Raw genomic sequence first — 47601 nt, forward strand, 5'->3', positions numbered from 1 at the left:
ACCCGGAACTGCCGGTTCGGTTGCTGCGCGCTTGCATCTCCGCACGCGACCATAACAAGGATTGACGCGATTATCCTCCAGCGCAATTTCATGAATGCACCTCTGGCTGATGTTCGAGCCACCAGCATAGGAATATCGACACCAGAGGGCAACTTCATCGGATGAATCTGGCTTCCGGTTGGCCCTTCAGCGACCTCGGGAGACGTCAGCTTTTCCGCCGCTGTTAGGGGTTGAGCGGACATCAGGCGGCCAACCTCTTAATCGTCAGCCGAAACGTAGAGGCTTCCTGGCGTTTCCGCACGCCTTCTCCTTTAACGTGCTCGTAGTTTTGTGCACGCCTATGAGCTCCTGAGTAAGCCGGTGGGAAAAGCCACACTTCTTTGAATTGGCTACGACAAAGCCGATTATCCTAAGTTCGGCTTCTTCATAACTTGCAATTGACCGGCAAAGCTCCTCTGGGGCGACCGTCTGCTGCCTTGCCCTCCTGATGGGCTCCGCCTTTTCGTCTACTTCATTCTTCAAAGCCGAGTACTGCTGCTTGCACGCGCTGATCGTCTGCTCAGTAGGTGCGGCGGCATCGGATGCGCTCAGTTTTGGTGCGTGCCGTCAAGCGCGTCGAGCATAGTGAGAGGACGAACGCCAAGACAGCGGCGAACATCGCTCGTTTGGGTCGGGCCAAGTGATCCAACTCCCTTGCTGACTTTCGTCCGGTGATAGTGCACTCCATTTGTCTGAAGCCAATCAAAATCAACCAAAGATAAACAGCTAACGACCGGACACGCTGTAATTAAACTTGAAAATGTTTAGGATTGTGGCCTCACCGGTCCTAGGCTCAGAGTGCCGGCATGGCTGCGTTCGGGAGGATAGCCGACCGGGCCGCGATGGTCGGCTTTTGACCCATTGCGGACATCCAACGATTACCGTGGCCCGGCCCATGCAGCACAAGCTCCAGTCTGGAGAACCAGTTAAACGCGTCGCGTGAAGGCTCCGTCAACAACCAGATTCAATCCGGTGACATAGCTCGCAGCCGGGCTCGCCGTGAACGCGACGACGTTTGCGATTTCATCGGGATGCGCCATCCGCCCCATTGGAATCATCTTTACCGCATTTTGGAAGCGTTCAGGTTCCTGCTTCTTGATCTGATCCCAAGCACCACCGTCGAAGAATGTCGAACCAGGGCTGATGACGTTGGCGCGTATCCCCTTGGGTGCGACAGTTCGGGCCAATGACTTGATGTAGAAGTGCAGCGCTGCCTTGATGGCTCCGTAAGATACCATCGTATAGGAGTTGAGTTCGGAATCTTCCACTCCCCCAATCGAACCGATAGCCACTATGCTGCCTGACCGCGATTGCTCAATATGCGGCATAGCGGCCTCGACAGCCGTCACCGTGTGGATCAAATCGACATCCAATGCGGCGTGAAACGCTTCACTACTCAGGCCGAAAGATAGAGCGCTGGCATTTGCCACCAAAATGTCGATACCGCCAAGTGCCGCTGCCGCGCCTTCGACCCAATCCCGAAGCGCTGTAGTGTCCCTCACGTCTACGGCGTCTCCCCACGCCGTTACACCTTTGGACTCCAACTCCTTGACTGTATCCTCGACGGTTTCTGCGTTGCGCGCACAAATCGCGACGTTAGCTCCCTCCGCTGCAAGGCGTTCGGCAATGGCACGCCCGATTCCCCGACTTGCGCCGGTCACAAGTGCTTTTTTTCCGGCAAGTTGAAGGTCCATTTCGTCGGCTCCATCTGCCCGGTTTTTGCGTTTTAGGAAGACACGCCTACCGGAGAGTAACGCTGCTAGTTGGGCTGAGACAATGGTCGTCTGAGCTTACTTCTTGGCGCCCGCTTGTGGCCCGTAGCCGACGTTTTCTCAAAACGCCACACTGTCCGCTGCCAGGAGGGAAGCCGACCAGCTCAAGCGGACGCCGTGGTCGGCTTGTGACCCACATCGGACGTCAACATCTGCGCCACGACGCCTCTAGCCCTAAGTACGCCGACCGTCCCCCCGCTGCCGGACATCGGCATTCATTCGCCATATAGGACGTCTCGCGGATCGTAACCTCGATGCGCAGCGAGGTAGTCGATCTCACTGCGCGTAATAGCGATATCCATTAGCTCCCTGTCACTCAGGTTGCACAGGTCGGCCAGCAATGTCTGCCGTTTGCGCCACTCCTGAAATGCATTCCAATATGGTTCGAGAGGACTGTAGACCTGCCGCCTTGCGGTGAGCGGTCCGAGCTTGGTGGTCCCGCGGATCGTGCTCATGTGGGTGTGTCCTGTCTGGACTGTTCACAAGGCAGAAGTTGCCGCAAGATGCGCTGCGCGCTTAACCGGTGGGTTACATTTTTCTTACCGACGGCTTACTCTCCATGCGCTGGTATAGAGGTGCCCCCGGGAAGGAATGGCAGGTTGCGCTATCTTTTCGAGGAATACACATTCGACACCGACCGGCGCGAGCTGCATCGGGGGACCGATGCGGTGTCGGTCACGCCACAGGTTTTTGACCTGCTCGATTACCTGATCCGCAACAGGGAAAGGGTCGTCAGCAAGGACGACCTGATCGACGCCATCTGGAATGGGCGCAGCGTATCTGACGCGGCGCTGACGACCCGCCTGAATGCTGCCCGGGGTGCGATCGGCGATTCCGGCGAGGAACAGCGCTTCATCAAGACATTACCGCGCAAGGGCTTCCGCTTCGTCGGCCAGGTGCGGGAGGCGCAAGAGGTTGCGAGCCCAGATCCGGGCGATACGCCCGAGAGCGCCCCAGCACTTCCCGACAAGCCCTCCATCGCCGTGCTGCCGTTCGCCAACATGTCCGGCGATCCCGATCAGGAGTATTTCGCGGACGGGATGGTCGAGGAGATCACGACCGCGCTTTCGCGGTTCAAATGGTTGTTCGTGATCGCGCGCAATTCGAGTTTCACCTTCAAGGGCAAAGCCGTCGACATCAAGGAAGTCGGACGCAGGCTTGGCGTGCGCTATGTTCTTCAGGGGGCGGTGCGCAATGCGTCGGGGAAAGTTCGCATCACGGGCCAGTTGATTGAAGCGGCTACGGGCGCACACATTTGGGCGGACAAATTCGAGCGCGACATGACTGACATTTTCGCGCTGCAAGACGACGTCACGCTCGCCGTTGTCACAGCTATTCGGCCAAGGTTGTTACAAGCAGAGATCGCACTGGCGAGGCGGCGGCGACCAGAAGACCTTACCGCGTATGACCTTTATCTCCGGGCCACACAGCAAGCCGTCCGATCGACCCGCGAAGGTTTGACCGAGGCGCTCCGCCTGCTCCAGCGTGCCTTTGAGCTTGACCCTCGGTTCGCCGCTGCCGCTGGTCTGGCAGGTGCTTGTCACGCGGAAAATGTGGTGAGGGGCTATGCCATCGAGCCCCAATTCGAACGCAGGGAAGCCGTTCGGCTCATGCGCGCGGCATTGAACCTCGACGATGGCGATCCAGACACGTTGGCAACCGCTGCGTTGGTCTCGGCACTTCTGGTCGGCGATTGTGAGACTGAGATCGAGATGTCCGACCGGTCGGTTGCTCTCAACCCGAATTCATTTCGCACATGGAACTGCAGAGGTTGGGTCTACAAGGTTGCAGGCCTGCCAGAAGAAGCGATCCGCAGCTTTGAGCGTGCCGTGCGGATGAGTCCGTTAGATCTGGAGCAATACACAGCCTTAACCGGGATGGGATTTGCCCTTATCGAGCTTCGTCGCTTTGACGAGGCCGTCCGGGCAGGGAGGAAGGCCCAGCGTCAGAACTCTTCCTATCCGGGACCATACCGCTGCCTCGCGTCAGCTTTCGCCCATCTCGGACGCGACGCTGAAGCCCATGAGGCGGCGGCCCGCATGCTTGAGATCGACCCCGCCTTCACGATATCGGCGTGGATCGCTCGGAGCCAGCTATCAATAAATGCGAAGCTGATGATTGATGGTTTGCGGAAAGCGGGGCTGCCCGAGTAGCTCTCCAACGTCCACGGAGTGACCGAATGCGACGCTCTTCTGCGGCGCATGACTCCACAATTGGCCTTTCTCGGACCTCATCGCACGGTCTGCGGGTGTCTGCTCACAGAGGACTAGCGGACTTCGGCGGAAATGCCGCCGACTTCCGAGTGTGACCCAAAACAGACATCTTGTTCTGAGACCGTGTCGCCACGCCCTGAGTGGTGTTGCGGGTTATCAGCCATGGATGGCCTTTATGAGGTATTTGACGCAGGCAATACTCGCGCTTTCGGTTACTGTCGTTGCGAGCAAGGCGATGGCATGGGAATACGAGATTTTCGCTCCCATCGCGGGCGAGTATACCGTTGTTGAACGCTTCGATCACAAGAACAGACAACTCTATCGCTGCGTCGCATCCATCGACATAGATGCTAACAAGGTCAGCGCTCGATGCACCGAGACGGCTGGGCTTCCGATTTGGAAATCGGCTGCCGGCGGACCCAACTTGCAAAAGGCGATGTCAAATACGTTCAGTAGCGTACCCCTCGGCTTTTGGCAGATTGACCACACCACCGGAAGGACCGAGTTTTGCGTCTTTGGTTCGGCTCGGTGTAGCGACGCAACCCCGAAATAGATGGATGCGTCGTCCCATAAAGCAACTTGCGAGTGACCTCACTCAACGTCGATGTCGGCTTCTGGCCCATCGCGACATTTGTTGCGGTTGCGCAAAAGAGGTCGGTATCGGATCGAAGCGGACTTCGTCACCGGTCTATAAGTGCACGGCCTGGAGCGGGATCACAATTTCGGAATATTGGAAGAATACCCCTGAGTTGCCCGACGTGTCAAGTTGCCTGGTCGGGCGCCGCCTGCTGCCGGCTACTGTGCATGGGGTTGTTTTCGCCATTTTGGCAATGTCGAGCAGGGGCGGCAGTTGCGCGGCGGTCTTCCCCCGCGACAAACGCGGTACGCGTTTGCGCGGAGGCCATGAGCAAACAAAGGTCAGGCGAAGCCGTACAGCCGCGCCGGATTGTCGACCAGGATAGTCTTGCGGATCGCGGCATCCGGCGCCCACACCGGAAGCTGGTTGAGCAGGCGGCCGTCGTCGATCTGGAACAGCGGCGTCACATCGCTGATCTGCTTGCCGGCCGGCGTCACCGAATCGGGGTGCGGCCAGTCGGTGCCCCAGACGATGCGCTCGGCATTGGCCGCGATCAGCGCCTTCGCCAGCGGCGCGGCGTCCGGATAATCAGGCCCGAGCTTGGAGGCGCGGTAGGCGCCGGAGATCTTGACGTAGGCCTTGCCGGACTTGACCAGCTCGAGCAGGTCGGCAAATCCGGGTTGATCGACGCCCTGCGCGGCGACGGCGCCGCCGAAATGGTCGAACACCACGGGGATGGGCGAGGCCGCGACCTGGTCCTTGATCGCGGTGATCATCGCAAGGCTGGTGAACAGCTGCACATGCCAGCCGCGCGCCTTCATCCGCTCGACCGCGGCCGCGAAGCGCTGCCGGCCGACATTGGGATCGTTGACGCCGCCGGTGGCAAGGTTGAGACGGATGCCGCGGAAGCCGGCCTTGTGCATGGCATCGAGGTCGCCCTCGCTGGTCTTGTCGTCGATCACGGCCACCCCGCGCGCGGTGGCGCCGCGGGCGGTCATGCCGAACAGCGAGGACGAGTTGTCCGGGCCGTAGACGCTCGGGGTGACGATCACCACGCGCTCGATCTTCAGCGCCTTGTGCAGCGCGCTCATCTCCTCCGGCGAAGCCAGCTCCGGCGTATAGACGCGGCCGGCGAAGAACGGGAATTTCGCGGGATCGCCATGGATGTGGGTATGGCAGTCACACGCGCCGGCAGGCACGTCGAAACTGACCGGGGTCGATGGTTGCGCTGCCTTGGAAAATGCGTTGCTGCTGCTCATGCTCACTCCCGTCGCGATGGAAGCCAGCATCATACTGCGTCGCGTCAGCATTGGACGTCTCCCTGCGTGCTCGTCTGTTATGCGCGTGGCTCGCGCGCCGGCGTTATGGCCAGCCGGCGGGCAGGGAGGTTATCGGCGGATCGCGCTTGCGGGAAGGGGCACTTGCTCGCGGAGCGAGTGGTTCCAAAAGGTCTATTGTCCCGACGGCGTGCGCAGGCCGTGCCAGGCGTCGCGCACCTGATGGTAGTGCACTTCGGGCAGGTAGTCCGGCGTCTTCAGGTTCAGCGTCTTGACGTCGAGCCGTCCGCTCGCGCTCAGCAGCGTGTAGGAGGCGATCACGCGGTCGCGCTGCGCGCCGATCAGCCGCGCCCGGGCCGAGATCAGATCCTGCTGCGCGTTGAGCACGTCGACCGTGGTGCGCTGGCCGCCGGCGGCTTCCTTCTGCACGCCGGCGAGCGCGACCTCGGCCGCCTTGACCTCGGATTCGGAGGCCGAGACCGCGATCTTGGCGCCCTCATTGGCGACCCAGGCGCTGACCACGGCGGTCTTGGCCTGGTTGCGGACCTGGTCGAGCACCAGCCGGCTCTGCGCCGCGACTTCCTTGGCCTGCCGGGTCTGCGATGCCGCGGTGCCGCCGTCATAGATCGGTTGGGTGACCTGGCCGATCACCGACGCCTGATCGGTCCCGAAGCTGCCGAGCGTGGTGTCGGTGTCGCGGCTGCGGCTGACGCTGCCCTGCACCGAGACGTTCGGCAGCAGGCTGCCTTCGGCGACGCGGATCGTGGTCGAGGCGACATCGACGTCAAAGCCTGCCGCCATCACCGCCGGATGCTCGCGCAGCGCGAGGCCGATCGCATCCTCGCGGCTGCGCGGCAGCAGCCGGTCGATGGTCTCCGCGGCACGCAGTTGCGAGGGCGAATTGCCGACCACCTGCGCGTAGGTCGCCTGGCTGATCGCGAGGTTGACCTCGGCGGCGTTGAGGTCGGATCGGCCGCGGTTGAGGCGGGCCTCGGCCTGGGCGGTATCGGTCGGCGTCACGTCGCCGGCGTTGAGGCGCCGCTCGGTGATCGACTGCGTCTCCTTCAGGAAGGCGACGTTGGCGCGCTGGGCGTCGACCAGCGTCTGGTTGGCCAGCACGTTGGTATAGGCGGTGACGGCATCGAGCAGCACGCCCTGGCCGACATTGCGCAGCGCCTCGCGGCCGGAGCTCACCTGCAACTCGGCGACCCGCACGCTGTTGGCGGTCTTGAAGCCGTTGAACAGGGTCTGCGTCACCGTGACCCCGATCTGCCAGGGCTTCAGCGTCGCACTCTGGATGACATTGCCGGGCAGCTGGTCGCGGACCTGCTGCAGGCCGACGGAAAGTCCGGCGCTGATCTGCGGCCGGTAGCCGGCCAGCGCCTGCGGCACGTTCTCGTCGGTGGCACGCTGGCGTGCCCGTTCGGCATTGAGCGCCGGATTGCTCTGGTACGCCTTGACCAGCGCTTCCGGCAGGCTCTCGGCGCGCGCGCCGGGGCTCGCCAGCAGCGCCCATGTCAGGGCAACAAGGCAGATGCCCGACAAAAGCACGCGCTTCCCGACCCGACCAACCCTGGCGGTACGCTCAACCATGTGATCCCGCAAACCAAACTCCGGCAGTCCGCCCCCGCCGACGCCCTCGACACATCTACCTGTTTAGGGGCCGGTGCCGCCACAGACAAACCGCCGCGCGACATCTGCACATCATTTCCGTTCTTGTCTGTTGCCGGTTCGTCACAGGCGAGGCTGAATGTCATATGAAGTATAGACTCAAACCGCCGCCCGCCGATTCCGCGGCGAGAGTTATCCACCGACTGTCCGGACCGATCGCGAATGCCGAAGATTTACTCTGATCCCGAGGCGGTCGCGGAACACATCATCCGTGACGTCGGAACCAATCTGGTGGTCGGGCTGCCGCTCGGCCTCGGCAAGGCCAACCACATCGTCAACGCATTGTATGCGCGGGCCAAGGCCGATCGTTCGATCAACCTGACACTGCTGTCGGCGCTGACGCTGGAGAAACCGAAACCGAAGAACATGCTCGAGCAACGGTTCATCACACCGGTGATCGACCGGCTGTTCGGCGGCTATCCGGATCTCGCTTACGCCGATGCGCTGCATGCAGGCAATCTGCCGCCGAACATCAAGGTGATCGAATTCTTCTTCCTCGCGGGGCAATGGCTCTATCAGCCGTTCGCGCAGCAGCACTATATCTCGGCGAATTATACCCACGCGGCGTCGTACCTGTTGTCACGCGGGATGAACGTCGTCACCCAGCTGGTCGCCAAGCGCGTGGTCGACGGCGAGACGCGCTACAGCCTGAGCTGCAACACCGACACCACGCTCGACGCCCTGCGTGCCCGCGCCCAAGGCGGCGCGTCGTTCAAATTGTTCGCACAGGTCAATTCCGAGCTGCCGTTCATGCCGGGGGCCGGTGATCTGCCGGCGGATGAATTCGCCGCGGTGCTCGACAGTCCCGACTGCGACTTTCCGCTGTTCGCGCCGCCGTCGGAGCCGATCAGCGACACCAAATATGCGATCGGGCTGCACGCCGCCGGCCTGATCCGCGACGGCGGTTCGCTGCAGATCGGCATCGGCCAGGTCGGCGACGCGCTGGCGCAGGGACTCGTGGTTCGTCATCGCGACAATAAGGCTTTCCACGGCATCATGCAGCGGCTCGCCCCGGAGAGCGCGCAACTCGCCGCGGCGGAGACCGGACCATTCGAGAAGGGGCTCTACGGCGTCAGCGAGATGCTGTTCGAGGCGTTCCTCGCCCTGATCGATGCCGGCATCCTCAGGCGCGAGGTCGACGGCGTGATCCTGCACGGCGCCTTCTTCCTCGGACCGCAATCGTTCTACCGGACACTGCGCAAGATGCCGCCGGAGCAGCTGGCGCGGATCCAGATGATGCCGGTGTCCTTTACCAACGAGATCTTCGGCGACGAGGAGGGCAAGCGCCGCGCCCGGGTCGACGCGCGCTTCGTCAACAACGCGATGATGGCGACGCTGCTCGGCGCTGCGGTTTCCGATGGTCTCGAGAACGGCCAGGTGGTGAGCGGTGTCGGCGGCCAGTACAATTTCGTGGCGCAGGCCTTCGCGCTCGAGGGCGCGCGCTCGGTGCTGGCGCTGGAGGCGACGCGGCCGTCGGGCAGGCAGACGCTGTCGAACATCCGCTGGTCGTATGGTCACGTCACCATTCCGCGGCACCTGCGCGATATCTTCGTCACCGAATATGGCGTCGCCGATGTGCGCGGCAAATCCGACGCCGATATCGTCGCGGCGATGCTGCAGGTGTCGGATTCCCGCTTCCAGAACGAATTGATGCGGCAGGCCAAGGACGCCGGCAAGCTGCCGCGCGCGTTCGAAATTCCCGCGGCTCACCGCGAGAACTATCCGGAACGGATCCGCGCCGCGCTCAAGCCGGCGCGCGAGGCGGGGTTGCTGCCGTCATTTCCATTCGGCAGCGATTTCACCGATGTCGAGCAGCGGCTGATCCCGGCACTGCAGATCCTGCAGCAGGCCCAGCGCACGCCGCTGCAACTGGCTGGCCTGTTGTGGCAGGGCATGCGGCATCCGCCCGATGCGGAGAACCGCGAATGCCTTGCGCGGCTCCGCCTCGACAAGCCGACGCACTTTGCCGAGCGCGCCTATCGCGCGCTGGTCAACGCGGCGCTGCAGCGGAGCCGAACGGGTTAGCGGTTCTTGTTGACCGGCTTGCGCTTCTCGATGAACGCCGCCATGCCCTCGGAGCGATCCTCGAGCGCGAAGGTCGAGTGGAACAGATTGCGCTCGACATTCATGCCTTCGGCGAGCGGCGTCTCGAAGGCGCGGTTGACGGCTTCCTTGGCCATCGCAGCCGCCGGCTGCGACATCGAGGCAATTTTCTCCGCGGCGGCGAGTGCTTCTTCCATCAGCTTGTCGGCGGGGACGATCCGGGACACCAGGCCCGAGCGCTCGGCTTCGGCGGCATCCATCATCCGCCCGGTGAGGCAGAGATCCATCGCCTTCGACTTGCCGATCGCCCGCGTCAGCCGCTGCGTGCCGCCGATGCCGGGGATGGTGCCGAGCGTGATCTCCGGCTGGCCGAACTTGGCGGTGTCGGCGGCGATGATGATGTCGCACATCATCGCAAGTTCGCAGCCGCCGCCCAGCGCATAGCCGGCGACCGCGGCGATGGTCGGCTTGCGGCAGCGCGCGACACGGTCGCCGCCGATCGCGGTGAAGTCGCTGTTGAACATGTCGATGAAGCCCTTCGGCTGCATCTCCTTGATGTCGGCGCCGGCCGCGAAGGCCTTCTCGCTGCCGGTGATCAGGAGACAGCCGATCTTGTCATCGGCCTCGAGATCGTCGACCGCCGCGGCAATCTCGCGGAACACGCCGAACGACAGCGCATTCAGCATTTTCGGCCGGTTCAGCGTGATGATGCCGACCGGCCCCTTGCTCTCGACGATGATGAATTCAAACGTAGCCATAGACGCAACCCCGTGCCTGATTTGGCGGGCAATGTGCCTGCTGGCGGATTGCGCTTCAAGTGCCTGAAAGCAGGCCCCTGGACGCGGGTGTTCGGGCCGCGCTGGGGCGCCAAACGGCGCCGCAGCCGCGACCGGAGGCCGGCTAGGCCATGAACATGCGTGCGGCGGAGGCCACTGTCAGCAGGGCGCCGAAGCCGATGAAGATCTTGCCGATCAGCGACGTCTCGTCCCAGCTCGCGCTTTCGCCGCTCGCGACGGCCTGCGCCGGCTTGGCTTGCGCCACGGTAACGGTCTGCGGCTGGGCGGGCGGCGCCTCCTGCTGGACCACCTGCGGCGGCTGGGCCGGGGGCTGCGGTTCCGCCGGCTGTTCCTGCTGCAGGGCACGGTCGACGTCGTTGAGCTGGTCGGACGCGACCACGCTGTTCTCGGCGGCCGGCTGCGCCTCGGCGGACTTGTCGGCGGCGGCCAGCATGGGTTTGCCTGCCGCAGGCACCACGGCCGCATTGTCGACCCCTGGGGTCAGCTCGGCATTGGCGTTGGCGACCGAGGCGGGAATGGCTGCCGAAGGTGCGGCGCCAGCCTTCTTGCTCTCGGACTTGTCGGCGGACTTCGACGATTGGCGGTGCGCGGAGCGCTTGCCCTGCTGCGAACTCTGCCGGACGGATTTACCGGTCGCCGCGCTGTCGGACGTCGACGCCGAGGTGTCCGAACCGGCGGCGCGCGCCGGCAGCGGGCCCGCGAGGCACACGAATAGCCCTGTCACAGCGATCAAGGCCAAGCCTCCACTGGCTTTGATTTTCATTGGATTATCTCCCCATTAAGCCCGCCCACGGCAGCGAATGAGACCCTGCTGCGTGTCCACACCGGGGCAAAAAATGGGAATCTTCGGGCCACAGCGGGCGAAAACTGGGCAATCCGCCTTTGCCGGCTTGCTGGAAGGCGGCGGCACACGATGCGTGTCGATCCGATCAATGATATGAGCCGAAACCTTGCGGAAAGGCGCCGGAGCGATTCTTTCGGCCGGACGTCGCCGCGGCTTGGCCGGAAGATGACATCACGAGTTCGTGATATTTCGGCTCGGCGCGTAACGAATTGAAAGATCGGCCGAATTGCAATTCAGGAGCCTGCGTGCGTGAACGTGAGGACGAGTGGACCGGCCTGATGCGGTCGGCCATTTCGGGCGATGACGCTGCCTATCATCGCCTGCTCAAGGCCATCACGCCGGTGCTCCGCGCCGCGGCGCGCCGGGGTTTGGCGCGCGCCGGCCAACCGGTCGATCAGTCCGAGGACATCGTGCAGGACATTTTGCTGGCGGTACATTTGAAGCGGCAGACCTGGGACAGCAGCGCCCCGTTTGCGCCCTGGCTGTTCGCGATCGCGCGCAACAAACTGATCGACGCGCTGCGCCGTCGCGGCCGGCGCATCTTCGTCAACATCGACGATTTCGCCGAGACGCTACCCGGCGAAACGCCCGAGCCGACGGCGTCGGCTGGCGAGGTGGCCGCCCAGTTGCAGACCTTGCCCGCGCGGCAGCGTGATGTGTTGCAGTCGATCGCGGTCGACAGCGCCTCGATCAAGGACACGGCGGCGAAATTCTCGATGAGCGAGGGCGCGGTGCGGGTCGCGCTGCATCGTGGACTGACGAGCCTCACGGCGAAATTACGGGACCGCTGAGCATGGATACCGAGCAACTCATTCGAACCCTGGCGGCCGACAACACCTATCGCACGCGCCCGATCGGCCTCGCGCTGATGCTGGCGCTGCTGGCGGCGGCGCCGGTCTCGCTGCTGATCTTCTTCGCCGAGCTCGGCGTGCGGCCCGACGTGATGACCGCGATGCGCAATCCGTTCTTCGACCTGAAGTTCGCGGTCACGCTGGCGCTCGCCGCCGCCGCGATCGCGGTGAGCCTGCATCTGTCGCGGCCGGAAGCCTCGCTGCGCGGTTTCGGCTGGTGGCTGCTGGTGCCGGCCGGCATCCTCGTCGCCGCCATCAGCGGCGAGATGATGATGCCGCAGCGCGCGCCGATGATGACGCGACTGGTCGGCAAGAACTCGATGGCCTGCATGACCGCGATCCCCGCGATGTCGCTGCCGCTGCTGATCGGCGCGCTGTACGGGCTGCGGCAGGGCGCCCCGACGCGGCCCGCGGTTGCGGGCGCGGTCGCCGGCCTGCTGTCGGCGGGTCTCGCCGCGACCGTCTATGCGTCGCACTGCACCGACGACTCGCCGCTGTTCGTTGCGACCTGGTACACGCTGGCGACGGCGATCGTTGCGAGTGTCGGCGCGCTGATGGGCCGGCGGGCGCTGCGGTATTGATTTGATCGTAGCGCCGTAGCCCGGATGGAGCGAAGCGCAATCCGGGGTCTTCTCTGCGGATAGACTGGTCCCGGATTACGCTGCGCTCCATCCGGGCTACAGATCGATCCGGTGATCGGAGATCACGCCGCGGGCGCGGACTGCTGCATGCGGTGGAAGCGGAGCACCTGCTGGGCGGTCGACGGCCGCAGCCGCTCGTAGGTGTCCTTGCAGGCCTGCAGGTCGGTCGGCTCGCCGCCCAGGATGTCGTCGCGCAGATTGATGATCGCGCGCACCGTCGACCACGACAGGGCCGACACCTTGGCAAGGATCATCACGCCCTCGGCCCGGGTTTCCATCATCATGTTCTCGGCGACGCCGACCGTGACGTTGGCGAGCGCCGCGAGCGAGGCATTGGTTTCGTCGAATTTGCCGGCCTCGGCGAACGATGCGAGTTGGAATTCGTCGAGCCGGCCGTCCTGGTAGAGGGATTTGACCAGGGCATGCGCGATCGTGGTGTCGCGGGTGACGGCGCCGGGCGCCGAGCGGGCGCGCCGCGTCGCTTCCTTGACCGCGGTCGGGATCTCCTTGGCCTGCTGCGGGATGGCAGCCTCGAGGCGCTGCCGAACGGTGTCGGATGCCTTGGCGACCAGCTTGAGATAGAGATGCCGCGGAATGGTCGGGCGCAGCCCGACGCAGGTCGACAGATTGTCGTCGCCCTCGGCGCGGCTGACCAGGCGGGTGAAGCCGCGTTCGGTGAACTCGGCGCCGGGATTGTTGACCGTGCTCTGGATCACCTCGTCATTGCCGCGCAGCACCAGCACGTCGGTGACGGCGCCGCTCAGCGTCGCCCGGTTCGAGATGGCGAGCAAATGCGCCTGGCTCTTGCTGCGCGCGGTCTCGATCAGGATGTCGTCGTCGAGCCGCATCGACTGCGTCAGCACCGGGCCGGCGACCTCGATCAGATCGTCGAAGGCGAGGGTGCGGATGGTCCGCGGCGGCGCTGTGTCGATCGGGGCAAGGCGGCTCGCAAGCAGCGCCTTGGCCGAGCTCTCGATGTGGTCGAGCAGGCACTGGAAGACGTCGTCGAACAGCCCGATCTGCTGGTCGGAATAGTTCACCGAACCGTTGATGAAGAGGTCGGTGACGCGGCGAAGCGTCTCGACGCGGCGTGCGACGGTGCCGTGCGCGAGCGTCGTCTGCAACTCGTCGAGCAGACTTTCGGGGGCGGTCGCAGACTTCGAATTCATGACTCTGTCCTGGAGCGATGGCGGCGGCTTCTCCGACGCCGGTAACGAAGGATGGAACGGTCAGGCACCTGCGATGCGGTTGCGCCCCCGGGCTTTGGCCGCGTAGAGCGCGCCGTCGGCGCGGGCGAGCAATGTGTCGGAGTTTTCGCGCGGCTTCAGCGTCGTGACGCCGGCGGAGATCGTCACCTTCATGCCCGGCGAGAACGCCGACCAGTCGAGATCGGCGATGATGCCGCGCAGCCGCTCGAGCGCGCGCATGGCCTGATCCTGCGACAGATCGGGCAGCACCAGCAGAAATTCCTCGCCGCCATAGCGGCCGAAGCGATCGATGCTGCGGATATTGGCGAACATGCTGATGGCGAAGGTGCGCAGCGCCTCGTCGCCGATCGGGTGGCCGTGGACGTCGTTGATCCGCTTGAAATGGTCGAGATCGATCAGCGCGACCGCGGTGGTGCTGCCGCTGCGGGCGCTGCGCGCGATCTCCTCGTCGAGCACGCGCATGATGCTGCGGCGATTGAACGCGCCGGTCAGCTCGTCGATCTCGGCGAGCTGCTCGATGCGCCGATAGGCCTCCTTGAGCTTCAGCCCGCTCTGATACAGCGATTGCTGCATCGAGCTCGAGAAGATGCCGAGGCACATGCAGCGTCCGATGGTCAGCGCGAACACCAGCATGGTGGCGAGGCGGTCGAGCCTGGTGCCGGTCGGCATTCCGATCGGCTTGTCGGTGCCCAGGAACAGCGCGGCGAGGCCGATCACCATGACGGTCCAGATGATGGCGGTCTGCCGCGTCGATGTGCGTAACGCGCCGAAGCCGAACACCACGAACAGGTTGCAGAGGAACAGCACGCCGACTTCCGGCGCGATGTAGGTGAACACCAAGAGGTTCACCATGTTGATCGCCGATTGCGGCGCGACCAGATAGTGATCGCCGAAGCGCTCGTGGACGCCGAGCTCGGAGAGCAGCACATAGATGGCGACCAGCGTGAGGCCTGTCAGGGCATAGCCGGTCGCGACCGCAACCGACGTGGTGCCAGCATGGGCGTAGATCAGCAGCACGACGGCATCGAGCACGAAGCAGGCGCCGATCATCGACTGGATCTGGCGGCGCTGCTTGGCGCGGCGCGCCAGCCGCTCGGCCGTCAACTTCGACCGGTCGCCTTCCAGGACGCCCGCGATCGGGCCGGGAAATGACGACGCAGCGCTGCCCATGGTCTCGCCATTGCTGAAAATCGGGCGAAATCTACGGGGCAAAGCCTTTAGGTTTGGTATCTTTCGGAACCGAATCTGCTCCGTTGAAACCCGGGTCATCACCCTTGTTTCGTAAGGGGAATCCGTTTCGTTCTGACCACCTCAGGCAGTGCTTTGCGCTCCGCTCGCCGGCAGCGGCTTACGCAAGTCGTGCTGGCATGCGGGTAAAGCCTTGATATGGTCGCGCCGGAAAGTGCGGGCTGTGAGCGTGTCTAGTATTATGATACCGACTGTGGGGGATTATTCGTGTCCAGTGATTTTTTTGCCGTCGGATCGACGTCTGTGGCATAGATCACACATGCGGTCAGGACATTGCCGTAATGTGAAGAATCTTGCCTCTCGCGTCGAACCACGTCCCATCCCCCCTAGACCAACTTTGCGAGACGGCCATTGAGCGCGACACAGGCGGCTTCAGACGATGCTCTGATCGCTCGGATCGCTCAAGGCGACCGGCTCGCCATGCAGGTCCTGTACGGCCGGCATCATGTCAGGGTGTACCGTTTCGGGCTTCGGCTCGTGCGGGATGAGCAGGTCGCCGAGGATCTCATCAGCGAGGTCTTCATCGACGTGTGGCGTCAGGCGGACAAGTTCGAGGGACGATCCGCCGTTTCAACCTGGCTTCTGGCGATTACCCGGTTCAAGGCGTTGTCCGCGCTTCGGCGCCGGAAGGACGCGGAACTGGACGATGAGGCCGCGAACGCGATCGAGGACACGTCCGACGATCCGGAAACGGTGGTGCAGAAGAAGGACACCGGTGACGCGTTGCGCAAGTGCCTGACGGGACTATCCGCGGAACATCGGGAGATCGTCGATCTTGTCTACTATCACGAGAAATCCGTGGAAGACGTCGCCGAGATCGTCGGTATTCCGGAGAACACCGTGAAGACGCGGCTGTTCTATGCGCGCAAGAAACTTGCCGAGTTGCTGAAGGCAGCCGGTATCGAACGAGGTTGGCCATGAAGGCTGCGAGCAACAAGGTGCTGGAACAAGAGCCCGGCGATATCGAGACGCTGTTGCCCTGGCATGCGGCCGGCACGCTGAATGCGCGCGACGCACGCCGGGTCGAGGACGCGCTTGCGCGCGACCCGGAGCTGGCCCGGCAGTATGCGGTGATCCGCGAAGAATATGCCGAGACCATCCGGCTCAACGAGAGCCTCGGTGCGCCGTCGGCGCGCGCCATGCAGAAGCTGTTCGCGGCAATCGATGCCGAGCCCGAGCGCAAGCCGACGATGTCGGCGCGGATGTCGGCCGGTGTCTCCGAGTTCTTCGCAAAATTGTCGCCGCGGACGCTGGCCTGGTCGGCGACCGTCGGTGCGCTCGCGCTGCTGGTGCAGGCGGGCGTGATCGGAACGGTGCTGATGCAGAGCCCGTTCCAGACCGCGTCGTACGAGATTTCCGAGCGCGCAGCGCCGGGTGCTGGCGCGCCAAGTGCTGCCGCGCCGAGTGCCCCGATCACCCGCGACCTCCGTGCCGCGCCGCCGCCGGCGGCATCTGCGGAGCCGACGCGGCTGCTGGTGCGCTTCACGCCGGATGCCAGGGTTGCCGATATCAGCGCGCTGCTCGACAGCTATCACGCTTCGATCGTCGACGGCGCCAAGGGCGGACTGTTCCGCCTGCAGTTCGGCAACCGCGCGATGCCGCGCAGCGACGTCGCAGGGCTGGTCGCAAGGTTGCAGAAAGAGAAGATCGTCAGCCTCGCGGCGGAAGCGCCGTAAGCCACGGCTGACGTTTTTACCTCGGACGGCGAAAGCAATCCCAACATCGATGGACGGGCAGGGCGCCAATGCTGCGGCAAGTTGGCGCCATCTTGCCGTGCGCGCCAGGCCTGACAAACCGTCGCAGCCTGCGACGCGCTGATCACGAATAACACCTGCGTGAGCGCCGGGCCGATCACCACCGACACTATCGATCGCTTTGGGCGAATCCGCCGGAAAACACGCTGCTGCATGGTGATTTCGACGTTGCGCGGACGGAGTCAGACAGCGGAACTACGCGGCGCGAAAGTTAAAAAAATCGACTGCAGTTTGAACGTCGGCCTCCCAGCCACGACATATGAATGTGGGAGCGGTTATACCCTCCCCGGCTATATCAGGCGCGAGCGCCCATCCACCCCAAGCGCCCATATGGCTTTGACCCGTCCGGTTGTCCCCCCGGACGGGTCTTTCATTTTGGGCGTACGTTGCGGAGGCTGGCCCGACATGGTCGGGGAGGGCGACGTGCCATTCGACCCATCGCCCTTCGACGTCTGGACGCCGATGGCCACGCGGATTGTCGTGGACCATGCATCGTCAGCGCCGGGATAAGCCAACAACCCCGTAGTGACGCGGACTTCTTTGATCGGCCGCCGTCGATTAAGAATTTAGTTAGACTTTATTTACCTTTTCCACAGAATATCACCGTCTCGTCCAGTTGATTCGGTTCGTTGCGTCTGCGTCCGTTTCTCTCCCTGCGGGCAATTTGAATGACACATCGGACTGACCTGGCCAGAGGCCAGGAGATCGTTGCGCGCTGGTGCAACCTTGCCGAGCAACGACTGGATTACCTTACCGAACTGTTCGAGACCGGACGCTGGCGCCGCTATCACACCGAGCAGGATTTCCTCGAGAACATCAGGGAAGCCCGAGCCGCGGTCGAGGTCTGGCGCGACCTGCTGACGCGCGAAGCCTCGCTCGACAATTCGCCGGTCGACTTGTCCTGGCTCGGCCGCGGAAAGTCGAAATTGCCGCAGCGCGACATTTCGCCGATCCCGGAACGCAGGCCTGAGACCGCGGCACTGGTGGAAGCGACGATGAGCGCGGTGGCAGCGGCGCTGGAGACCGCGGTCGAAGTGCTGGAAGAGCCGCCCGTCGTGGCTGATGCGCCGCCGCTGCAAGTGCCGTTCCGCATCGCGCCGCCGCCGATACTCGATCTCGACACGATCCAGGCGCGCTATCCGCTGTTGCGCAACACGCTGTAGGCGGAGGCTAGCGCGCGATGCATTTTGGTCGAATCGTCATCGCGCTCTAGCTCTTTGTTTGAGCATGATCTCTTCGGAAAACCGCTTCACACTTTTCCGGATCATGCTCTAGCGCCGCACCGCGTTCGAACCCACCATCAGCTGCGCGAATTGCTGGGCGCCGCCGGCCGAAAGGTCCGTGGTGATCGGGCGGGAGTGGTCGAGCCCGACCACGGCGCCGCGCGGGGTTTCCGAGATCATGTTGTTGTTGATCAGCGCCGTGCCCGCGCCCGGCACCACCGAGACGCCGATGCCGACAAAGGCCTTGCGGATCACGTTTCCGGTGATGGCGACGTCGCGCAGATATTTGCCCCAGCCGGCCACGATGCCGAAGGTCGGCGCGTTCTCGATCACATTGCCGGTCACCGCCGTGTCGGCCTCGACATAGATGCCGATGCCGGCGCCGTCGTTGGGATCGGTGCCGACGGGGCGCTTCGGCAGCAGATTGCGGATCACGTTGCCCTGGACCACCGCAATGCGGCCGCCCTCGTTGAAGTTGCACACGGAGACGCCGAGCGCGGCGCCGTCGACGGTGTTGTTGGCGATGACGGCGGCCTCGAACGAGAACTCCGAATAGAGCGCGACTTCGCGGACATTGCTGACGCTGTTGTCGGTGATGTGGATGTTGGACGCCGAATTGCCGCGCACCGCCGAGAAGTCGCAGTTTCTGATCCGGTTGCCGCGCACGATCACGTTGCCGGCGCGGAACGCGTTGATGGCGTTGCCGTACTGTCCGGAGCCGCCGGGGCCGGCCTTGATGTCCTCGATGCGGTTGTCGGCGACGATCGAGCCGTCGTCGCCGATCGCACTGCGCAGGATCTCGATGCCGTTGTCGTTGGTGCCCTTGATGGTGTTGCGCGCGACCATCAGGCCGACCGCGTCGAACGACACCAGTGCCGTGGTCGCGATGTCGGTGAAGATGTTGTTGCTGACGTCGCCCGACATCTGCTCGAACCAGATGCCGTTGCCGCCACTGCCGATGAACTGGCAATCGGTGATGCGGATGTCGCGGCCGGACAGGCAATGCACGAGGCCGCGCCGGTCCGGGAGCGGAATTCTGCCGCCGTCGAAGGTGAGGCCCATCAGGACGATGCCGCCGGCGCCTTCGCCCAACAGCATCGATGCGCCGCCGTTGAACACGAGCCGGCTGGCGCCGCGCACGCCGATCAGCTGGCTGCCGGGCGCGAGGCGCAAGAGGCCGGTGCGATAGACGCCTGGTGGGAACGCCAGCGGCACCTCTGCGCGCGCCGCCTCATCGATCGCGCGCTGCAAATTGCGGGTCTGGTCGTCGGGGCTGCCGGGACGGACGCCGTATTGAGTGACATCGCGGCCGAGCGATGCGGTCGATGCGGCGGCGTGTGCAGCATCCGGCGACATGGCAAGCGCGCCGGCGACGCCGGCGGCAGAGGCTCCGATGAGATGGCGGCGGTTGACGTCCATGATCCATGACCCTCGCTGAAGCCGCGAGCGTGACGCTGGCTTCCGCTAGGTAGCGCGAAACGCGGCGGGACATGGTGAACATGCCGACGCAGCAGGGTGATTGTTGGCGGTAGGGTTAACCCCGGGTGCAACCGCGGTGTGCTGGAGCGACGATTCATCGCTCCGCATATGAGATCCCGTAGGATGGGCAGAAAGCGTAGCGAAACCCATCACTTCACCGCGCGGATGCCATTGATGGGTATCGCTGCGCTCCACCCATCCTACGACCGCGTGTTGGAGTCCCTCATACAATGTGCCAGTCATTGGGGACCACGCCGGCACTGGCGACGATGTGCGCGCCGCCGATCTGGCCATTGTCCCAGATCGACACCGCCGAATTGTCGTTGCGCCAGACGATGTCGCTCTGCCCATTGCTGTCATAGTCACCGATGTCGGCAAAATGCCAGCCATTGGAGATGGTGCCGGCCGGAGCGATGATGTGCGCACCTGAGGTCTGGCCGTTGTCCCAGATCGATGCCTTGCCGTTGTCGTTGACCAGGAGGATGTCGCTCTTACCGTTGGCATCGAAGTCGCCGGTGCCGACAACATGCCAGCCACCGACGATGGTGCCGGCAGGAGCGATGCTGTGCGCGGTGCCGATCTGGCCGTTATCCCAGACCGTTGCCCTTCCGTCGTCGTTGAACAGAAGAACGTCGCTCCTGCCGTTGCCATCGAAATCTCCGGTAGCGCCGAAATGCCAGCCGCCCGAGATGCTGCCGACGGGAGCGACGATGTGCCCGCCGCTGAGCTGGCCGTTATCCCAGATCGATACCATGCCGTCGCCGTTGACCCACAGAATGTCGCTCTTGCCGTTGCCGTCGAAATCGCCGGTGCCGGCAAATTTCCAGTCAGCGGTGATGGTGCCGGCAGGAGCGATGATGTGCGCACCGCCGATCTGGCCGTTGTCCCAGATCGACACCTTGCCGTTGTCGTTGACCAGCAGCATGTCGCTCTTGCCGTTGCCGTCGAAGTCGCCGGAGCCGACGACGTGCCAGCCGCCGGAGATGGTGCCGGCGGGAGCGATGATGTGCGCGCCGCCGATCTGGCCGTTGTCCCAGATCGATGCCCGGCCGTCATTGTTGACCCAGTTTATGTCGTCACGGAAATTGCCGTCGAAATCGCTGCGCGTCACCGGAGCGAAGATGAAATCGTCCGCAACGAGATGGGCCTTGGTCACGCCCTGAAGCGTGAGCGTGTCGCCGCCGCCGAAGTCGAAGACGGTACTCGAGCCGATCTGGCTCGCAAATGCGAGCGCGTCAGTGAGACTATGAAGGCCACCGAATCCGATCAGGCTGATCCTGTCGAAGACGCCGGCGCCTTCCACGAAATCCGTTACGACATCGGCCCCGCTGCCAGGGGCGTAAACAAACGTATCGCCGCCATTGCCGCCTGTGAGCGTGTCGGCACCGGCTCCGCCGATCAGCACGTCGTTGCCAGTATCGAAATCCGTCCCGCCGGTGCCGAAGGCGTTGGCGTAAAGGTCCACTCCGTCGTCACCGACGAGAATATCGTTGCCTGCGCCGCCGGCCAGATAGTCATCGCCATCCTGGCCGATAAGCCGGTTGTCATTACTATCGCCGGTGATCCAGTCGTTGAACTCGCTGCCGAGCACGCCTTCGATGTTGATGATTGTGTCGGCGGTGCCGAAACCGTCGGTTGCGGTCTGCGTCGCGAGATTGACCGTGACGCCGGCCGGTGCGCCTTGATAGACCACGCGATCGAGAAGGCCACCGCCGCCATTGATCGTGTCGTTGCCGGCATCGCCGTAGAACTGCTCCGCCTGCGCGCCGTTGCTGCCGATCAGGGTGTCGGCGAAGCGCGAGCCGAGCACGCCGTTCACGCCGGTCAGCGTGTCGATGCCGACACCGGCCGCATCGCCGCCGGCGGTCGACTGCCCGATGCCGGTCTGCAGATTGACCGTCACGGCGGCGAACGCATCGCTGTATTGCGCCCAGGTATGGCCGTTGCCCGAAATGGTGTCGTTACCACCGCCGCCTTCGAAGAAGTTCTCGTTGCCGTACGGTCCATCAAATCCGGCATTTGCCGTGAAGCTGTCGGCGAGGTCGGAGCCTCTGACCCGTTCGATATCGATCAACGTATCGGTACCTGCAGCGGTGCCGCCGGGCTTGTCGCTGACGGTTGATACCGTGTCGAGCACGACGACCACGCCGGTATTCACCTTGCCGGCAACAACAGGATAATCGTAGCGGGCCAGATTGAAGTCGAAATTGTTGATCGCCTCCGTCGAGCCGGTGAGGGTGTCGTTGCCGCCGAGCCCGATGAACTGGAAGAAGCCGCGGGCGCCGGCGGCGGTGATGTTGTCGGCGAGCTGCGAGCCGCGGACCGCATTCACGGCATTGAAATCGTTCGGACCGACCACGCCGGCGAATGAGTCGACACCGATGCCTGCCGCATCGCCGGCGGCGGTGGAAAATGCAGTTCCCGCCAGAAGATCGACGGTCACGCCGCTCGCCGCAAAGCCGTAGGCGACCCGGGTCGAGCTGTTGCCGGTGATGACATCGTTGCCGCCGAGCCCCTCGAACTCGGTAAAGCCTCTGTTTTCACCGACGAAGCTCGTGGTGGCGGTGAAGCTGTCAGCGAAGTTGGTGCCCCTGATGTTTTCGACGCTGATGAGGGTGTCAGTGCCAACCGATGAATTTCCGGTCACGCTCGACGTCGCCGACAGCACGACGGTGATGCCGGCGGTTGCGTTCGCATAGTCGGAGGTGTCGTATCCGGCACCGCCGTCGATGACGTCGTCGCCGCCGCCACCACCCATGAAGTCGTTGCCCTTGCCGCCTGTCAGCACGTTGGCGACGCCGTTGCCGAACAGGAAATCGTTGAAGTCGGAACCGGTCAGATTCTGGACATTGCTGTAGGTATCTCCTGCAGCATCTCCGGTGTTGGTTGCGGGGTTGCCGAGATCGGCGCGGACTGCGGCCGTCGCGTTGTCGTACGACACCGTGTTCGTGCCACCGCCGCCGGTGAAGGCGTCGGCCCCAGGGCCGCCGACGAAGAAATCATTGCCTGCGAAGCCGGTGAACGTATCGGCATTCTCGAAGACGAAACGGAACACGAGCCTGTTGCCGTCATGAATCGAATTGATCAGGTCGGGAAGATAGGTCGTGAGGCCCGTCACGGTTTCATAGATGGTTGCGCCGTCGCTGCCGGTACGGTCGATTTCCGAAATGAAGCCTCCGGTCGGCGTGGTTCCGGAATATGTGAAGCCCGTACCGATGAGCCGCGTCTGAGTTCCATCCGAATTGGCCAGAACCATCAAGTTGCTGGCCAAGGCGACAGGGGAACTCGTATTGATCCCGACGTTGTACCAGGCGATTGCGGATGGAACGGTTGATGCGGTGTGTGTATAGGCAGCCATTTTTTCCTTCCAAATTCACTGATTGCAAATTAACGGATCGCAAGTCGGCGCCTTCGCTGAAGACCGTCAACGAGGTCGCAGCGCTCGAAAGCGCGTAGAGGTCGGCTTAGTAGGCTTGGGCAGCCCCGGCATTAGGCGGCCTCCGCCGATCGTCTTCATTGACGTATGTGAATCATGGTGCGGCAATTCCGGCGGATGTCGTCACGTCGCGCCATCCCAAAGAGGTAGCCCGCCAGAGTGGTGAGCCATCTGCTGTTCGGCGATGTCGCGCACGACGTGCGCCTGGCATGTCGGTCGAAACGACAAATTTTGCGGCCGGGTCGAAAGCATTTTTTCCGGGACATTGCCCGGTGATTTCGGCAAAGATTGTTTCTCGCAAAAGCGTCGAGCCTGCCGTGGACCATAACCCTCACGACGACCGGAAAATCGCAGACGAACGTCGCAGCCTGCTGGGGCTTGCGGTGATGGCCCTCATCGTCGGTGCAACCACCGGTTGCGTCGGGGCGATCTTCAGGATCTTGCTTTCGCATGCCGATCGTCTGCGCGATGCGATGATCGCGTGGGCCCATGGCCATGCAGTCTGGGGGTTCTTGATCGTCGTCGGGGCGTGCGCTGTCGCAACCATGGTGGCCGCGTGGATGGTGCGACAATTCGCGCCACACGCTTCGGGCAGCGGCATTCCGCATGTCGAAGCTGTCTTGCACGAAGAGATTCCGCCGGCTCCGTTTGTTCTGGTGCCCGTAAAATTCCTCGGCGGGCTGCTGGCGATCGGGTCGGGCCTGGCGCTGGGCCGGGAAGGTCCGACCGTTCAGATGGGTGCCGGTATCGCGGTTTTCGCTGCGCGCGTCTGCCGGCTCTGCCGGGCGGACTCCCGGGTGCTGTTGGCGGCCGGCGCCGGCGCCGGCCTTGCAACGGCCTTCAATGCGCCGATCGCTGGACTGGTGTTCGTGCTGGAGGAACTGGTGCACCGGATTGAACAGCGTGTTGCAATCGCCGCGCTTGCCGCGCTGACGACGGCGATCCCGGTTGCAAGGCTGCTGCACGGCGACGCGCCCGACTTCCAGATCCTGCCGTTGAGCTATCCCAGCTTTGAATCCGCCCCGCTGTTCCTTGCTCTCGGAGGCATCGCGGGCGTGCTGGCGGTCGCGTACAATCGCGCGCTGCTGTCGACCATTGCGGTTCGCGACCGGTTTGGACAGCTATCGGTCGAACTCCGCGCCGGATTGATCGGCGCATGCGTCGGCATAGCGGCCTGGTTCGTGCCCGAACTGGTCGGCGGCGGAGATCAGATCACGCAGCGCGCGCTGATCGCCGACGAAGGCATGGCGATCCTGGGGCTTGCATTCCTGTTCCGGTTCGGGCTCGGCGCTCTCTCTTACGCGGCCGGCACTCCCGGCGGACTGTTTGCACCCTTGCTCGTGCTGGGAGCCCAGTCCGGGCTGCTGTTCGGAGAGGCTTGTCGGCTCGCATTCCCGGCGCTCGCACTCCAGCCGCAAGCATTTGCATTGGTGGGCATGGCCGCTTTCTTCACCGGCGTGGTGCGGGCGCCGGTGACCGGCATCATACTCGTCGCCGAAATGACCGGCAACGTGACGATGCTGCTGCCGATGCTGGGCGCCTGCTTCATGGCGATGCTGCTACCCATGCTGCTCGGCAACGAACCGATCTACGAGTCCCTGCGCGAGCACACATTGCGCCTGGAGCGGCAAATCAGACAGCGATGAAATCGCCGGGACACCGTCCAACCCGCTACATGCGCGCGGCCTGCCGGGTCAGTTTCACCAGCTCCAGCAGCATCGCCTCGCCGGCGTCGACGAGGTCTTCGAGCGTGATCGCCGACATGCCGCGCGCCGCGGTTCCGTCATGCGCGAGCGGCGGAACGTGGACAAATTGCGCGAGCCGCAAATCATTGTCGCGGCTCGCGGCCTCGATCGCGCGCCAGCTCAGATAGTTGCAGAGATAGCTGCCAGCATCGCGCGACAGGCGGGCGTCGATACCGGTCGCCAGCGCGGCGCGCAGCAGCTTCTCGGAGTGCGGTCCGAACATCCGTGCATCGGCGCCATCAAGGATCGATCCCTTGCGCGCGTGCTGGCGGCCGGCATCGGGAAAGCGCGTGGTCACAGCGTTACGGGCGCGGGTCTCGATGCGCAGATGCGCGGTGCGGCCGGCGAGGCCGAACATCAGCAGCGCCTGCGGGCGATGCTGCGTGATCAGCTCCGGCAATTCGCGATCGACGGTCGCATAGGTGACGTGGAAGATGTGGCTGCTCAGCGCGACGTCATCGAACGCCGGGCGGCGCAGCGCCGTCAGCCGCTTGACCAGCGGCATCGTCGGGTTGACCGGCGCGCCCGGGAACGGGCCGAAACCGGTGACGAGGATGCGCAGCGTTCCGCTCAATTCAGCATCTCCGCGATCTGCTCTGCGGCGACGGCCGGCGAGATACGGCCGGCGGCCACTTCGGTCTCCATCTTCTTCACCCTGGCGCGGATCGCGGCGTCAGTGCGCAGCCGCGCCATCATCCGGCTCTCCAGCATCGACCACATCCATTTCACCTGCTGCTCGCGGCGGCGGCCGGCGAACTCGCCGGAGGCGTTCATCGCGGTGCGGTGGTCGAGGATCTTCTGCCAGAGCTTGTCCAGCCCCGCGCCGGTCAGCGCCGAATAGGTCTCGACCGGCGGATGCCAGTGCTCGGAGCGCGGCGCGAGGATATGCAGCGCGCTGCGATAGTCGGCGGCCGCGAGGTTGGCGCGCTTGACGTTGTCGCCGTCGGCCTTGTTGATCGCGATCATGTCGGCGAGCTCGACCAGGCCCTTCTTGATGCCCTGCAACTCGTCGCCGGCGCCGGGCAGCATCAGGGCGAGGAAGAAATCGGTCATGTCGCAGACCGCGGTCTCGGACTGGCCGATGCCGACAGTCTCGACCAGCACCACGTCGAAGCCGGCGGCCTCGCACAGCAGCATCGCCTCGCGGGTCTTCGCTGCGACGCCGCCGAGCGTGCCCGAGGAGGGCGACGGACGGATGAAGGCGTCGTCGGACACCGCGAGACGCGCCATCCGCGTCTTGTCGCCGAGGATCGAGCCGCCGGTGCGCGCCGAGGAGGGATCGACCGCCAGCACCGCGACCTTGTGGCCGCGCCCGATCAGGAACATGCCGAGCGCATCGATGGTGGTCGACTTGCCGACGCCGGGCGAGCCGGTGATGCCGACCCGCACCGCCTTGCCGGTGTCGGGCAGCAGTGTCTGCACCAGTTCGCGCGCCGCCGCCTGATGATCGCTTCGCCGGCTCTCGACCAGCGTGATCGCCCGGGCCAGCGCCGCGCGATGGCCGGCGCGCAGCTCACGGGCAAGGGCATGGATGTCGGGAGAGGCAGGCTTCGCGGCGTTCATGGCCTTGGTTTACAACGGCTGCCGGTGGCAGGGGAGGGCTGCGTCGGCGTCATTCCGTACGATCGATCCTATGTCGATGGGGCGATCACTCCGCTGCCTCGCTGTGGCCGAGCCGGGCGTTGAGCTTGCGGATCAGCTCCTCCGCGGCGTCGGAGATCACGGTGCCGGGCGGGAAGATCGCTTCGGCGCCGGCGGCATAGAGCGCATCGTAATCCTGCGGCGGCACCACGCCGCCGATGATGATCATGATGTCCTCGCGGCCGTGCTTCTTCAGCGCGGCCTTCAGCTCGGGCACGGCGGTGAGGTGGGCGGCGGCCAGCGAGGAGACGCCGAGGATATGGACGTCGTTCTCGACCGCCTGGCGGGCGGCTTCGTCGGCGGTCGCGAACAGCGGCCCGATATCGACGTCGAAGCCGACGTCGGCAAAGGCCGATGCGATCACCTTCTGACCGCGGTCATGGCCGTCCTGGCCGATCTTGGCGACCAGGATGCGCGGACGGCGGCCCTCGGCCTCCTCGAAGGCGTCGATCAGCGCCTGAACCTTCTCGACCTTGTTGGACATGGCCGCTGCCTCTCGCTTGTAGACGCCGGTGATGGATTTGATCTCGGCGCGGTGGCGGCCGAACACCTTCTCCATCGCGTCCGAAATCTCGCCGACGGTGGCTTTTGCGCGCGCGGCGTCGATCGCCAGCGCCAGCAGATTGCCGTTGCCTTCGCCGGCGCTGCGGGTCAGCGCCGCCAAGGCCGCGTCGACGTCCTTCTGGTTGCGCTCCTTCTTCAGCCGCGCCAGCTTGTCGATCTGCAGCCGCCGCACGGTGGAGTTCTCGACCTTCAGCACGTCGATCGGCCTCTCGTTCTCCGGCTTGTACTTGTTGACGCCGATCACCGCCTGGCGACCGGCATCGATGCGTGCTTGTGTTTTCGCGGAAGCCTCCTCGATGCGCAGCTTCGGCACGCCGGCCTCGATCGCCTTGGCCATGCCGCCGAGCGCCTCGACCTCCTGGATGTGGCCCCAGGCCTTTTCGGCGAGATCGCGGGTCAGCCGCTCGACATAATAGGAGCCGCCCCAGGGATCGATGATGCGGTTGGTCCCGCTTTCCTGCTGGATGAACAGCTGGGTGTTGCGGGCGATCCGCGCCGAGAAGTCGGTCGGCAGTGCCAGGGCCTCGTCGAGCGCGTTGGTGTGCAGCGACTGGGTGTGGCCTTGCGTTGCTGCCATCGCCTCGATGGTGGTGCGCATCACGTTGTTGAAGACGTCCTGCGCGGTCAGCGACCAGCCCGAGGTCTGGCAATGCGTGCGCAGCGACAGCGAGCGCGGATCCTTCGGGTTGAACTGCTTGAGCAGCTTGGCCCACAGCAGCCGCGCGGCGCGCATCTTGGCGACTTCCATGAAGAAGTTCATGCCGATCGCCCAGAAGAACGACAGCCGCGGCGCGAAGCGGTCGACATCGAGGCCGGCGGCAAGCCCGGCGCGCAGATATTCGACGCCGTCGGCCAGCGTATAAGCGAGCTCGAGGTCCTGCGTCGCGCCGGCCTCCTGCATGTGATAGCCGGAGATCGAGATCGAATTATACTTCGGCATCTTCTGCGACGTGTAGGCGAAGATGTCGGAGATGATCCGCATCGAGGGGCTAGGTGGATAGATGTAGGTGTTGCGCACCATGAACTCTTTCAGAATGTCGTTCTGAATGGTGCCCGACAGCTTTTCCGGCGGTACGCCCTGTTCCTCTGCGGCCGCGACGAACAGCGCGAGGATCGGCAGCACCGCGCCGTTCATGGTCATCGATACGCTCATCTGGTCAAGCGGGATGCCGGCGAACAGCGTGCGCATGTCGTAGATGGAATCGATCGCGACGCCTGCCATGCCGACGTCGCCGAGGACGCGCGGATGATCCGAGTCATAGCCGCGGTGGGTGGCGAGGTCGAACGCGACCGACAGGCCCTTCTGTCCGGCCGCGAGGTTGCGGCGGTAGAACGCGTTGGAATCTTCCGCCGTGGAGAAGCCGGCATACTGCCGGATGGTCCAGGGCTGGTTGACATACATGGTCGGGTAGGGGCCGCGCAGATAGGGCGCGATGCCCGGCCAGGTTTCCAGGAAGTCGATGCCGTCGAGATCGGCCTCGCTGTAGATCGATTTGACCGGAATGCCCTCAGGCGTCAGCCACGGCTCGGCGCTCGCAGCCTGCGCTGCGCCGGCGACCGGCTGGAAAGCGACATCGGCGAAATTGGGAATGCGGGTCATGGTGTCCATCGTATCATGGCGGTCGTGTTGCAACGTCAATCAATCATGGTCGGGATGCTGGTGGCTGACGATGGTCGCCATCTTCTCCGGTCCATAGTTCTGCATCGTGGTCTGGCTCGGCAGATTGGCGATCCCGACCACCCAGCCGTGGCGGGACTCGGTTCCGAATTGCTGCGTCGGGATCACGCGGTCAGGCCGGTCGAAGGCACCCGTCATGATCTCGATCCGGGGACCGTCGATCCGGCGGAAGCTGAGCGGCGTGCCGCAGGCGGCGCAGAAGTCGCGTTCGGCGATCGAGGAGGATTTGAACGCCGCCGGCTTGCCGCGGGTCCAGCTGAAATCCTCCTTGTCGATGTCGGCGAAGGAGGCGAACGGCGCGCCCGAGGCCTTCTGGCACATCCGGCAGTGGCAGATGCTGATCCGGGTCGGCGCCGCCGACACCGCGAAGCGGACCGCGCCGCATTGGCAGCCGCCGGTCAAAACGGGTTTTGCGGGTGCTTCAGCCGTCATGCCTGCTCCATCCGTCGATAGGCGTCGCGCAACGCCGCCAGCGCATCGCCGCCGGCGAACACGAACTCACCGATGCCGGCCGCCCGCAGCGCCGCTTCCTGGTCGCCGGACCGCCCTGCCAGATAGATATGCCTCGCGCCCGCCGCTTGAAGGGCCTTCGCGGCGTCAACTGCGCGGTCGGCATACACCTTGTCCGAGGAACAAATGCACGCCATCACGGCGCCGGAAGCCTTGAAGGCCGCGGCCAGCGCCGCCGCGTCGGCAAAGCCCTCGGTGTCGATGGCCTCGATCCCGCCGGTCTCGAAGAAGCTCTTTGCGAAGGTGGCGCGGGCGGTGAAGTCCGCGGGCGTGCCGAGATTGGCGAGGAAGATTTTCGGCCGCGCGCCGCGCGCCTTCAGCGCGGTGTCTGATCTGTCGCGTAGCGCCTCGAACGGCGCCGCAAGCCGTATCGGCGCAAGCGCGTCGAACTTCACTTTGGCGCCGGCCTGCGGCGCCGTCGCCGTCGGCTTGACGCTTAGCACCGCGATGTCGGCCTCGTGCAGGTTCGGGAACTCGCTTGCGCCGGTCAGCACGTCGCGGCGCTTTGCCACATTGGTCTCACGCTGCGCGCTGGTCGCGGCGACCTTGCTCTGGATCAGGCCTTGCTCGAGCGCAGCGAAGACGCCGCCGGCCTTCTCGATCTCCTGGAACAGTGCCCACGCGGCCTCACACAGCTGCGAGGTCAGCGTCTCGATGCCGCCGGAGCCGGCCGCCGGATCGGAGACCTTGGCGAGGTTGGATTCTTCCAGCAGCACCAGTTGCGTGTTACGCGCTACGCGCCGCGCGAAATCGTCGGGCAGGCCGAGTGCCAGCGTGTGCGGCAGCACCGTGATCGCATTGGCGCCGCCGAGGCCGGCCGCAAAGGTCGCCATCGTGGCGCGCAGCAGGTTCACGTTGGGATCGCGCTGGGTCAGCATGCGCCAGGCGGTCTGCGCATTGACGAAAATCGGTTTCGGCGCGAGGCCGCAGGCCTGCTCGACCCGCGCCCATAGCAGCCGCAGCGCGCGGAATTTCGCCATGGTCAGGAATTGGTCGGCGTCGGCGCTGAGCCGGAACGAGATCGCAGCCCGCGCCGCATCGAGATCGAGGCCGGCGCCTTCCAGCATGCGCAGATATGCAACCGCGACCACCAGCGTGAAGGCGAGCTCCTGCACCTCCGATCCCCCGGCATCATGCACCGGCCGGCCGTCGGCGAGTGCGAACGGCCCCTTGAAGCCGCGCTTGATCAGCCCGTTGACCACCCGGCCGAACGGCTTTTCATACTCGGCCCAAGATGCCGTCGCTGCGCCGCGCACGGCCATGGTGCTGAGCGCCTGGTAGTTGAAATGCAGGTCGAGCTTGGCCGGATCGAGCTTCCGCGCCTCGACCATGTCGGCAAAGGTCTCGCCGGCGTTCTCGCGCCCGAGCACCGGGTTGAGCGCGATCATGATGCCGGCATCGAGATGGACGCCGCCGCAGGCGCGCGCCAGCGTCTTCTTGCTGGCATCGGCGAGGCCGAAGCCGCGGGCGCCGGGGCCGCCGGCGAATTCGAATTCGAGGCCGGTGGCGCCGTTCTCGAGATCGTGCAGTGCCTGCGCGTTGGCCTCGGCCGCGTCGGGATGGTCGACCCGCTGCAGGATCTGCCAGGGCGCGGCGGCAGCGCGGCCGGCGATCGGCGCATTGTTGGTGGCGCGGCGATAGATCGGATCGATCTTCAGCCCGTCGTAGGTCTTGCCGGTCAGCTTGTCGAACGGCGCGCCCTTCAGCACGCCGTCGACCAGCTTGCGCCAGTCGTCATAAGTCGCAGCCGGGAAATCCGCAGCCAGAGGCAAATCGTCAGTCGTGGTCGTCATCCGCCCAGTATATCCTTCACTGGCCCCGCAGAGGGCCGCCTGATTTGGCCGGAAATTGCCATGGGCGCGCCGCCAAGCCAAACGGTTGTTTGAGGCGGTTTGGCCTCAATCGAGGTCCGGCAGACGGAAAATACCGTCGGCCGAGACCCCGGCCAGCGCGTCGGCGACACGGCGGCCGGCAATGACGCGATCGGGAACGATTTCCGCCAGCGGCACCAGCACGAAGGCGCGCTCGAACAGGCGCGGGTGGGGCAGGGTCAGTTCCGGCTTGCTCAGCGTCACGTCGTCATAGGCGATCAGGTCGAGGTCGAGGGTGCGCGGACCCCAGCGCTGCTCGTCGGCCCGGTCGCGGCCGAACTTCGTTTCGATCTTGTGCAGCGTGAACAGCAGCGCATGCGGATCGAGGCTGGTCTCGATCTCGATGCAGGCATTGATGAAGTCGTCCTGCTGTTGCTCGCCCCAGGGCGGGGTCGAATAGTCCGACGAGCGCGCCAGCAGCGCCGCCTGCGTCATGCCGCAGATATTGGCAATCGCCTTGCGGAACGTCGCGCGGACGTCGCCGACATTGCCGCCGAGCGCGATCAGGACGTCAGCCATGGTGCGGTGGATGCCGTGAGCGCGTCAGCACCACGCCGACATCCTCGAAGATCGCGGCAATCGGTGCATGCGGCTTGTGGACCGTGACCTTGACGGCCCGGATGCGCGGGAAGGCGGCGAGGATCGCGTCGGCCACCGCGCCGGCAGCGCGTTCCAGCAACTTGTAGTTCGTGTTCTTGAACGCCGACGTCGCGGTCGCCACCACGTTTGAATAGGACACCGTGTCGGACAGGCGGTCGGTATGCGAGGACTCCGAGAGATCGGTATAGAGCTCGAGGTCGATGACGAAGCGCTGCCCGACCTCGGTCTCGTGTTCCATCACGCCATGGCGGGCATGGATGACGATCCCTTTGATGAAGATCGTGTCGGTCATTGCTGTCCCTTGATTGCTGATGCCACCCGCAGCGCCTGAACGGTTTCCGCGACGTCGTGCGCGCGGATGATGCGCGCGCCGTTCTGCACGGCGATCAGATGCGCGGCGATCGAGCCGCCGATCCGCTGTTGCGGCTCCGAGGCCACGATGGTGCTGATGAAGCGCTTGCGCGAGGCGCCGACCAGCACCGGCAGCCCGAAGGCGCTGAGCTCGGCAAGCCGCGCCAGTGCCGTCATGCTCTGCGGCGGCGTCTTGCCGAAGCCGATGCCGGGATCGAGCAAGATCCGGTCGGAGCAGATGCCGGCCTTCGCGGCGATCTCGAGCGAGCGGGTGAAGAAGGCCGCGATGTCCTGCATGATGTCGATCGCCGGATCGGCACGGTCGCGATTATGCATGATGATCACGGGCACGCCGCGGGCAGCGACGGCTGCAGCCATGCCGGCATCGCGCTGCAGGCCCCAGACGTCGTTGGCGATCGCAGCGCCCTGGTCGAGCGCCCAGGCCACGACCTCCGATTTCATGCTGTCGATCGAGACCGGCACGCCGAGTGCGACGACGCCGGCCAGCACGGGCTTCAGCCGCGCGAGCTCGTCGTCGGCCGTCACCGGCTGCGAGCCGTAGGGGCGGGTCGATTCCGCGCCGATGTCGATGATGTCGGCGCCGTCGGCGACCAGCTTGCGGGCCTGCGCCAGCGCCTGCTCGGGCGCGATGAACTGTCCGCCGTCGGAGAACGAGTCCGGCGTCACGTTCAATATACCCATCACTGCCGGATATGGCTTCGCCAGCAAAGCCGGCAGCACCGCGCGTCCGGCCGGGCCGGCGGCCACTGACGCTATGGGCTTGGTTGCCATCATGCGGTGGCTTTGCGCTGACCGCGGCGGCAAGTCAAGGTGGGGTGGGCGGATGGCGCTGGAGGCGCGCGATCACCCTAATGGGTGATCAATAGGTGATCTTGGGTGCCAGCTTGCGTGCCTGCTCGATCAGCAGCTCGACCGATTTCTCGGACGGCAGCACGCGGACGAGCTTTCGCTTGACGTTGGCGTCCTTCATGCTCTGCGCCAGCCGCGACGGGTTGCGGTGTGCAAGCTCGCGCACCGTGGTGACGCCGGCGGCGCGGATCAGGCCGACCTTGGCCTTGCCCATGCCGGGGATCCGCATGTAGTCGGAGATGTTGGCCCATTCGAGCAGTTGCTGTTCGCTGATCCCGGTCTTGTCTGCGAGCGCCTTGCGTCCCTTGACGGTGCGGGCAGCTTCAAGCAGCGCTTCAGTCGTGCGGATACCCTGTGATTTCAGTTTCGTAGCGCAATAGGCGGACAGGCCTTCGATCTGGGAGAGGGGATATGTCATGATACTCGTATGCAGGTAGAAAGAGAGCGTCGACGCGAGTGGCGTTGGAGGGTGCTTCAGGCGAACTGGCTGAGGCCCGGTGTCCCCGAAATGATCTCGCCCATCTGATCCGCTCCGATTTTGTCGCGGCCGAACTTGAAAAGTTCACGCGCGACGCTCTGAATTTCGGTCATGTTCAAACCAAGCGCCATCAGCCGGGTGCCGACACCCATCAGCCCGCCACCCATCAATCGCGACAGACCACCGCTATTGTTGGAAGCGGCGATCGCCGCTTCAGCGCCGGGGATCTGGTTGATCAGAGCATTGACTTGGTCGGCAGGTCCCTCGTTACGGAGGAAACCCAGAACGATGCCGATGGTTTTTTCAGCGACAGCACCATCGATGCCGGCCTTGGCGGCCAGCCGTCCAACCAATTCATCCATAATTGCCCCGCCTCAACCGGTTTTTGCCGGATCGTTCTTGAGGATTCATCTTGAGCGCCTGTGCCGCGAAATTCAAGCGATCCGCGTCAGGCAGCTCGTTTTTCTTTTCCGATCGCGTGCCGGTGTTGCAGCGATGCAAGAGTGAGCGGTGCATACACGCCATCTTGTCGCAATGCGCAATGGCTTTCTTCACGCGTCAGGAAAAAGTGTTGGTAGGGAATAAAGTATAAGGAACTCATAAGGCAACGCTGTATGCGGGCATCGGCCGATGGTTTCAATCGACCGACCTGCAAGATACATTATGATGGCACAGGTTCGTTCGTCGAACCCGGTTCGAGATCGAACCGATCTAATCTGCGCGAAGAGGCGAAAGCGATGGCGACCTCCGACAACAAGCTGGCCGATACCGACGAGAAGATCTTCATCGGCAAGGGTGAGGAGACAGCGTGGCTGACGCTTGCGCTCGCCAACCGGCACGGCCTTGTGACCGGCGCGACAGGAACCGGCAAGACAGTCACGCTCCAGGTGATGGCTGAAGGATTTGCGCGCGCCGGCGTGCCGGTCTTCGCGGCCGACATCAAGGGCGATCTCTCCGGTATCTCGGAAGTCGGAGAGGCCAAGGACTTCATCGTCAAGCGCGCAAAGGAGATGGGGCTGACCTTTCAGCCCGATCAGTTCTCGACCGTGTTCTGGGACGTGTTCGGCGAGCAGGGCCATCCGGTGCGCGCCACCGTCACCGAAATGGGTCCGCTGTTGCTGTCGCGGATGCTCGATCTGAACGACGTGCAGGAAGGCGTGCTCAACGTCGCCTTCCGCGTCGCCGACGAAAACGGTCTGACGCTGATCGATATGAAGGATCTCCGCGCGCTGCTCGACGCGATCGCGCCCAGCGGAGGCAAGAAGGCCGCCGACGATGAGGAGGATCCGCTGGCGCCGATCCGCAAGGCGGCGCAGAGCTACGGCAACGTTTCCAAGGCGACGGTCGGCACTATCCAGCGGCAGCTGCTGGTGCTGGAGAACCAGGGCGGCACCAAGTTCTTCGGCGAACCGGCGCTGACGCTGAAGGATTTCATGAAGACTGACCGCGACGGCCGCGGCATGGTCAACATCCTCGTCGCCGACAAATTGATGCAGAGCCCGCGGCTCTACGCCACGTTCCTGCTCTGGATGCTGTCGGAATTGTTCGAGGAGCTGCCGGAGGCCGGCGACCTGCCGAAGCCGAAGTTGGTGTTCTTCTTCGACGAGGCGCATCTGTTGTTCAACGATGCGCCGAAGGCGCTGATGGACAAGATCGAGCAGGTGGTGCGGCTGATCCGCTCCAAGGGCGTCGGCGTTTATTTCGTGACGCAGAACCCGGTCGACGTGCCGGACAAGGTGCTGGCGCAGCTCGGCAACCGTGTGCAGCACGCGCTGCGCGCCTTCACCCCGCGCGACCAGAAGGCCGTCGCCGCGGCGGCGCAGACCTTCCGCCCCAACCCGAAGCTCGATACCGCGCGCGTCATCATGGAGCTGGCCAAGGGCGAGGCGCTGGTCTCGTTCCTGGAGGGCGGCGGCACGCCGTCGATGGTCGAGCGCGTCCTGGTGCGGCCGCCGTCGGCGCGGATCGGACCGATCACGCCGGAGGAGCGCAAGGCGATCATGGACGCGAGCCCGGTGAAGGGCAAATACGACACCGCGGTCGACGAGGAGTCGGCCTACGAGATCATCCAGAAGCGGCTCGCCGGCACGGCCGCGCCCGCAGACGGCGCGGGCGGCGGCGACGGCGGCGGCATCCTCGGCCAGATCGGCTCGATCGCCGCGACGATCTTCGGCACCAACGTCAAGCGCGGCCGGCTGTCGACCGGACAGGTGATCGCGCGCAACGTCACCCGCTCGGTGACCGACAAGGTGATCGGCGGCGTGGTCGCCGATCTCGGCAAGTCGGTCGGCGGTTCGATCGGCGGCTCGATCGGCCGCTCGCTGGTGCGCGGCGCGCTCGGCGGCTTGCTGCGCAGGTAGGATTTTCGCAACTCAACGCTCACCAACAGGATATCCGCGATGTCCAACGCCAAACTGCAGTCGGTCCTCGACCGCATCGATGCCGACTTTGACAACAGTCTCGATCGGCTGTTCACACTTCTGAGGATCAAATCGATCTCGGCTGATCCGGCCTTTGCCAATGATTGCAAGGCGGCCGCCGATCATCTCGCCAAGGACATCGCGACCCTCGGCTTCAAGACCGAGGTGCGGCCGACCGCGGGCCATCCGGCCGTGCTCGGCAAGCTGAACGGCTCGACCGACGGACGCCCGCATGTGCTGTTCTACGGCCATTATGACGTTCAGCCGGTCGATCCGCTCAACCTTTGGCATCGTCCGCCGTTCGAGCCCGTGGTGACCGACCACGCCGACGGCCGCAAGATCATCGTCGCGCGCGGCGCCGAGGACGACAAGGGCCAGCTGATGACCTTCGTCGAGGCCTGCCGCGCCTGGAAGACGGTGACGGGGTCGCTGCCGATCGACATCACCATCATCATCGAGGGCGAGGAGGAGATCGGCTCGAAGAATTTCGTGCCGTTCCTGGAGGCGACCAAGGGCGAGCTGAAGGCCGACTTCGCGCTGGTGTGCGACACCGGCATGTGGGACCCGAACACGCCGGCGATCACGACCTCGCTGCGCGGCCTGGTCTATGACGAGGTCAAGATCAAGGCGGCCAACCGCGACCTGCATTCCGGCGTGTTCGGCGGCGGCGCGCAGAATCCGATCCGGGTGCTGACGCGCATCCTCGGCGGCCTGCATGACGAGAACGGCCACATCACCATCCCCGGCTTCTACGACGGCGTGAAGGATCTGCCGCCGGACATCCTGGCGCAGTGGAAGAGCCTCAATCTGACGGCGGACAGCTTCCTCAAGCCGATCGGCCTGTCGGTGCCGGCCGGCGAGAAGGACCGTCTCTTGATCGAGCAGGTGTCGTCGCGTCCGACCTGCGACATCAACGGTATCGTCGGCGGCTATACCGGCGAGGGCTCGAAGACGGTGATCCCCGCCGAGGCCTCGGCCAAGGTCTCGTTCCGCTTGGTCGAAGGGCAGGACCCAGCCAGGATACGCAAGGCGTTCCGCGACTATGTGACGGCGCGCGTGCCGGCCGATTGCAAGGCCGAGTTCATCGACCATTCCGGCGCGCCGGCGATCGCACTCGACTGGAACATGAAGCCGCTGGCGGCGGCGCGGCGCGCGCTGACGGACGAGTGGGGCAAGGAGGCGCTACTGGTCGGCTCCGGCGCATCGATCCCGATCGTCGCCGACTTCAAGCGCACGCTCGGCCTCGACAGCGTGCTGATCGGCTTCGGGCTCGACGACGACAACATCCATTCCCCGAACGAGAAGTACGACTTGAAGAGCTTCCACAAGGGCATCCGCTCCTGGGCGCGGATCCTGGCGGCGTTCGCGGAGGCGAAATAGGGCGGTCGAAGAGCGGTCTTGTAGCCCGGATGGAGCGCAGCGAAATCCGGGACCACTCTCTCCTTAGATGGACCTGCCCCGGATTGCGCTGCGCTCCATCCGGGCTACGGATGAGATACCAAACGTAAAAACGCCGCCCGGAATTGGGCGGCGTTTTGATTCGGTAGTGCAGAGGGTGTTGGCGACAATCTAGCTCAAGATTGTGAAATTTCAATCTCGGTAGCCGGGGTTGACGCGGTCGAGCTTGCGCAGCAGCGGCGGCCAGACCAGCTGGGTCGAGCGCAGCTCGGCGCGGTCGGGGTTGGACAGCAGCTCGGTGTTCTTGTCGATCGCGTGCGGATCGACCGGATAGGCGATCGGTCCGAGCGCGCGGGTCGCGACCTGCATCGAGCAGGCCCGCTCCAGATGATACATCCGCTCGAAGGCCGAGGCGACCGAGCGGCCGACCGTCAGCGTGCCGTGATTGCGCAGCAGCATGTGGTGCTTGCTGCCGAGATCGTGCTGCAGCCGCGGGCGCTCGTCGTGATCGAGCGCGATGCCCTCATAGTCGTGATAGGCGAGGTCGTGGGTGACGAGCTGCGCGGTCTGGTTCAGCGGCAGCAGCCCTTCCGGGCTCGTCGACACCGCGGTGCCGTCGACCGTGTGCAGATGGAGCACGCAGCCGGCGTCCTCACGCACCTCGTGGATCGCCGAATGGATGGTGAAGCCGGCCGGGTTGATGCTGTAGTCGCTCTTGGAGAGCTGGTTGCCGTCGAGATCGACCTTGACCAGGCTCGAGGCGGTGATCTCGTCGAACATCAGCCCGTAGGGATTGATCAGGAAGTGATGGTCCGGTCCGGGCACCCGCGCCGAGATGTGGGTGTCGACCAGATCGTCCCAGCCGTAGAGCGCAACCAAGCGGTAGCAGGCAGCGAGGTTGATCCGCTGCTCCCACTCCGCGGCGCTGATATCCGACGGGATTTCCTTCAGGCGCGCTTCCGCTGGTGACATGGCTGTTTGCTCCGTTTGTGTGATTGGTCGGAGCCTAGCGCTGCGATCGACGGGCAGCAAGGCAGCGCATCGGCGCGACAGTCATGCTGGCGTATAAAGGCTGGCCCACGATCTGGACGGATCATGCTCCGACACGGAAAAAGTGGGCAACGATTTGCTTCGAGGTTGCCGTGCCTTACGGCGCCGGGATCGCCAGCAGGCTCGAGATGCTGCGGCCGCGGATGTCATAGACGCGGGCGAACACCACGTCGTCGCGCTTGATCTCGACCATCACGGGCGCGGTCAGGCCCTTGCAGTAGAACTCGCCCAGCGTCATCGCGAAGTCGGCGGCGTTCGAGTCCCAGCCGATCGTGAAATCGGGGCCGAGCGCGACCTGGGCCGGCCGCTGCGGTCCGCAGACCGCGACCTTCCACTTGCGGTTCTGCGGCGGCACTTCCTGCCGTTCGGCCAGTTGTTCGCGCAGCCCGTCGGAGGCCTGCTTCAGCGCGAGGCCCCAATAGTCGAGCATGAAGTAGTTGTCGGCGGTCCGCACCGTGCCGGCGATGTGGTTGAAGTGCGTGTATTGGTACGGATGCAGGCGGATCATCTCGCTGAGCGGCAGCAACAGGCCGAACGCGAACACCGCGACCGCGGCGGGCTGCCAGGCGCGGCGGTTCTCGCTGAGCCAGTCCATGCCGCGCGCGAACGCGACGCCGGCGAGCACGGCCATCGGCGGGATTACGAAGATGAAATGACGGATGCCGTTATAGAGCGCCGGCCGCTTCACCATCGCGATGACCAGCGGCAGCGTCGCCGCGAGCGTCAGCATCAGCATGATGGTCTTGCGCTTGGCCGGCACGTCGCGCCGCGACAGCGACATCAAGGCGATGACGACCGCCGCGAACAGCAGCACCAGCAGCACTTCGGGCAGCTGCAGCGCGAACAGCGTCGGCAGGTAGGACCACGGCATGTCCGGCACCGACACCAGCGCGCCGTCGAACATCTCCTTCCAGGGCTTCTCGAAGAAATGCGAGAAATAGGTCACCGCTTCCAGCGGGTGCCCCGGCTCCATGATCGACCACGGCCAGATCAGGCCCATCACGAGGTAGCCGAACACGAGCCCCGGCAGCAGCACGTAGACGACGTGACCGAAGCGGTGCGTCGCCTCGCGCACGCCCTGGGCACGGAATTCCTCGATCAGGAGCGGCATGAACCCGACGGCCGCATAGATCAGCGCGAGCCCGCCGAGCACCCGGCAGCCGATCGACAGGCCGGCGCCGAAGCCGACGATCAGGATCGTGCGCGGCGAGGGCGCCGGGTATTCGTCGGCGAGCCGTACGAGGCCCATGATCAGGATCACCATCGCCACGGCGAACGGTGCATCTTTCGGGTTCATGAACATGTGGCCGTAGAAGGTCGGACACAGCGCCAGCAGCAAAAGCGCCGCCAGTCCGGCGACCGGACCGCCGATGCGGCGCGCCAGGCGCCAGGTGACTGCCAGACCTATGACGCCGACGATCGCGCCGACCAGGCGGCGCGTCTCGAACAGTTCCAGCGGAATGACCTTGTGCAGCAGCGCCGCGGCCATGTCGAAGCCGCCCCCGTACATGTAAAGGTTGGCAAACGACAGCGCGCCGGTGTCCTTGAACCCGGAGCCGTACATGCGCAGCAACAGATCGGCATATTCAGCGTGGGTATAATCGTCCCAGCCCAGGCCGTAGTCGCGAAATGTAAGACCGGCGATCAAAGCGACCACGCCGAGTGCAAGGAAGGCGAGATCGTCGCAGGTCTTGTCCACCGAGCGCCGCGCAGGCGTGTCGATGGCAGACGTGGTAATCGATGACATGGTTAACGGTACCGGCGTCCCTGTGGCCCAGTGTGGCGCTTTAGGGCCTCATTCCCCGGCATCCATATAGCGCAGTTCCCTTTCCAAGTAATTGGCAATTGTGGCGTAAATTTCCTGATGCATTGCAATAAATTGGCAGCATTTCGTAGTCAGTAGATTTACGGGACGCCCACCCCGGAAAGCCTCGATTCGATGGTGACGAGGCGCTCTGCGATGCGGGCGAAAACCCGAACTCAGGAACTCTGTCCACAATTGGCGGTTGGCGGTCTGGGCAATATGACGGTATCGTTGTTACGGCGGCTGCGCCGAATTTCAGGCGGGGCTCCCGGGGGTTAGATCGATGATGGTTGCTCTGTTGGTCGTCGGCGCGGGCCTGATTGTGGCAGGCCTGGCGGCGATCGGCTTTGGAATTCCGAACAAGGAATTCAGCGTCGGCGGAATGCTGATTGCGACTGGCGTCGACGGCGTATGCGCCGGAGCCATCGTGCTGGCGCTGGCGGTGGTGGTTCGGGAACTGCAGACCATCGGCCGGCGGCTTGGCCACGCCGGGGCCGAAGCCGAGTTCCCGCTGCCACCGGCGGCGGCAACGTCCCCGCAAGGCGCCGTACCAGGTGACTTCGATTTCCCGTCGCCACCCCCGCGCGAGCGGCGCGCGGCGGTGCCTCCGCCACTGGCCCAACCGCCGGCGCCGCCCGCGCCCGCGGCAACGCCGCCCTGGCACGAGGAGATCGCCAGCCGCGGCGGGCAAGACGAGGAGGCGGCGACCGCAACGGCTGCCGACGCCGCGGCGCCGCCCAAGCGGCGTAACCTGCTGTTTTCGTCGAACTCGCGGAAGGAGCGCGAGCGCGGCCAGGGTCGCGCGGCCGAGCCGCTGACCCCGGACCTGCTGTCGCCGGAACTGCGTCCCAGTCCCGCTGCGGCGGCCGAGCCGGCTCCCGCGACTTTCGATGACGCCTGGCCGAAGGTGGACCGTCCACGGTCGGTCGATGTCGCACCGCGGCGTGCCGCCCGCACGCCTTCGACATTCGGCGAGGCGCAGCAGCAGCCGGCACCGCCATCGCCCGGCCACCCGCCGCCGCCCCAGGAGCAGCCGGCGGTGACCGTGCTCAAATCCGGCGTCGTCGACGGCATGGCCTATTCGCTCTATTCGGACGGTTCGATCGAGGCTCAGATGCCCGAGGGCATGATGCGGTTTGCCTCGATCGACGAGTTGCGCTCGCATCTCGAGCAGCGGCCTTAAGTCCAGCCAATACTTGCGGCCGGTACCGTTTCTAAGATAGAGCAAAGCCGTTCTTGTCAGATTTTTGGTAATCCGTTCATATTCGCAAAGTAGTTCACGATTCTACGGATGTATTGTCGTGGCCGGATACTGTCCGGCCGGCAGCGCACCGCACCCTCCAGGGAACGTCGAGCCATGTCCGACACGTCAGGGAAGAGCCCGGTCGAACTCACCGCCAACATCGTTTCGGCCTATCTCAGCAACAATCCGACGCCGGCCTCGGATATTCCCAACCTGATCAGTCAGGTCCACGCCGCGCTGCTGCGCGTCTCGACCGGGCGCAATGATGCACCGCTCGAGCCGGCCAAGCCCGCGGTGGCGGCGAAGAAGTCGATCACGCCCGAATATCTGGTGTGCCTCGAAGACGGCAAGCGCTTCAAATCGCTCAAGCGTCATTTGCGCACGCAGTACAATATGACGCCGGAACAGTACCGCGAGAAATGGGGCCTGGCCGCCGACTATCCGATGGTGGCGCCGAATTACGCGGTGGCGCGCTCGCAGCTCGCCAAGAAGATGGGGCTCGGCCAGCAGGCGCGGAAGAAAAGGTAGAGGTTACGCGGCGGACGCCAGTGCCTCGCGCGCGTCGGTGCGGATGCGCTCCACCATCGAGCGCAGGCCGTTGGAGCGTTGCGGCGTCAGGTGGTCGCGGAAGCCGAATTCATCGAACAGCGCGAGCGCGTCGGTGGCGAGGATCTCTTTCGGCGTGTGGCCCGAGAACAGCGTCAGCACGATCGCGACCAGGCCGCGGACGATGTGGGCATCGCTGTCGCCGATATAGATCAGCCGCGGCTGGCCATTGGCATCGCGCTCGAGGCGCTTCGATAGCCAGACCTGGCTGACGCAGCCCTGCACCTTGTTCTCGGCCGAATGCTCCGCCTCGGACAGCGGCTCGAGCGTACGGCCAAGCTCGATGACATAGCGGTAACGGTCTTCCCACTCGTCCAGCAGCGAAAAATTGTCCCTGATTTCGTCGATCGTCGTCGTCATCGTGACCCGCGTCCTATTCTCAACGGCTTATATAGGAAGGCGGGCCGCGAAAGCGACGAAAATGGAACCGGTTCCGGGCCTAATTTGCGGTCACGGCGTCGGCGGCGGGCGGAATTCGATGGCCTGGTCGGCTGACGTCAGGGTGTCGCGGGATGCCGTGGCGTCGACGGCGTCCGCGTCGATCGAGCCGGTGTGGTCGGGCTTCTTCTCGGTGATGATCTGATAAATCTTGCGCGCGCCATCGGTCGCGCGCTGGCCGATCGCGGTCGCGGCCTGACCGCCGACCTCGCAGGCCGAAGGCTGGCGCTTGCAGAACTGGCTCATGTCGTTGATCGTCGCAGTCGCAGCCGACACCGCGTCGGACGCCCTGATCTCCGGCACCTTCTCCGATTCGGGTGTCTTGTCTCTCGGCAGCAGCACGAGCACGAGCCCGAGCCAGAATGCCAAACGCAACAGGAAGAACATGGCGCGATCCCGGTCGTCTGTTTGTCTTTTGCTTCATGCGGTCGACGCCGCAGTTGGCTTAGCCGTAGCAGCGGTCGATAAATCGGAAGTATTTGCATTGAAGTAAATCCGCCGAAAATTCGCGGAAAATCCGCCTGATTTGATTCGGTGTAAATTTTCGATTGATCGCTGTGGCCGAGGCCGGATTCACCGCGCGCGCCGCGTCCACCATTTCGAAACCATAGCTTGTCGCATCCGGAAACCTGTCGTTCACCATCCCGGGGAAATGCGACGTGAATAACAGGTCAAAGCATGGCCAATGCACGGTGTTTGGCCGCAGGCGGTCTCGCCTTAGCGTTCGCTTAAGTTCGCTCTGACACGTTGGCCTGCAATCACCAAGGAGGCGTTCCGGCGCGTCTGTCTGACGATCGAGCCGAAGCGCGAGTGCTGTGAGTGTTTTGAGTCTGATCCGCGATTGCCTCGATGCGTTGCTGCATCCGTCGGCGCAATATGATGCGCTGACCCGCGCGCGCCATCGTGCCTTCATGGCGCCGCGGCTGCTCGGCAGCCTGGCAGCGCTCGCTTCTTTCCCGACCTTTCTTGCGATGCGCGGCGCGCCGACGGCGATCGAGGTCGCGGCGTTCGCCTGGCTGATCGCGCCGATTCTGCTGTCCTGGTTCCTGTCGCGCACCGGCCGCTATGAAGGCGCGCATGTGCTGTCGTCGCTGGCGCTCGCCGGTCTCGTGATGACGATCTCGGCCACCACCGGCGGCATCGCATCGTTTGCGGCGGTGTGGCTCATCGTGATTCCAATCGAGGCGGCGCTGTCGGCTTCGCGGCGCGTTGTTGCGTTTGCGTTTGCGCTGGCGATGACCTGCGCGGCGTTGCTCAGCGCGCTCGGACATTATCATCTGCTGCCGGCCGCCGATCCGGCGATCGTCGCCAACGGCATTCTGGCCGGCGTCGGCGTGATCTCGGCGATCTTCTATGCCGCCGGCCTTGCCTTCGGCGCGGAGTCGCTGGCGCGCACCAGCGTGGCGCTGCTCTATGTTGAGGAAGACCGCTATCGCCTGCTCGCGCACAATATGAGCGACGTGCTGGCGCGGCACAGCCGCAACGGCGCGGTGCGCTTCATTTCGCCGGCGGCCGAGATCATGCTCGGCATGCCCGCATCGCGGCTGCTCGGCCACGGCCTGTTCGACCGGGTTCATGTCGCCGATCGTCCGGCCTATCTCACCGCGCTGTCGGATGCCGCGCGCGGCGGCGAGTCGCGCAGCGTCGAGTTCCGCCTGCGCCGCGACGCCGCGCGGGGCGAGAACGTCGGCTCTGACTTCATCTGGGTCGAGATGCGCTGCAGGCCGCTCGACCAGGCCGCGGACGAGACCGAAGTGGTCTCCGTGATCCGTGACGTCAGCGATCGCAAGGCGCAGGAACAGGCGCTGGAACTGGCCCGCAATGCCGCCGAGCAGGCTGACGCATCGAAGACCCGCTTCCTCGCCACAATGAGCCACGAGCTGCGGACGCCGCTCAACGCCATCATCGGCTTCTCCGAGATGATCGCGCAGGAAGACGTGCTCGGGCTCGATGCCGCGCGCCGCAAGGAATACGCGCAGCTCATCAACGATTCCGGCCAGCATCTGCTGTCGGTGGTCAATGGCATCCTCGACATGTCGAAGATGGAGTCCGGCAATTTCGAGATCTCTCCGGAGCCGTTCGCGCCGCGCCCGGCGCTGCTCAATTGCTGCAACCTGGTGGCGCTGAAGGCGCGCGAGAACGGCGTCGACCTCGTGACACGCGTCGGCGACGATCTGCCGATCATGAACGGCGATCCGCGCGCGTTCAAACAGATCGTGCTCAATCTCGTCTCCAACGCGATCAAGTTCACCGAGCGCGGCGGCAAGGTCACCGTATCGGCCGTGGTCGAGGGATCGCGGCTCGTGCTCCGTGTCTCCGACACCGGTGTCGGCATCGCCCCCGACGACCTCAAGCGGATCGGCGACCCGTTCTTCCAGGCCGGCAAGACCTATCAGCGCCGGCACGAGGGCACCGGGCTTGGCCTGTCGATCGTGAAGGGGCTGGTCGGTCTGCACCACGGCGAATTGAATGTGGAGAGCAAGGTGGGCGAGGGCACCGTCGTCTCGGTCGCGCTGCCGCTGGAGTTCAGCCCGGCCGCACCGGTCGAGCCGTCCAGCAATGTCTCGACCCTGAAGCCCGCGCTGCGCTCCGGACTACAAGAGCAAACCCATCAGGTGAAGAAGAGTGCCTAGACAGACTTTGGACGATGATGAAACGCCGCGCCGTCGCCGCGGCGCCAAGGCAGTGGCCATCGCGGCCGAGGAGGAGCGCGGCCTCGTGCTGCGCGTGCTGCTGTACAGTCCGAAGGATCTTGTCGCGGGCGTGCTCGCCGCGGCCGCGATAGTCGCGATCCTGATCAACGCGTTGTTCCTGCAGGCCGGCCGCCATCCGTCCCCGATGTTCGGCGGTTCGGTCGTCACCTTGCCGCCGCCGGCGCCGGTCGCCGCGGTCACCAGTCCGTTGCCGCGTCCGCGTCCCGCCGAAGCCGCCGCGCGGACGGCCGAGCCGGCTGCCGTCGAGGCACCGAAGCTGGTCGAGGTCAGGCCCGTCGAAACCAGGCCGGCGGTCGAAGGCAAGCCGGCTGAACCGAAGGCAGAGTCCAAGCCTTCCGATCCGATGACCAACCTGGTGGTGAAGTCGACTTCCGCGACGCCAACTGCCGCGCCGTCGAATGTCGTGCGCCCGCCGGCGCCGATCCCGACCCCGCATCTCAGCGGAGCCGGTAAGCGGATCGCGGCTGTGCAGCGGACGCTGACCGAGTACGGCTACGGCCAGCTCAAGCCGACCGGCACCATCGGTGCGGACACCCAGGCGGCGATCGCGAAGTTCGAGCGCGCGCGCAAGCTGCCGGTGACCGGACAGATGTCCGAACGCGTGGTCCACGAGCTCGCCGCGATAACCGGCCGGCCGATCGAATAGTCCACTACGCGGCATCCCCGAGCAGGATGTCGCGGACCTCGTCGGAGAACAGCTTCCTGCGCCCCGCAACCAGCACCCATTCCGGATCGTCGGGATCCGGGACGGCGCACGGCATGCCGTGGTCGAGCAGCGCCTGCGCGCAGCCCGCCCAGTCGCCGCCTTCGACCGGCTCGTTGCACGAGGCCCAGGACAGGCTGCCGGATGCGTTGTCGCCGAAGCCGTGCTGCTCGGTCCATTGCGCGCCGTGTTCGAGCAGGAAGCGCGTCAGCGCCGCGTTGCCGCGGAACACCGCGTGATTGAGCGCCGAGCCGTCCCAGTCGCCGCCGCGGACCACGATCGGCCAGCCGAGGCTGACCATCAGCCGCACGCCGGAATCGTCACCGGCCGCCGCTAGCTCGGGGAGTAGACGCAGCTGTTGCGCTGAGAGCGCGCCCGGAAGATCGGGACGTTCAGCCTGGATGCGGCGCGCCTCGCGCTCATCGCCGCGAGCGCAAGCCGCGACAAACTGCTCGTCATCGGCAAGCGGCTCGGCGCCGAGCCGTTCGCGCAGCAGATCGGCGACGTCGGTCAGTCCGAATTGCAGCGCGAACCTGTAGGCGCTGAGGCCGCCGGGCGTTGTGATGCGCGGATCGGCGCCGGCGTCAAGCAGGGTCGCGATACATGTCCGCGAGCGGCGCCGTCGGATCGCCCACATCAACGGCGAGCCGCAATCGGTCAGCGGGGCGTTGCGGGCGGGCTCGTTCGGATCTCCGCCGTGCCCGAGCAGAAGTTCGAGCGCCGCGATGTTCTCGTCGTCGAGCACCTTGTACATCGCATTGGTGCCCGCGATACGCGCGCCGTGCTCGAGCAGCACGCCCGTGGTGCCGGAGCCTTCCAGCGAGTGATAGAGCGATTCATTGTCGTTCGGATCGGCGCCCGCTTCGAGCAACAGCTTCGTCAACTCGGGATCGTGGTTGCGCCCGGCCGCGCCATACAGCGCCGACAGCGGATTGCCGTCATCGGGCGTCTCGAGCGATCCGGGCGGCCAGCGGCTGCCGATGCGTTGATCGGGATCGGCGCCGGCCTGCAGCAGCAGGCGCGCACAGCCGTGCAGCCGAGCTCGAAACTCCGGAAGCTGCAGCAGGCTGGAATGCGTGACCGCGACCAGTGGCGGCAGCTTGAGCGGACCGCCGGAACGGTTGACCCATGCCGGATCGCTGTCGGCGGTGCGCCGTACCGTCGCTTCGTCACCGATGGCGCAGGCGAGATAGGGATCGCCAGCCGCAAGCCCGGGATCCTCGCTGAGCATCCGCGCTGCAACGCGCGGATTGGCGCGGTTGACGGTGCCGCTGACGTCGGCGGCATAGACCAGCTGCAGCCAGCGCCGCACGCGATCGTCCTTGCCCTTTCCTAGCGGCAAGTGTGCCTCGACATAGTGCCGCAGGTCCGGCCACGACGCGAAGCCGAGGTCGCGCGCAATGCAGGACTGCGCGTCGTGGAGCCGCAAATCGAGTGCTGCGATCGCAGCATCGCTGCGCCCGGCGGCCGCCGGGAGCGCGTTGCGGAAACGGGCGTAGGCCTCCGGCGCCTGCCGCCGGTAAAGGCGGATCAGCTCCTTGGCCTGCTTCTTCAGATGTTCGAGATTCAATCGCGCGGGCGATCGGTCCATGGAAACCTCCGTGCATCAATCGCCGATGGTCCACAAAACCGGCTGCACAAAGGCTTGGTTTGCCGCTTGGCGCGTTGCAAGTGGGTTCAACCCTTCCCGTGGACCCGGATGCGGCTTGCACCGCGGATGCAAGGATATGAGGCACCGCCGCGGCGGTCAACCGGCGGACTTGCGTGTGTCAGTAGCTCGTGATCTGTCGCCTGTTTGTAGCTCGTGAAGTGTCGTGTTTTCGGTGCCCCGGAACAAGGGGGAC

At 64.8% G+C, this 47601-nt stretch carries 40 protein-coding genes (1 of these 40 only partly in view); 14 read left to right on the forward strand and 26 right to left on the reverse strand.

Translation table 11 applies throughout. The annotated features are described in order from the left end of the window. From JQ633_RS18060 to JQ633_RS18070, 3 genes are all read right to left on the reverse strand, one after another. Positions 1–242: the start of an ABC transporter substrate-binding protein gene (locus JQ633_RS18060; protein WP_211986399.1), read on the reverse strand. The gene continues 901 nt to the left of window position 1, outside the view; the window shows 242 of its 1143 coding nt (coding positions 1–242); the start codon lies at positions 240–242; its stop codon lies off the left edge, out of view. Positions 243–965: 723 nt separating this feature from the next. Next, positions 966–1733, reverse strand: coding sequence for an SDR family NAD(P)-dependent oxidoreductase (locus JQ633_RS18065; protein ID WP_211986400.1), 768 nt, complete (start codon positions 1731–1733; stop codon positions 966–968). Between the two features lie 293 nt (positions 1734–2026). Continuing rightward, positions 2027–2266, reverse strand: coding sequence for a DUF1127 domain-containing protein (locus JQ633_RS18070; RefSeq protein WP_211986401.1), 240 nt, complete (start codon positions 2264–2266; stop codon positions 2027–2029). 144 nt (positions 2267–2410) lie between these two features. Between JQ633_RS18070 and JQ633_RS18075 the strand changes: the two genes are divergently transcribed. Beyond that, positions 2411–3964 (forward strand): winged helix-turn-helix domain-containing tetratricopeptide repeat protein, encoded by a 1554-nt coding sequence (locus JQ633_RS18075; RefSeq protein ID WP_249159441.1) that lies wholly within the window; start codon positions 2411–2413, stop codon positions 3962–3964. Between the two features lie 978 nt (positions 3965–4942). On the opposite strand, the gene JQ633_RS18080 is transcribed toward JQ633_RS18075, so the two are convergent. Together JQ633_RS18080 and JQ633_RS18085 are read right to left on the reverse strand one after the other, a co-directional pair. Further along, the gene (locus JQ633_RS18080) at positions 4943–5911 is read right to left on the reverse strand and encodes an amidohydrolase family protein (protein ID WP_211986403.1); all 969 of its coding nucleotides are present in this window, start codon (positions 5909–5911) and stop codon (positions 4943–4945) included. Positions 5912–6052: 141 nt separating this feature from the next. Continuing rightward, on the reverse strand, positions 6053–7471 hold the full coding sequence (locus tag JQ633_RS18085) for a TolC family outer membrane protein (protein WP_211986404.1): 1419 nt from the start codon (positions 7469–7471) through the stop codon (positions 6053–6055). 240 nt (positions 7472–7711) lie between these two features. On the opposite strand from JQ633_RS18085, the gene JQ633_RS18090 reads away from it, so the two are divergent. Then, positions 7712–9574, forward strand: a complete 1863-nt coding sequence (locus JQ633_RS18090) for an acetyl-CoA hydrolase/transferase C-terminal domain-containing protein (protein WP_211986405.1) — start codon at positions 7712–7714, stop codon at positions 9572–9574. Here JQ633_RS18090 and JQ633_RS18095 read toward each other — a convergent pair. Next, positions 9571–10350 carry an enoyl-CoA hydratase gene (locus JQ633_RS18095; RefSeq protein ID WP_211986406.1) on the reverse strand — a complete coding sequence of 260 codons (780 nt, stop codon included), beginning with the start codon at positions 10348–10350 and terminating at the stop codon, positions 9571–9573. The two genes, JQ633_RS18090 and JQ633_RS18095, sit on opposite strands and share 4 nt — an antisense overlap. Before the next feature lie 142 nt (positions 10351–10492). Continuing rightward, positions 10493–11152, reverse strand: coding sequence for a hypothetical protein (locus JQ633_RS18100; RefSeq protein WP_211986407.1), 660 nt, complete (start codon positions 11150–11152; stop codon positions 10493–10495). Between the two features lie 326 nt (positions 11153–11478). On the opposite strand from JQ633_RS18100, the gene JQ633_RS18105 reads away from it, so the two are divergent. Both JQ633_RS18105 and JQ633_RS18110 read left to right on the forward strand, forming a co-directional pair. Next, positions 11479–12024 carry a sigma-70 family RNA polymerase sigma factor gene (locus JQ633_RS18105; protein WP_211986408.1) on the forward strand — a complete coding sequence of 182 codons (546 nt, stop codon included), beginning with the start codon at positions 11479–11481 and terminating at the stop codon, positions 12022–12024. Positions 12025–12026: 2 nt separating this feature from the next. Further along, a complete protein-coding gene (locus JQ633_RS18110; protein ID WP_211986409.1) occupies positions 12027–12665 on the forward strand; it encodes an NrsF family protein in 639 nt (212 codons plus the stop codon). A gap of 122 nt (positions 12666–12787) precedes the next feature. Here the strand turns inward: JQ633_RS18110 and JQ633_RS18115 are convergent, their stop codons facing one another. Together JQ633_RS18115 and JQ633_RS18120 are read right to left on the reverse strand one after the other, a co-directional pair. Beyond that, on the reverse strand, positions 12788–13894 hold the full coding sequence (locus JQ633_RS18115; RefSeq protein WP_211986410.1) for a DUF2336 domain-containing protein: 1107 nt from the start codon (positions 13892–13894) through the stop codon (positions 12788–12790). Positions 13895–13954: 60 nt separating this feature from the next. Beyond that, positions 13955–15103, reverse strand: a complete 1149-nt coding sequence (locus tag JQ633_RS18120; protein WP_211986411.1) for a GGDEF domain-containing protein — start codon at positions 15101–15103, stop codon at positions 13955–13957. A gap of 429 nt (positions 15104–15532) precedes the next feature. On the opposite strand from JQ633_RS18120, the gene JQ633_RS18125 reads away from it, so the two are divergent. The 3 genes from JQ633_RS18125 (at position 15533) to JQ633_RS18135 (ending at position 18098) form a co-directional block, all read left to right on the forward strand. Beyond that, the gene (locus JQ633_RS18125) at positions 15533–16102 is read left to right on the forward strand and encodes a sigma-70 family RNA polymerase sigma factor (RefSeq protein ID WP_211986412.1); all 570 of its coding nucleotides are present in this window, start codon (positions 15533–15535) and stop codon (positions 16100–16102) included. Beyond that, positions 16099–16857: a hypothetical protein gene (locus tag JQ633_RS18130; protein WP_211986413.1), complete on the forward strand. Its 759-nt coding sequence runs from the start codon at positions 16099–16101 to the stop codon at positions 16855–16857. The genes JQ633_RS18125 and JQ633_RS18130 overlap by 4 nt, the downstream gene beginning before the upstream one ends. 746 nt (positions 16858–17603) lie before the next feature. Further along, on the forward strand, positions 17604–18098 hold the full coding sequence (locus tag JQ633_RS18135) for a TIGR03809 family protein (RefSeq protein WP_211986414.1): 495 nt from the start codon (positions 17604–17606) through the stop codon (positions 18096–18098). Between the two features lie 108 nt (positions 18099–18206). Here the strand turns inward: JQ633_RS18135 and JQ633_RS18140 are convergent, their stop codons facing one another. Both JQ633_RS18140 and JQ633_RS18145 read right to left on the reverse strand, forming a co-directional pair. After that, positions 18207–19577 carry a TIGR03808 family TAT-translocated repetitive protein gene (locus JQ633_RS18140; RefSeq protein ID WP_211986415.1) on the reverse strand — a complete coding sequence of 457 codons (1371 nt, stop codon included), beginning with the start codon at positions 19575–19577 and terminating at the stop codon, positions 18207–18209. 283 nt (positions 19578–19860) lie between these two features. Further along, positions 19861–22995 carry a beta strand repeat-containing protein gene (locus JQ633_RS18145; protein WP_211986416.1) on the reverse strand — a complete coding sequence of 1045 codons (3135 nt, stop codon included), beginning with the start codon at positions 22993–22995 and terminating at the stop codon, positions 19861–19863. 287 nt (positions 22996–23282) lie between these two features. On the opposite strand from JQ633_RS18145, the gene clcA reads away from it, so the two are divergent. Continuing rightward, positions 23283–24719, forward strand: a complete 1437-nt coding sequence (gene clcA / locus JQ633_RS18150) for a H(+)/Cl(-) exchange transporter ClcA (protein ID WP_211986417.1) — start codon at positions 23283–23285, stop codon at positions 24717–24719. Between the two features lie 25 nt (positions 24720–24744). Here the strand turns inward: clcA and JQ633_RS18155 are convergent, their stop codons facing one another. The 10 genes from JQ633_RS18155 to JQ633_RS18200 form a co-directional block, all read right to left on the reverse strand. After that, on the reverse strand, positions 24745–25392 hold the full coding sequence (locus JQ633_RS18155) for a pyroglutamyl-peptidase I (protein ID WP_211986418.1): 648 nt from the start codon (positions 25390–25392) through the stop codon (positions 24745–24747). Continuing rightward, positions 25389–26381: a methylmalonyl Co-A mutase-associated GTPase MeaB gene (gene meaB / locus JQ633_RS18160; protein ID WP_211986419.1), complete on the reverse strand. Its 993-nt coding sequence runs from the start codon at positions 26379–26381 to the stop codon at positions 25389–25391. The genes JQ633_RS18155 and meaB overlap by 4 nt, the downstream gene beginning before the upstream one ends. A gap of 85 nt (positions 26382–26466) precedes the next feature. After that, positions 26467–28623 carry a methylmalonyl-CoA mutase gene (scpA, locus tag JQ633_RS18165; protein ID WP_211986420.1) on the reverse strand — a complete coding sequence of 719 codons (2157 nt, stop codon included), beginning with the start codon at positions 28621–28623 and terminating at the stop codon, positions 26467–26469. A gap of 39 nt (positions 28624–28662) precedes the next feature. Then, entirely contained in the window at positions 28663–29133 is a 471-nt protein-coding gene (locus JQ633_RS18170; protein WP_211986421.1) for a GFA family protein, read from the reverse strand. After that, positions 29130–31004 carry a methylmalonyl-CoA mutase subunit beta gene (locus JQ633_RS18175; protein WP_211986422.1) on the reverse strand — a complete coding sequence of 625 codons (1875 nt, stop codon included), beginning with the start codon at positions 31002–31004 and terminating at the stop codon, positions 29130–29132. The genes JQ633_RS18170 and JQ633_RS18175 overlap by 4 nt, the downstream gene beginning before the upstream one ends. A gap of 105 nt (positions 31005–31109) precedes the next feature. Further along, on the reverse strand, positions 31110–31601 hold the full coding sequence (gene folK / locus JQ633_RS18180) for a 2-amino-4-hydroxy-6-hydroxymethyldihydropteridine diphosphokinase (RefSeq protein ID WP_211986423.1): 492 nt from the start codon (positions 31599–31601) through the stop codon (positions 31110–31112). Beyond that, positions 31594–31974, reverse strand: a complete 381-nt coding sequence (folB, locus tag JQ633_RS18185; protein WP_211986424.1) for a dihydroneopterin aldolase — start codon at positions 31972–31974, stop codon at positions 31594–31596. Before folB ends, folK begins: the two co-directional genes overlap by 8 nt. Further along, positions 31971–32828 (reverse strand): dihydropteroate synthase, encoded by an 858-nt coding sequence (folP, locus tag JQ633_RS18190; RefSeq protein WP_211986425.1) that lies wholly within the window; start codon positions 32826–32828, stop codon positions 31971–31973. The genes folB and folP overlap by 4 nt, the downstream gene beginning before the upstream one ends. Before the next feature lie 85 nt (positions 32829–32913). Then, entirely contained in the window at positions 32914–33321 is a 408-nt protein-coding gene (locus JQ633_RS18195) for a DUF4332 domain-containing protein (protein WP_211986426.1), read from the reverse strand. Between the two features lie 56 nt (positions 33322–33377). Then, positions 33378–33743 (reverse strand): DUF2267 domain-containing protein, encoded by a 366-nt coding sequence (locus tag JQ633_RS18200; RefSeq protein WP_211986427.1) that lies wholly within the window; start codon positions 33741–33743, stop codon positions 33378–33380. A 375-nt stretch (positions 33744–34118) separates the two neighbouring features. Here JQ633_RS18200 and JQ633_RS18205 point away from each other — a divergent pair, with 375 nt between their 5' ends. Then, positions 34119–35741, forward strand: a complete 1623-nt coding sequence (locus tag JQ633_RS18205) for a helicase HerA-like domain-containing protein (protein ID WP_211986428.1) — start codon at positions 34119–34121, stop codon at positions 35739–35741. A gap of 39 nt (positions 35742–35780) precedes the next feature. Continuing rightward, on the forward strand, positions 35781–37181 hold the full coding sequence (locus tag JQ633_RS18210) for a M20/M25/M40 family metallo-hydrolase (RefSeq protein WP_211986429.1): 1401 nt from the start codon (positions 35781–35783) through the stop codon (positions 37179–37181). A 210-nt stretch (positions 37182–37391) separates the two neighbouring features. Here JQ633_RS18210 and JQ633_RS18215 read toward each other — a convergent pair whose 3' ends face one another. Further along, entirely contained in the window at positions 37392–38171 is a 780-nt protein-coding gene (locus tag JQ633_RS18215) for a class II aldolase/adducin family protein (protein ID WP_211986430.1), read from the reverse strand. Positions 38172–38346: 175 nt separating this feature from the next. After that, positions 38347–39996 carry a glycosyltransferase family 39 protein gene (locus JQ633_RS18220; RefSeq protein ID WP_211986431.1) on the reverse strand — a complete coding sequence of 550 codons (1650 nt, stop codon included), beginning with the start codon at positions 39994–39996 and terminating at the stop codon, positions 38347–38349. Between the two features lie 340 nt (positions 39997–40336). Here JQ633_RS18220 and JQ633_RS18225 point away from each other — a divergent pair, with 340 nt between their 5' ends. Continuing rightward, positions 40337–41236 (forward strand): DUF308 domain-containing protein, encoded by a 900-nt coding sequence (locus JQ633_RS18225; protein WP_211986432.1) that lies wholly within the window; start codon positions 40337–40339, stop codon positions 41234–41236. A gap of 174 nt (positions 41237–41410) precedes the next feature. After that, positions 41411–41824 carry a MucR family transcriptional regulator gene (locus JQ633_RS18230; RefSeq protein WP_211986433.1) on the forward strand — a complete coding sequence of 138 codons (414 nt, stop codon included), beginning with the start codon at positions 41411–41413 and terminating at the stop codon, positions 41822–41824. Between the two features lie 3 nt (positions 41825–41827). Here JQ633_RS18230 and JQ633_RS18235 read toward each other — a convergent pair whose 3' ends face one another. Together JQ633_RS18235 and JQ633_RS18240 are read right to left on the reverse strand one after the other, a co-directional pair. Beyond that, entirely contained in the window at positions 41828–42262 is a 435-nt protein-coding gene (locus JQ633_RS18235; RefSeq protein WP_211986434.1) for a SufE family protein, read from the reverse strand. 90 nt (positions 42263–42352) lie between these two features. Continuing rightward, positions 42353–42727, reverse strand: coding sequence for a DUF5330 domain-containing protein (locus JQ633_RS18240; protein WP_211986435.1), 375 nt, complete (start codon positions 42725–42727; stop codon positions 42353–42355). A gap of 428 nt (positions 42728–43155) precedes the next feature. Here JQ633_RS18240 and JQ633_RS18245 point away from each other — a divergent pair, with 428 nt between their 5' ends. After that, positions 43156–44973: a sensor histidine kinase gene (locus JQ633_RS18245; RefSeq protein WP_211986436.1), complete on the forward strand. Its 1818-nt coding sequence runs from the start codon at positions 43156–43158 to the stop codon at positions 44971–44973. Further along, positions 44966–45700: a peptidoglycan-binding protein gene (locus JQ633_RS18250; protein WP_211986437.1), complete on the forward strand. Its 735-nt coding sequence runs from the start codon at positions 44966–44968 to the stop codon at positions 45698–45700. Before JQ633_RS18245 ends, JQ633_RS18250 begins: the two co-directional genes overlap by 8 nt. 4 nt (positions 45701–45704) lie before the next feature. Here JQ633_RS18250 and JQ633_RS18255 read toward each other — a convergent pair whose 3' ends face one another. Next, positions 45705–47348, reverse strand: coding sequence for an ankyrin repeat domain-containing protein (locus tag JQ633_RS18255; RefSeq protein WP_211986438.1), 1644 nt, complete (start codon positions 47346–47348; stop codon positions 45705–45707). Positions 47349–47601: the final 253 nt, after the last annotated feature.

This window comes from Bradyrhizobium tropiciagri, assembly GCF_018130505.1.
GTDB lineage: Bacteria > Pseudomonadota > Alphaproteobacteria > Rhizobiales > Xanthobacteraceae > Bradyrhizobium > Bradyrhizobium tropiciagri_B.

What these genes read in the sequence shown, in the direction of transcription:
- JQ633_RS18215 (WP_211986430.1), bottom strand. Translation starts at nt 38,171, where the DNA reads ATGTCACCAGCGGAAGCGCGCCTGAAGGAAATCCCGTCGGATATCAGC.
- scpA (WP_211986420.1), bottom strand. Translation starts at nt 28,623, where the DNA reads ATGACCCGCATTCCCAATTTCGCCGATGTCGCTTTCCAGCCGGTCGCC.
- JQ633_RS18135 (WP_211986414.1), top strand. Translation starts at nt 17,604, where the DNA reads ATGACACATCGGACTGACCTGGCCAGAGGCCAGGAGATCGTTGCGCGC.
- JQ633_RS18220 (WP_211986431.1), bottom strand. Translation starts at nt 39,996, where the DNA reads ATGTCATCGATTACCACGTCTGCCATCGACACGCCTGCGCGGCGCTCG.
- JQ633_RS18210 (WP_211986429.1), top strand. Translation starts at nt 35,781, where the DNA reads ATGTCCAACGCCAAACTGCAGTCGGTCCTCGACCGCATCGATGCCGAC.
- meaB (WP_211986419.1), bottom strand. Translation starts at nt 26,381, where the DNA reads ATGAACGCCGCGAAGCCTGCCTCTCCCGACATCCATGCCCTTGCCCGT.
- JQ633_RS18070 (WP_211986401.1), bottom strand. Translation starts at nt 2,266, where the DNA reads ATGAGCACGATCCGCGGGACCACCAAGCTCGGACCGCTCACCGCAAGG.
- JQ633_RS18110 (WP_211986409.1), top strand. Translation starts at nt 12,027, where the DNA reads ATGGATACCGAGCAACTCATTCGAACCCTGGCGGCCGACAACACCTAT.
- JQ633_RS18090 (WP_211986405.1), top strand. Translation starts at nt 7,712, where the DNA reads ATGCCGAAGATTTACTCTGATCCCGAGGCGGTCGCGGAACACATCATC.
- JQ633_RS18235 (WP_211986434.1), bottom strand. Translation starts at nt 42,262, where the DNA reads ATGACGACGACGATCGACGAAATCAGGGACAATTTTTCGCTGCTGGAC.
- JQ633_RS18175 (WP_211986422.1), bottom strand. Translation starts at nt 31,004, where the DNA reads ATGACGACCACGACTGACGATTTGCCTCTGGCTGCGGATTTCCCGGCT.
- JQ633_RS18195 (WP_211986426.1), bottom strand. Translation starts at nt 33,321, where the DNA reads ATGACATATCCCCTCTCCCAGATCGAAGGCCTGTCCGCCTATTGCGCT.
- JQ633_RS18230 (WP_211986433.1), top strand. Translation starts at nt 41,411, where the DNA reads ATGTCCGACACGTCAGGGAAGAGCCCGGTCGAACTCACCGCCAACATC.
- folP (WP_211986425.1), bottom strand. Translation starts at nt 32,828, where the DNA reads ATGATGGCAACCAAGCCCATAGCGTCAGTGGCCGCCGGCCCGGCCGGA.
- JQ633_RS18085 (WP_211986404.1), bottom strand. Translation starts at nt 7,471, where the DNA reads ATGGTTGAGCGTACCGCCAGGGTTGGTCGGGTCGGGAAGCGCGTGCTT.
- JQ633_RS18080 (WP_211986403.1), bottom strand. Translation starts at nt 5,911, where the DNA reads ATGCTGACGCGACGCAGTATGATGCTGGCTTCCATCGCGACGGGAGTG.
- JQ633_RS18205 (WP_211986428.1), top strand. Translation starts at nt 34,119, where the DNA reads ATGGCGACCTCCGACAACAAGCTGGCCGATACCGACGAGAAGATCTTC.
- JQ633_RS18120 (WP_211986411.1), bottom strand. Translation starts at nt 15,103, where the DNA reads ATGGGCAGCGCTGCGTCGTCATTTCCCGGCCCGATCGCGGGCGTCCTG.
- JQ633_RS18200 (WP_211986427.1), bottom strand. Translation starts at nt 33,743, where the DNA reads ATGGATGAATTGGTTGGACGGCTGGCCGCCAAGGCCGGCATCGATGGT.
- JQ633_RS18095 (WP_211986406.1), bottom strand. Translation starts at nt 10,350, where the DNA reads ATGGCTACGTTTGAATTCATCATCGTCGAGAGCAAGGGGCCGGTCGGC.
- JQ633_RS18130 (WP_211986413.1), top strand. Translation starts at nt 16,099, where the DNA reads ATGAAGGCTGCGAGCAACAAGGTGCTGGAACAAGAGCCCGGCGATATC.
- JQ633_RS18065 (WP_211986400.1), bottom strand. Translation starts at nt 1,733, where the DNA reads ATGGACCTTCAACTTGCCGGAAAAAAAGCACTTGTGACCGGCGCAAGT.
- JQ633_RS18255 (WP_211986438.1), bottom strand. Translation starts at nt 47,348, where the DNA reads ATGGACCGATCGCCCGCGCGATTGAATCTCGAACATCTGAAGAAGCAG.
- JQ633_RS18140 (WP_211986415.1), bottom strand. Translation starts at nt 19,577, where the DNA reads ATGGACGTCAACCGCCGCCATCTCATCGGAGCCTCTGCCGCCGGCGTC.
- JQ633_RS18240 (WP_211986435.1), bottom strand. Translation starts at nt 42,727, where the DNA reads ATGTTCTTCCTGTTGCGTTTGGCATTCTGGCTCGGGCTCGTGCTCGTG.
- JQ633_RS18100 (WP_211986407.1), bottom strand. Translation starts at nt 11,152, where the DNA reads ATGAAAATCAAAGCCAGTGGAGGCTTGGCCTTGATCGCTGTGACAGGG.
- JQ633_RS18115 (WP_211986410.1), bottom strand. Translation starts at nt 13,894, where the DNA reads ATGAATTCGAAGTCTGCGACCGCCCCCGAAAGTCTGCTCGACGAGTTG.
- JQ633_RS18225 (WP_211986432.1), top strand. Translation starts at nt 40,337, where the DNA reads ATGATGGTTGCTCTGTTGGTCGTCGGCGCGGGCCTGATTGTGGCAGGC.
- JQ633_RS18170 (WP_211986421.1), bottom strand. Translation starts at nt 29,133, where the DNA reads ATGACGGCTGAAGCACCCGCAAAACCCGTTTTGACCGGCGGCTGCCAA.
- folK (WP_211986423.1), bottom strand. Translation starts at nt 31,601, where the DNA reads ATGGCTGACGTCCTGATCGCGCTCGGCGGCAATGTCGGCGACGTCCGC.
- JQ633_RS18145 (WP_211986416.1), bottom strand. Translation starts at nt 22,995, where the DNA reads ATGGCTGCCTATACACACACCGCATCAACCGTTCCATCCGCAATCGCC.
- clcA (WP_211986417.1), top strand. Translation starts at nt 23,283, where the DNA reads ATGTCGGTCGAAACGACAAATTTTGCGGCCGGGTCGAAAGCATTTTTT.
- folB (WP_211986424.1), bottom strand. Translation starts at nt 31,974, where the DNA reads ATGACCGACACGATCTTCATCAAAGGGATCGTCATCCATGCCCGCCAT.